Raw genomic sequence first — 57,671 nt, forward strand, 5'->3', positions numbered from 1 at the left:
TTTCAGATTTATCTAAAGTCTGAATCTTCTGTCCAGTTTCTACCGTGTACATTCCATTGACTACATTTACAACACTTTTTCACTCCTCTTTGAGCATCAATGTCAATACAGAAACAATGTTCTCCTTTTCCAGAAGGGTCTTTGAGGCATAACTTTTGCATTATTTGCAATTATTTTTTTTATTAATTATCTTATTGGTATTCTAATGACTATAATTTTGAATTGGATAAGTTATAAATTCACATAAACATTTAGGAATAAAATGGATGATACATTTGATCGCGAAAAAGTAGTTGACTGCATGTTTGATCCTATAACCTCATCCATTTTAGCTGAACTAGAAGATGGTGAAAAGGACTGTTCTTTCTTAGCAGAAAAATCATCTATTTCTGAAGATGATGTTTTGGAAAGACTTTCTTACTTAATTGAAAAAGGATTTATTTTTAAAAATTCAATTAATGGAAAATCTGTCTTTTCTGCAAATACTGAAAAATTAACTCAAATCGTAGAAAATAGTGATACCTTTAATGCAACAATTGAAGGCTTAGAAAAAATGGATAGCTATCTTAACTAAAAGATTTCTTACGATTTTTTATTGCATAAATTGGAACAATAATCATTCCAATTAATCCAATTATGAGAACATATAGAGAAATAAATCCTAATGATTTCTTACCTGCGTCAGGTTCTGGTCCTATGACTCCAAAGATCTTAATTTCTTTATCATTTGTATTTTCGATAACTAATTTGTATGTGCCAGATGTAGTAATTTTGAACTGCCCTTCAAAGTCTTCTTCATTGATTGATTGTGATTCTATTGCAACATCAAACGGATCTAGTATTTTTGCTTTAATTCCTTTAGAATCCATTATTTGAATTGCATATATTCCATTCTGTGTCTCATTATCTAACTCAGCTGGAATTGTCAAACTTTCTCCGACCTTAATTTGTCCTTCTCCCTTGATCAAATCCTCAAAAATTACTTGATTTCCATAAAATGACAAAATTATTCCTGTGCATACTATGCCTCCTACAATCACAAAAAGAATACCGGTTCTTTGCATGTTCTGTTTGTGATATTCTTTAGTTTAAACCTAATTTTTTTAACTTGAATTCCTTCTATAACCAAAAGTTAGATTGGGCTAAAAAATTTAGCCTAGGCTAACTTTTAAATAAACAAATCATGTATGATGATTGTACTTGAAATTTAATCGTTCGAACATTATGATCCTAGTAATTTTTGTAATTTTTGGAATTTCAATAATAATGATTTTTCCAGCAATATCTGAGGCTCAATCCGAGCAGAAAACATTTGTTACTCATTCTGGTGCAGTTGTAAAGACATCTGGTGAAGTACTTGATCCGCTTTACACTGTATCATCTGTAGAATTTGATCCAGATGAATATTTAAGAAATTTTGAGTATGGAAGATTATCGGTATCTGAAACTGGACAAACAATCCGCGATTATACAATAATCGCAGAAGATGATAAGATTCAAGAAATTTCTCCTGGAATATTTTACAATGTTTGGACTTTTAATGGAACTGTTCCTGGTCCTACAATAAGAGCTACTGAAGGTGACCTTGTTAGAGTTCATTTCATAAATAATGGTTCAAAAGAACATACTATACATTTTCATGGAATTCATCCAGCTGGAATGGACGGTGTTTTTGAACCTGTAGGTGGTAATGGCGGCCAATTTATTTATGAATTTGAAGCTGGTCCTGTTGGTGTTCATCCTTATCATTGTCATGTGATGCCACTTGAAGAACACATAGTTCATGGTCTTTATGGTGTCTTCATTGTTGATCCTAAGGAAAAACGTTCACCCGCTGACGAAATGGTGATGGTCTTAAATGGGTTGGATACTGATTTTGACACTGAAAATAATTTTTATGCCGTAAATACCATCCCATTTTATTATCAACATCATCCAATCCAGATTAACACCAACGAATTGATTCGAGTCTATGTTGTTAATATGGTGGAATTTGATCCAATAAACAATTTACATCTTCATGGTAATTTGTATAAGTATTATCCAACAGGAACTGATCTTGTTCCATCATTTTACACTGACATGATAACATTATCACAAACCGAACGTGGCATTATGGAATTTGAATACGAATATCCTGGAAAATATCTGTTTCATGCCCATAAAGTAGAGTTCTCTGAAAAAGGATGGGTTGGAATATTTCTTGTAAAGGATAATCCTGACAAGAATTCTCAGAAGGTAGAATATGGAACTTAGTGATAATTCATCTAAAGTCAAGATTATTGCTAGTGGCTTAATTCCATTTGCATTTGTAATCATTATGATGGCCTATATTTTCGGACCTGGTGCTGATTTGTTAGATTTAGGAATACCATTACCTGAAATAACTATTGAAAAAGTAGATTTTCATGATTCTGAAATTCGAGCAACCGTAAGAAACACTGGACCAATTCCAGTTGAGATAGCAATGGCAGATGTCAATGATAGAATTCAACCTGCCGCAGTAGAACCAGATAGGTTTCTTGAACGATTCGAATCAACTCTGGTTAGAATTCCATTTGAATGGAATGAGGCTGAACCATACATCATTGGAATTACTATAGGTGATGGAACACGATTTGAAAAAGAGATAGAAGCAGCAGCTCCTGCACTAGAGCCAACTATAGATCTTGCAATATTTTTTGCAATAATTGGAACTTATGTTGGAATAATACCTATAATGATAGGATTACTTTGGCTTCCTTTCATTAAGAAAATTAGCAAACAAAAATTTCATTTCTTTTTGGCATTAACTGCAGGATTGTTATTTTTCTTGGCAATTGATTCAATTGAAGAAGCAGTAGACGTATCAAATGAAAGTCTAGCTGGAAGCTTCAATGGAATTTTGCTTATTGCAACAGTAATTGTATTATCTTTTCTAGGATTATTTTATTCAGGAAACAAACTTGTTTCAAGAGCCAACTCTTCCAAGCTTACAAAACCTGTTGCAATTGCATTAATGATATCAATTGGAATTGGACTACACAATTTTGGAGAAGGATTAGCAATTGGTGCATCTGTTGGTTTAGGTTCTGTTGCATTTAGTACATTTCTGATTGTAGGCTTTGCTTTACACAATACTACTGAAGGTATTGCAATTGCAGCGCCAATGTCTAGAGGAAAATTAATGATTAGAAAACTAGCCGCCATGGGAATGATTGCAGGCGCTCCAGCTATTTTTGGTGCATGGCTTGGTGGTTTTGTATATTCTCCATTTACATCAATAATCTTTCTTTCAATAGGTGCAGGCGCAATATTTCAAGTAATTATTGTGATTTTGAAATGGATTAGAGATGAGGGAGATAGTACTCTTTCTAGTGCTTCTGTAGCCTCTGGATTTGCCATAGGCATGTTAGTTATGTACCTGACAAGCATCTTAATCTAATCTGGTTCTGGATGTATTGTAATTACAGCATTTTTAATCTGAGTTCTTATGACATGTTCTATTTCAGATGTCATATCGTGAACTTTTTCAATAGATAATTCTTTGTCAAATGAACAATCGATATCAATTTTAAGAATATTTTCAAAATTTAAAGAAACTATTCGTCCTATTTTTTTAATTACAGTATATTGTTCTAAAATTTCTCTTATCTTTTCTTCTGTAATCTTATCTTCTATATTCAAATTTTTTGGAACTGTTAGAAATGGTTCAAGATGAATAGTTACATGTTCAATTTCAGGAATGTTTTCTTGAATTTTTTGTTCAATTTTCTCTGATATTTTATGAGCCGAATCAAGGTTGATTTCATTATCTACCATGACATGTAAATTTGAGTAAGTCTTTCCTTTAGTCTTATGAGATATAATATTGTGAACTTCTTTAACCCCCTCTATACTTTTTGCGATGTCGTTAATTTTTGCATTTAGAGGCACGTTTTTCCAATTTGGCTCAAAATGAATAGTGATTGACGCGTTAGATAATTTCTTTTTAATGTTTTTTTCAACTGTACTGCTGATTTCATGTGCTCTATCAAAACTTGTATCGCCTCTTAGAGATATTGTGACATCTGTAAATATTACATCTCCAGATTTTCTCATTAAAATTACTCCAACTTCTATCACTCCTTCAGTATTCAAGACAATTTCTTTTACTTTTTTTACAAGTTCTGGTGATATGATATCTGTTAAATCTAATGCAGTTCTATGAATTAATTTCAAACTAAGTATTACCAAAACAACTCCAAGAATTAATGCGGCAATAAAGTCTCCATTATAGAATCCATATACTACTAACACAATTCCAGCTATTGCAATTACTGTTGAACCAAGATCCATAAATGCATGATAGAAATCGGCTTTGAGAGTAACCCCTCCAATTTTTTTAATTGATCTTCGAAGAAGAACTATTCTAAAAATATCAATTCCGATTGTGTATAATCCACCAATAATTGCAAACATGCCAGGTAATGTATTATGTACTGGATTCTGCAATCTGTGAATTGATTCATAAATGAAAAATATTGCTATAAGAAAAATAGCAATTCCACCAATAAGTCCACCAAGCGATTCAATTTTTCCATGACCATAGGTATGTTCTTCATCAGGAGGTTTTATTGCGTATCTAGCAGCTAAAAGTAGTATTACAGTCACAACACTATCTAGTAGGGCATGAATACTATCTGTAATCAGACCAAGACTATTCGAAATTAAACCAAAAACTAATTCAACTATAAATGCTGAAAAAATGGCTACTAATGAAATCTGTAAAACCTTTGTTTTTTGTTCCAACATTTCTACCTCTTGGTAACCCTCTCATGTATTACAAGTATTCTAAATGCAATTCATACGACAAGATTATTTGTGATAAACGTTGTTTTTCTTTATGATGAGTCACAAATATGTAATTTTACTTGGCATTTTTTCATCCATACTGTTAACCCCAATTATTAGTGTAGAAGCAGCCAGCAATCCTAATCTGTTTGTTTCAGCAGAGAACTCTCAATTTAACAACCGATTTTCTGGCTCTATGGTGGTTGAAGTTGTAATCCGCGACACAAATCTTCATGATACAGACCAAGGAAAAGGCGAACCCGACGTCACACTTAATGGTAAATCCTTACGAATGATTCAAGCAACTGATGGCAATTGGTATGCATATTTTGCAAATGTTGATAAAGCAAAAATAGCTGATTCTACCCAATCTACAACTTCTGGTAAAGGCTTAGACTTTGGTGTTTTTTGTAGTAGGGATACTGCATCATCTGTTTTTGGAATCTCTCTTTCTGAAACTGATGGTTTTGCAGTCCCAGGAAACAATGGTCTATCTGGTTTTACAAATGGCGTTTCATCATTTAATCAGTGTACTGGAACACTAACAAGCTCTACTAATCTTAACAATGTTGTAAGAAATCCACAGTCAATTAACACCAACCCCAATATTCCAACTGGTCAAATTGGATTGGATTCTGATGCATGGCCTTTAATTCAACTCTTCTCTTTTAATGATGTCCAAATTCAATACAATGCTGGTGGAAACCCACAAAGTGTTTCTCTTGAATACGACGAAAGTTCAAACATCTCTCTAACACTTGATAGATCAATATATCCTCAGAATTCACAAGTTTTTCTAACTGTAAATGATTTTCAATTAAATCAAGATCCAACAGATGAAGATTCATGGACATTTAATGTTAATTCCCCACTTGCTATTTTTTACCAAGCATTTGATACTTCGGGTTCAAATTCTGCAAATGGTACTTCTGGATTAGTGAATTTGAACACTAATCTCTCAAATTTGGGTTTTAAAAATAATGGACAACTTTCAATTAATTTGGGAAATATAATGGAATTAACATCAAATGATAAGCAACCTAGTACTTTTGTTGATGATGATGTACCAGGAAACCCATTTTCCAAAATTATTACTTTGGTAGAAAATGGTCCAAATTCTGGAATCTTTGATAGTGTTGATAATGGTGATGAATCTGTTGTTAGAGTTCTTGCTGACGCCCCAAGAGGTCAAAGTGGGCAAATAGACTATAATCAAAAATCTACTTCTGTTCTTACAGGTTCTTCAACATCTTCAATTTCGATAAAATCTACCTTGACTGTTGGAGAAGGTGCTAAATCACTTACACCAGGCAAAAAATTTCCTGTAACTTTAATAGATTCTGATCAAAATATCAACTCTGCAAGTAGAGATCATTTAGATATCTTTAGAGATTCATCTTTAGTTCCTACCTTAAAGATTGGAAATCCAACCACTCTTGGCAATGCAAATGATGTGCAGTTTCATTCTTCTGCCACCGCATTAAATGCCGGTGATACATCTAATTCGTCAATTCCTGACAAAAACTCTGCAAGATTGTTCATTGATACGTCAAATGTGGCAATTCCAACTTTTAAACAACTATCATTGAATCTTGGTGTTTCTGCATCAATCTTACAATCGCTTTTCATAGATTCATCTATTTCAAATAACGATGGTACTAACTGGATAAATTATGATCTTAGATCTTTTGAAAATGATTTTGGAATCACAGATTTTACAGATACGTCAATCACTCTATCTTTTGGAACTTTGGGTTCTTTACCAATAACTATAGTTGATTCTGGTGATCTGTCTTCATCCCATGGGCTTGTTCAATTAGATGATGCCGATATTCAACAACTATCTACTAGGAGTGGAATTGTATATCTTGTAATAAATTTTGATTCAAGTAATAACACTCCCACAGTTGGAAGTATTTCTGCAGAAAAAAATAAACAACCGATAGTTTTTGATTTCTTTTCGTTTGGGTTATCCAATAACAATGATATCAATAATGCCATTTACAGATTTGAATTAGAAGAGACAAGTGATAACTCTTCAAAATTTGTTGGTACTCTTGAATATGCTGTAGCTAATCAACTCAACATTTTAGATCCTAATTTCATTAAAACACTAAGAACAATAGATGATGAAATAAAATTTATTGTGACTAATAGATTGATTGATGAACAAGGAATTGCCATATCTTATTCTGATTTAGATAAAGTTGGAGTAATTACAACGACTTCTACTAAATCTGATATTTCTACCAATTCGGGTACTATCTCTTCTGGTTCAAGTACATACCGATTTGGTCAACCTGTGACAATTACCCTCAGGGACTCTGATCTTAATTTGAAAAGTGATAATGTTGATATTTATCTAGTAAATAATGATCCAAATTCTCCAAATGTAGATACAGTTGGTACTTCAGGAAATATTTTGTTAGAAATTTTACTAAAAGATATTCGTTACAAACGATGTGTTGTTAATGGAGTTGAGTATGGAGGACTTGCTTCTACTGGTTTTACATTAGTTGAGACTGGACCTAGTACTGGTGTATTTGAAGGAACATTCAAGATGCCATCTCAAATTTGTGATAAATCTGGAACAAAACTAATTTCAACAGCAGGAGGAAGTCTTGATGCAAAATATTATGACTCTAGAGATGCTTCTGGTAATTCAAACATATTTCGTTTGTTAAATGCAAAATCAACAACACAATTTTCAGCCTCACCTCAATTAAGTACTGATAAAATTACAATTCCGTCTTCTGGTTCTTCTGAAGAAATAATCTTGTCTGGTAGTATTGGTAATCATAAAAGAGGAATTCCATTAAATATCTCATTAATCCGTCCAGATGGTATAGTCCAAAACTTTGCTGCAGTAATATCTGATAGTGGAAGCTATCGTGCTGCATTTTCAATCAATCAAGATTCTTTATCAGGTGTTTATAAAATTCAGTTATTACATAATGGTGTTAACGTTGGATTAGTTTCGTTTACTGCTTCACACGATATGCCTGCTTGGATTAAAAACAATGTGAAACAATGGTCTTCTAATTCTGAAATTATTGATGGATTAAAACAAATGATTAAAGAAAAAATAATCAATTCTCCAAAAGAATATCAAAATTCTGAAAGAGTGGTTCCTGATTGGATTAAAAATAATGCCAAATGGTGGTATAATGGACAAATTTCCGATGACGACTTTATAAAATCACTTCAATACTTGGTCAATAAAGGTATAATTCGAGTATAATCAGGTCAATTTTTCTTTCATTGAATACATAAATACCCTCATGCCTGATTCAAAATGAAAATGAAGCTCGTGGGTTTCCTAGTATTATTGTCAATTTCTCTACTTTCTTATGGGTTTATTGGAAATGCATCTGCTCAAAGTATAGAATGTGAGGATAATCAAATAGAAATAGATGGTGTTTGTCAGGATATTAATTGTGGCCCTAATCAAATATGGCAAAATAATGAATGCCAAGATGTTGTAACAGGCCCAAAAAATAATCTTAACTTAAAGACTGATCTTAACATTTACGGACAAGGTGGAATCGTAGTCATCAGCGGTCTGATTAACAATATTGAAAATCTTGGTTCTGGTGATGTCTCCATTATTGTTAGAGCACCAGATAACAATATCGTTACAATTGCCCAAGTTCATCCTAATGCAGATGGTTCTTTTCAAACAACTGTAAAAGCTGATGGTCCACAATTCAAAGCACCAGGCGACTACAAAGTCTTTGCAAATTTTTCTGGATTAAAATCTGAAATTAAATTCAAATTTACTGGAGGAGATGGTGGTATCATCTCAGGTGGTGATAACAACCCAATTACATGTCCAACAGGTCAAAAATTAGTTAATGGAAAATGTGTTGTTGAAGAAATTACATGTCCAACAGGTCAAAAATTAGTTAATGGAAAATGTGTTGATGACGTACCAGAACCAATGCAATGCCCTCCTGGTGAAGAATTGATGAATGGAAAATGTATTGTTCCAGAACCAGTAGAAGAAGAACCACCAGTATGTGGTAAAGGAACTGAATTGGTAAACGGTGTATGTCAAGTGATTAAAGTCGATGATGATAAAAAACCAGGCGGTGCATGTTTGATTGCTACTGCAGCATATGGAACTGAATTAGCTCCACAAGTACAATTCCTAAGAGAGATTAGAGATAACACTGTAATGAGCACTTCCTCTGGAATGGCATTTATGAGTGGTTTTAACCAAATCTATTATTCATTCTCACCAACAATTGCTGATCTAGAAAGAGAGCATCCATTGTTCCAAGAAGCAGTAAGAGCATTTATCACTCCAATGATATCTACTCTCTCAATTATGACACTAGCTGAAGATGGCTCTGATGCGCAAGTGTTAGGATTGGGACTCTCTGTTATTGCTTTGAACTTGGGAATGTACATTGCAGCACCAACAGTGATTGGTTTCAAAGTTCACAAACATTTGAAATCTAGAAAATAACCTGAAATTTTTTGATAACTTTTATCTTTAATTCAAAGAAACGATAAAACGTTCTCAATGTTTTTTATATGGGAAATCTGACCCATGCTGAGATAGGGAAAGAAGATTGAACAATTATACAATTTTATTCGGTTTTATGCTGCTTATCCTTTTATCACCAAACAGCATTTTTGCACAATCCTCAGACACTGACGGTGACGGTATTCCAGATTCTTCAGACTCTTGTCCTACTGATCCTGAAACTATTAACGGATTTGAAGATTCAGACGGTTGTCCAGATGTGGTTCCTCCAACTGACACTGACGGTGACGGTATTCCAGATTCTTCAGACTCTTGTCCTACACAAGATGAGACAGTTAACGGATTTGAAGATTCAGACGGTTGTCCAGATGTGGTTCCTCCAACTGACACTGACGGTGACGGTATTCCAGATTCTTCAGACTCTTGTCCTACACAAGATGAGACAGTTAACGGATTTGAAGATTCAGACGGTTGTCCAGATGTGGTTCCTCCAACTGACACTGACGGTGACGGTATTCCAGATTCTTCAGACTCTTGTCCTACACAAGATGAGACAGTTAACGGATTTGAAGATTCAGACGGTTGTCCAGATGTGGTTCCTCCAACTGACACTGACGGTGACGGTATTCCAGATTCTTCAGACTCTTGTCCTACACAAGATGAGACAGTTAACGGATTTGAAGATTCAGACGGTTGTCCAGATGTGGTTCCTCCAAAAGATACTGATAATGATGGAATTGATGATAAGATAGATCAATGTCCTACCCAAGCTGAAACATTTAACGGGATTGAAGATTCAGACGGTTGTCCCGATGTAACAGCGCCAAAAGATACTGATAATGATGGAATTGATAATAAGATAGATCAATGTCCTACCCAAGCTGAAACATTTAACGGGATTGAAGATTCAGACGGTTGTCCAGATGTAACCACACTTCAAGACTCTGATAAAGATGGAATTGTAAATTCTGCAGATCTTTGTCCACGTTCTCCTGAAACATTTAACGGATTTGAAGATTCAGACGGTTGTCCAGATAATTCACCTGTAATTGACACTGACGGTGATTTGATCATTGATACACTTGATCAATGTCCTACCCAAGCTGAAACCGTTAACGGATTTCAAGATTCAGACGGTTGCCCAGATGTAGCCCAACCAACTGACACTGACGGTGACGGTATTCCAGATTCTATTGATTCTTGCCCAACTCAAGCTGAAACCGTTAACGGATTTCAAGATTCAGACGGTTGCCCTGACATCATTCCAACAACTGATTCCACTCCAATTTCTGAATCTGAAGATGATAGCTCTCTATTGCAATGGACTGCTGTAATTGCTTCTGTTATTACTGCTGTAGGTGCAATTGGAGCTGCAAAATTAAGAAAATCATCTTAATTCCAAGTTTGTAATTAAACCAAACATTTAATGCCAAAAATTATTTTTATGATAATAATTGGTTTGCACGCCAACAATCCAGAAGGAATCATTCAAAAATGGTTCTTTCTGGAATTTTAACGAGGTTTGAATTTTTGTTATCTGAAGGATTAGTTAATTTGTCTTTATACACTATTGAAATTGGACAAATAGCATTTGTTACTGCTGTAATAGTACTATCTGTAGCTGTATGTGTTAAAATTATTAAAAATAAAAAACAAAAAAATCATAATAAATTCTAAAAATCAAAACATTTTTCTATAATTTTCTTAACTATTACTCTAAGTTATTATATTCAAACAAACTCTAAATGTTTATGCATATAGAGTATGAAGAATTTGATTCAATTGAGGATATCTTCTTGTATATGGCAGCTGCTGCACCACCAATGAAAAATACCATGCCTATTAATTCGTATAAGGGATTTATCATGGCATTCATTCCACTTAGTCCTTCAAGTGGCGATTCATATCTTATGATTTATGCTAAAGGTACTCTTGAAACAGGCATTTATGAATTTGATATTAATTCAAAATCTTTCAAAAAAGTAAATGCAATTGAAAGAGCTGATAAAAATTACTTTATTTCTTTAACCCCAAAAAGAAATACTATCGCAGATGAAGCAATTAAAAATCTATAATTTTTTTGTTTGAATTTTTGGAGCCGTCACAGATCTACTTCTGGCATATTTATCAATAATTTCATCTGGAGTTCTTCCATTGAATAGATCTTTACATAATCCTCTTAGATATCTCATTATTGCCCATGTACCTGCTTTTAGAATTCCATACATGAATACTTTCATTGGTGGACCATATGTCTTATTTCTAAGAATAATTGGAATAATATCATTAATTACACGAAGATTGTTTTCCCAACATTTCCAAAATAATGTAAACTGAGCCTCATTCAAATTTCCAAAATGCATAGAATTCTTTTCACTAAAGTCTTGATAAAGCAATGGAGCAACCAATCCTCTGAAATTCATTTCTCTAAAGTCACTCATCATATCAATAGTATATTGTACATCATCTGGTGTTTCGTCTGGCCATCCTATGATGATTGTAGCAGCTGGGAACCAATGATTGTCATTCAAAATTTTTGCTCCTTCTCTTACCACACTACCCCATTCTTCAGGAGCAAATGGTCTTGTTTTCACACCTAGATGTTTTTTTACCATGTTTGGTGCGACTGTCTCAATTCCCAAATTTGTTGCAAGCCACCTACCAGTTTCATCTTGTTTGTTAATCTTTGAAATTTGTCGCATTAGCTCTGGATCGGCAGCAACTGCTGAGAAAGTCATATGTGTAGTTCCTATAAAATTGGCTCCTAATCCTTTAAGTCCTTTCCAAAGTTCTGTTATGGCATCTCTATTTGGAATAAAGTCTCTATTATCACACCCATAAAGTAACATCTCATCAGAATGGAGCCATACTGAGTCAAATCCGTAATCTAAATTGATCTTTGCTTCATATTGTAGTCTTTCTAATGGTAAATCTTTCTTTGATCTTTTATTTACGTCGCAAAAATCACACCCTCTGCCGCATCCTCTCATTGCTTCAATGAGTGAGTTTATTGTTGGTCCTTCAATAACTGGAATATTTTGTATATTTTTTACAAAACAATGCATTAATTCTGGAGCATCACCTTTTTCTAAATCATGAAATAAATCCAAAGCTAATTCATCAGCTTCCCCTACGACTACAGTATCTATTCCATGAATTTGCATTCTATCTGATTTTGCAAGTTCCCATGCACCATTTCCGCCAACTACTACATGAAAATCGTATTTCTTTTTTAATTGAATAATATTTGCACACATTTTTTTGAATTTCATAGCAACATAAGATAATTTTTCAGGTGACATTGTTGTTGTAACTGGTGCCATTCCCAAAGGATCCATCACATTGATTCCAACTACCTTAGTATCTGGTCCAATTGATTTTTCTAACATCTCTGGATTTGCAATAAAAACTTCATCGCGTTTGTATCCTTGAAGTAATGCACTTTCAACTCTTCTTAATCCAACTTGAGCAACTTTTGATTCTCCTGTGATTGGATCTGTTTCAACTGGAGGACAGAAAACTTTGTCAAACACCCATTCTGGAAGAACTTCATATGGTCCACAGGCAATAAATCCATAAAGAAAATTTCCTCTATAGTTTGTCATTAAGCTGCGATCAGCAGTTAGAACAATTCGTTTTCCAGCCAATATTAACAAGATTCGTTCTAGTATGGTATATATGATTTACGAGGTAAATTTGCCAATAATTTTCTATAATTTCTCAATTAGTGTTACTTTGTACTGTTTTTTTGTATTGCCCTATTTGCTATATTTGCAGATATTGCACCAGCAGCAATACCGTTGTCTATATTGACTACTGATAATCCTAACGAACAGCTTTGTAACATTGAAGCCAGTGCGGCGATACCTTTTCCACCATACCCATATCCTACAGAAGTCGGTATTCCAATTACTGGAATATCTACCATTGATGAAACTAAAGTAGCTAGTGCTCCTTCCATTCCCGCAACTACAATTATACAATCTACTTCTTCATTTATCATTTCTTTTAAAATTGGAAATATTCTTTGAATTCCAGCAACCCCGACATCATAGCTTGTAATACATTTACAATTCATTGCCTCACACATTAATCTGGCTTCTTCAGCAACTCCTATGTCTGATGTTCCAGCTGCCAATATGCCTACTTTTCCACCTTTGAATTCAATTGGTTTTTTAAAAAGTACTATAGTTGATGAATTTTTTCCAGTTTTAATTTTCATTTTTAATTTTTTTGTAAATGCTAAGATTTTTGAATAATCTTCTTTTTTGATTCTTGAAACTACTACTGAATTAGTTTTCTCTAGTGTTTTTTGAATGATTTTTTCAATTTCATCTGTTTTTTTACTTTCTGCAAAAATTACTTCTGGTATTCCTTTACGTTTTCTTCTATTAATATCGATTTTAGCAATACCTTCTATTTCCTCAATTGAATATAGTGATAATAGTTTTTTGCTTTATCTAATGAAATTTTTCCTTTTTCCAATGATTTTAAAATTTCATGAATTTCCAATAATGTTTCATCTATGTTTGAATAAAAAAATGCTTAGATCTGTATGCCTGAAATTGCACTTTTAACATTTTGTATCCCTGTATCAAATAATTGTTTTTTCTTCAGCATTTAGGTCAAGTTCAATTATTTTTTCAACACCTTTCTTTCCAATTACTGCAGGAACCCCAATTGTGACATCTGAATGACCATACTCCCCATCTAGATATGTTGCAACTGGTATCACTTGCTTTCTATCTCTAACAACAGCTTCAATCATTGCAGAAATTGCATTTCCAGGTGCATGTACTGTTGCACCTTTTAACTCAATAACCTTAGCTGCAACCTGTTTTGTATTTTGTACAAGTTCATCTAGTTTTTGTTTTGGTAGAAATGAAGAAAGTGGAATTCCAGACACTGATGAGAATCTTGGTAATGGCAACATATTTTCACCATGTTCTCCAATTACAAGTGCTCTAATAGAATCACGTGAATGTCCTGTGGCTTCATGAATAAATTGTCTAAATCTGGATAAATCTAACATTCCACCCATTCCAAAAACCCTACTTCTATCAAATCCTGATACCTTGTAAGTAATGTATGCCATTGGATCAAGTGGGTTTGTAACAGGAATTATCATAGAGTCATTTGCATATTTTTTGATATTTTCTACAACACTTTTTACAATGGTTGCATTAATTTTTAATAAATCCATTCTTGTCATTCCTGGTTTTCTTCCAGAACCTGCTACAACGACTATTATCTTAGAACCTTTCATATCTTCAAAATTGTTTGAACCCTTTACTTCTACATCTATTCCCTGTTCTGACAACATGTGATTGATATCCATTGCTTCACCTTGTGGTAATCCTTCTGCCACATCAAGTAAGAGTATTTGATCATCTAATCGCTTTAGTGCTGAAAATAGTGCTGCATCTCCACCAACTTTTCCTGAACCTATTATTGTAATCATGAAAGAAGCTGAAATTTTCAATAATTAAATCTAATGAAATTTTTTATCTATTTAGACAGAATTTATATGCATTTTTGATAATTTTTAATCTATGGTAATTGTTATTGATCCTCAAATTGCAGGCATATCTGGAGATATGATTCTCTGTTCTTTAGTGGATTTAGGTGCAAATAAAACCAAAATTATTGATGGACTTAAGCAATCTGAAAAATTTCTTTCAAATTCAACCATCAAACAAATTGATTTTAAAAAATAGATAAACATGGAATAGAATCCACTTCATTATTTTTAGAACTTGATGAACATGTTCATGAAAGAAAAGGTACTGAAATTAAAAAAGCAATTATGGATTCTGCAAATGAGATTGGTCTTTCTAACAAAGCAAAATCCTTTGCAGAATCATGTATTGATACATTAATTTCATCTGAATCTAAAATTCATGGGCTTCCTTTTGAGTCAGTTCATTTTCACGAAGCATCTAGTATTGATACTTTGATAGATATTGTTGGAACTGCAATAGCTATGGATGATTTAGCATTATTTGATGAAGAAATTATTTGTATGCCAATTGCTGTAGGTGGAGGAACTGTAACCTTTTCTCATGGAACCATGTCAAACCCTGCAAGTGCAATTCTTCAAATCTTGAAAAATTCTAAATTATCAATTCATGGTTGCCAAGTAAAAGATGAATTAACTACTCCTACAGGTGCTAGTATACTTGTACATCTTGCAAAAACATCAATGGATTTCTATCCTTCAATGGAAATAATCTCTGTTGGATATGGTGCAGGAAAAAAGGAATTTGATGAATTTTCTAATGTTTTAAAGATTGTAAAAGGTAATCAAAAAATAATTTTCAATTGGATTCAGTTAAAATTCTAGAAACTAATGTTGATGATGTCTCTGGAGAAATCATGGGGAATTTAATTGAAAAAATTATGAATAAAGGTGCTAGGGATGTTTCCATTTACAATGGTATTACTAAAAAAGGAAGACCTACAAATCTCATATCTGTAATATGTGATGATACATCACTTCATGAAATTATGGAACTTCTGGTAATTGAAACTGGGACTTTGGGAATTCGTGTAAGTACTTCAGATCGTTTTATTGTGCCAAGAAAAATCCATAATGTCAAACTAATTTTTGATAGTAATGAATTTTTAGTAAAATACAAAGTTTCATCTTTTAAAGGAAAAAATGATTTTAAAATTGAATTTGATGATTTAAAATTGATCTCAAATACCTTAAACAAGTCAATTAAGGAAACAGAATCATTGATTAGAAAAGAGATTATGAAATTAGATGTTAATTATGACTAAACTTGATAATCTCATTGATTGGTTTGGAACAAAGAAAAAGGTAATGATAGCTCTTTCTGGAGGTGTAGATAGCGCGCTTGTTGCTTATGCTGCATTTCAAAAATTAGGAGTATCTGCAATCGCAGTTACTGCAGACTACAAAACCTTGTCAAAAGAAGAACTAGAAACTGCCAAACAAATTTGTTCAGAAATAGGAATTCAACAAATTCTTTTAGATTATGATGAGCTCCAAAATGAAGAATTTGTAAAGAATTCCTCTGATCGTTGTTTTCATTGTAGATTGGAATTAGGTGATCACTTGGTTAATCTTGCAAAAAAACATGATGTTGAATTAATTGTTGATGGAACTAACTTGGATGATTTAGGTGAATATCGTCCAGGAATTGAAGCCTTAAAAAACAATGGTATTCGAAGTCCTTTAGTAGAAACCAATTTTACCAAAAATGAGATTCGAACAACCGCAAAACTTGTAGGATTGTCCGTATATGATAAACCATCAAATTCTTGTCTAGCCTCACGAATTCCTTGGGGCCAGAGAGTAACAAATGAAAAATTAACTAGAATTGAATTGAGTGAAACATTTGTTAAACAAATTACAAATGTAAGACAAGTTAGAGTGCGAGATCTAAACGGTATTGCAAAAATTGAAGTGGAGAAAGATGAAATATCTCTTCTTCAAGGTGATGCTTTGGAAGAAATTACTAAAAAATTAACATTGATAGGATTTCAATCCGTTAAAATAGATCCTGATGGATATAGACCAGGAAAAATTAATGTGATTGCAGATTGATATATCTTGACAATGCAGCATCCACACAAATTCACGATGATGTTTTAGATGCGATGTTGCCATATCTTAAAGAACAATATGGTAATCCTTCATCAATACATCGTTATGGTAGATTAGCCCATAAAGCTATAGAAAAAGCTAGAAAACAAATTGCATCCTTGATTAATGCAGACTCATCAGAAATTTTCCTTACATCTGGTGGGACTGAATCTAATAACATGGCGCTTTGGGGAATTGCATCAAAAAAACCTTCTTCTAAAATAATCACTTCTTCCATTGAACATGATGCAATATTAGAACCGTGTAAAAAATTAGTAAAAAGTGGATTTGATGTTCTTTATTTGCCTGTTGACAATCGCGGTGTTGTAAATCTAGATACTCTGAAAAATTCTCTTTCAGATGATGTATGTCTTGTTTCAATAATGTTTGCTAATAATGAAATAGGAACAATTGAACCAATTGCAAAAATTGCTCAACTGTGTAATGAACAAAAAATTCCATTTCATACTGATGCTGTTCAGGCTGTAGGAAAAACTCCAATTGATGTAAAGCAATTAGGTATAGATTTACTTTCTATCTCATCTCATAAAATTAATGGACCTAAAGGTGTGGGTGCATTATACATACGAGATGGAATTGATATAGATCCCCTGATTTTAGGCGGAGGTCAAGAAAATGGTTTACGCTCAGGAACCGAAAACGTAGCAAATATTGTAGGATTTGGAAGAGCATGTGAAATTGCTAAACTCCATCTTGTTGAGAATATCTCCCACATGAAAAAACTTCGTGATATCCTTATTGCAAAAATTGTCAATGAGATTCCATATGTTACACTTAACGGTGACATTGAAAATCGTTTACCAAATAATGCACATTTTACTTTTCTTGGTGTTGCAGGTGAAGACTTAATTATAAAACTAGATGAGTATGGTATAGCCGCATCTACTGGTTCTGCATGTTCAGTTCACACCCAAAAAGCGTCTCATGTTTTACAAGCAATGGGTTTTTCACATGAACAAATTACTGGTTCCTTAAGACTTTCCTTGGGTGTGTTTAACAACGAACAACAAATAGATGAAACAGTAAGTATCTTGAAAAAAGTAACTACTGAGTTACGTTCTGTTTCGCCATTTAAAGAAAAATACTCTTTTTGATTAAATTCTAAATAGGAATCTGAAATCTATTTTTTGTAACTATTATTGTTGTTATGATTCCTACTGCTAAAATCATCACTGCAATTGTACCAAATTCTGGAATTATTGTAGTACCTATTATTTCGATATCTGAATCACCTTCTTCAAAATTAATTGTAATTATTCTTGAATTTGTATTAGTTACAGTCTCTTGATATGGCACTTCTATGCCATCTATTATTATTATGAATGTGTCATCTGTTTGATCTTGTTTTTTTGCATCAAATGCATCTCTTGGCATTTCTAAGGTGATAGATCCATCATTTTCAGATTCTATTATTACTATTAATGCAAAGATATCTTTGTCTATGAGCATATTTTTTACAGTACCGCCATTTATAGAATAATTCACATCAAATGTGCCATAACTGCCAGCATCCACTTCAAATATGTCAGTTGCTATCACGTCTGATTTTGGTGAAAAATTGAATTGAGTTTCTGCAACATTATCTTCACCAAATGACGCTCTTACAGTATATTCCCCAGATTTAGCCCAATATGGGCCCTCTGCAATGATTGTATATGAATAACTTCCGTCTTCTGCTACATTAAATTGTGCAACATCTACTAAATTCCCTTGACTGAAAATTTGTAATGTGATAGGGGTGCCTACTATAATGGTACTTACGTTACCTGAAATTACTACCGTATCTCCTTCTTTATATGAATTAGAATTTGTTTTTATTGTGATTAATGACTGAGCAAAAACTGGTAGTGTGACAATCATTCCTAAAATTAAAAATACAAAAATAATTCTAGTTTTCACAAAAATTATTGTTGTACGATTGTATATTTCCTTTACTATCCTAAAATGAAAAAATGAAAAAAGTTGTGAATTTAGTATCTTGGCATAATGCTTAGTTTTGACTTTGCAGATACTGCAATTATTGAGATAATTGCTACTGCTAAGATCATCACTGCGATTGTACCAAATTCTGGGATTACAAAGGTACCTATCACTTCAATTTTTTGAGCACCTGCTAAGAAGTTGACTGTGACTTGATTGTCACTGATTTCTACATCATCCCATTCTTCTCCATCTACAAGTACCATGAAGATACCATCAAGAATTGATTTGTCTGGGTTTAATGTGAGTGTTCCATCTTCACTTGCGTTAATTCTTACGATAATTGCATTATCATTAGAATTGATGCTTGCACCTGTTACCATTCCACCAGTAATAGTGTATGGTACACAATAATTGCCTTTTAGATAAATCTCTGAAGAGGCACAATTATTTGAGCTACCTGAAGTTGCACCACTTAACTCAACAAGTACTTTGTTGCTTTTTGAAGCACTTCCATAGTTGACTTTAATGGTGTATGTACCATCGTGTTTCCATAATTCACCATCTGTGTTGAGAATCGTTTTAAAACTACCGTCATTTTCAGGATTTATCTGAGCAATTGTAACGACAGAATTTAATGGATTCACAACAGTAACTGTTATTGGCATTCCAGAAACATTTGCTACTTTACCGTGTACTGTAATTTTATCACCATGTGAATAATCTGTATTATCTGTCCAAACAGACACAGGCATATCCATCAACAACATTTGTTGTGCTGCTTTTCTTCCAGCATCTGGTTCGTAACAACCTACACATGCTTGAGCATATGCTGATGATATGGTTAAAGTACCGACTGCAGTCAAAACGGCTAATAGCGCGAACGACGTACGGTTGTTCATCTTATTTGCAAAATGAATTTGTCTCTATTTATGTATATTTAAAAAATGAAAAAAGTTGTAAATTTAGTATCTTGGCATAATGCTTAGTTTTGACTTTGCAGATACTGCAATTATTGAGATAATTGCTACTGCTAAGATCATCACTGCGATTGTACCAAATTCTGGGATTACAAGACCATTTTCTATTCCTACTTCAATTGAAGATTTATCATTGCCTTGTTGAGCCACAATAGTATAATTGCCATCTTGTTTCCATAATGCGCCTCCTGTTATGATCTCTTTAGTAAAGTGACCATTTGCATTTAGATTTGGTGCAAATTGATCAACAACAATCACATTTCCATTTGGTGCAATTACTTTCAATGTAATTGAATTAGCGCTATCTGTAATGCCACTAATTTTGATTGTGTTAGATCCTGCCATTGAATTTGCTTCTTTAATCACCAGTGTTTTTCTTACTGTTTGGGTTGGTTCAACAAATCCTTTTTCTAAAGTAGATTGACTAACACTTGTTTCTGAGGTCATACCGTTTATGACTTCTACACGAAGTGACATTTTATACAATGAACTTCCATATGGACTTTGTTCAGCTTTTATTGTATAGAATCCATTCTCCTTCCACATTGGAACTTTAAATTCTGTAGCAAAATCACCATTTTTGTCAGGTGTTAATTGATCAATGCTGACTACATTTAGACTAGGAGAAATTACTGTAAATGTAATATCTGTAACAGATGATTTTGTATGTCCGTTAATTGATATTGTGTCAGAACCTTCTGATGCTATAGCTGAAATTGACATTCCTGTAGTTTGAGCAAATGCATCTTGTTGAATTGAAGTTATTGAAATTATTGACAAAACCATTACGATTAATGTCATTGATGTTACTGAACTTTTAAAATTCATTCTAAATTGAAAACGGTTACTTGGTATTTATATACATTTTTAAAAATGATTCTGTATTATTTCTAGGGTCGATCACAAGATCTTAAAAAGAGAAAAAAAGATGAATTTAGTATCTTGGCATAATGCTTAGTTTTGACTTTGCAGATACTGCAATTATTGAGATAATTGCTACTGCTAAGATCATCACTGCGATTGTACCAAATTCTGGGACTACGGTAGTACCAATTATCTCGATTTCCTCAGCACCTGCTGGGAATAGAATTGTCAATGTTCTATCTGTAGAAGTTGTTATTTCCTCAAAGTCTACTTCTTCTCCGTCTACTAAGACAAAGAATGTATCATCTTGATCACCCATCTTTGCATCAATCAAAGCTCTAGGCAATGTAATGACAAGTGAACCGTCTTGACTTGCAGTTATTGCAATTATCAAGGAGTTTGCTTCTACATCTGGAGTGATGCTGATTAGTTTACCACCAGTTATCTTGTAACTGACCATAAATTCAGTACCTTCTACTGCCATTTTGGTTTCTTTTGGTCCACTATCGGATGAACCTGCAAATGAGAATGTGGTTTCAGCTGTACGAGTTTGGCTTCCATAAGTTACTTCAATTGTATAAGTTCCCCCTGATCTCATTAGTGGTCCACCTACAGTAAATTCAGTACTGTATTTTTTGTCTAAACCGACATCCAATTGATCGAGTATTACTCTATTTCCATTGGGTGCTGTTACTATGAGACTAATAGGAGTTCCAGAAAGAAGTTCTCTTACTTCTCCAGTTACTAAGACTATATCACCATCTTCATATGATGTCTTGTCTGTAGTGACCGAGATTGGATTTACTATTTGTCCAAATGCTGGTGCTATTCCAATACTTGCAATAATAATTGCAGATAAGGCTAACACCGATAGATGAGTATTCATCAATTTTACGCTCGAATTTATCCTATTTAAGGTTGTGAAAAATATTATTGACTAAAAAGAAAAAAGACTGATTTTTGCCGAATTTCAGATTAGATATATATTAACCTGAGCGTGACTTTTTTTCAGTTTGTGTGTATTGTTTGCTGTTACATTTAATGTTCGTCATGGAGGTTTTGTAGATGGCAACTAAGAAAAATCAGGTTTTAGTGCCTGACCATATTTATGTGCCAAAACATGAAATTATTTCAAAACAAGAAGCTGAAGATGTCCTAAAAAAATATAATTGTAAACCCACAGAATTACCATTGATTTTTGTAAACGATCCTGCAATATTGGGACTAGGTGTAAAACCCGGCGATATGATAAAAATCACAAGAAAAAGTCCTACTGCTGGTGAGAGCCTTTACTACAGATATGTGGTGGAAGTTTAAATGGCAGATCCTTCAGTTAAACGTTGGCCAATAATTCAAGATATCTTGAAACGTGAAGGTATTGCACGTCAACATCTTAATTCTTTTGATGAATTTTTAGAAAGAGGTCTTCAAAGTATTATCAACGAAGTAGGGCAAATTGAAATTGAAAATGCTGAATATCCCTACAAAATACAACTAGGTAAAGTCAAACTACAACAACCAAGAATGATGGAGCTTGATGGTTCTATCACTCATATCACTCCAGCAGAAGCTAGACTAAGAAATGTTTCATATTCGGCACCTGTAATGATGGAAGCAAGTGTTGTTGAAGATGGAAAAATCTTAGAATCTAGATTTGTCCATATTGGCGATGTACCTGTAATGGCAAAATCAAACGCTTGCATTTTACATAATTTTTCAACACAAAAATTAGTTGAACATGGCGAGGATCCAAATGATCCCGGCGGTTATTTTATTATTAATGGTTCTGAAAGAGTTATTGTAGGATTAGAAGATCTTTCCTACAACAAAATAATTGTTGACAGAGAAAGTGTGGGTGGAAATACAGTTTTCAAAGCTAAAGTTTATTCTTCAATTGTTGGTTATCGAGCAAAACTAGAATTGGTAATGAAAAACGATGGTTTGATTGTAGCTAGAATTCCCGGTTCTCCTGTTGACATTCCTGTTGTTACACTAACTAGAGCACTTGGATTAGAATCTGATAGAGAGATTGCAGCTGCTGTTTCACTTGTTGATGAAATTCAAAATGAATTAGAAGGTTCATTTGAAAAAGCAGGTGACGTTCCAACAGCAAAAGATGCAATTGTTTACATCAGTAAAAGAATCGCTCCTGGAATGTTAGAGGAATTCCAAATCAAACGAGCAGAGACTCTTTTAGATTGGGGCTTATTGCCACACTTGGGTAAACATCCAGAGAATAGAAAAGAAAAAGCACAATTTCTTGGTGAGGCTGCATGTAAATTATTAGAACTTAAACTTGGTTGGATCTCACCAGATGACAAAGATCATTATGGAAATAAAGTAATCAAATTTGCAGGACAAATGTTAGCTGATCTATTTAGAACTGCATTTAGAAATTTGGTTCGAGACATGAAATACCAATTAGAAAGATCTGGTCAAAAAAGAGGCATTAACGCAGTAGCGGCAGCAATTCGTCCAGGTATTATTACTGATAAATTAAACAATGCAATTGCAACCGGAAACTGGGGTAGAGGACGTGTTGGTGTAACTCAATTACTAGATAGAACAAACTACCTTTCAACTATTAGTCATCTTAGAAGAATTCAATCTCCTCTTAGTAGAACTCAACCAAACTTTGAGGCAAGAGATTTACACGCTACACACTTTGGAAGAATTTGTCCTAGTGAAACTCCTGAAGGTTCTAACTGTGGTCTAGTAAAGAACTTGGCGCTTTCTGGAATTATTTCTGTAAATGTTCCATCCGAAGAAATTGTTGAGAAATTATATGATCTTGGAACAATTCACTTCTTTGATGCAAAAGAAGATGTGAAAAAAGACGGAGCTAGAATATTTGTTGATGGTAGATTAATTGGCTATTACAAAGATGGTGCTGAACTAGCAGAATCACTAAGAGAATTAAGAAGAAATTCAAAAATTCATCCTCATGTTGGAATATCATTTCATCAATCTGCCATTGAAGGTTCTACAAAACGACTTTATGTTAATTGCAATGCAGGACGTGTTTTACGTCCATTGATAATTATCAAAGATAACAAACCCTTGCTCACACAAGACCTATTGGATAAAATCTCCAAGAAACTTCTTTCATGGACTGACTTGTTGCGCATGGGAGTCTTAGAAATGATTGATGCCAACGAAGAAGAAAATTGCTATATTACATTAGATGAAAAAGATTCAAAGAAACATACACATCTTGAAGTATTTCCACCAGCAATTCTTGGTGCAGGTGCTTCTATAATTCCATATCCGGAACATAATCAATCTCCAAGAAACACATACGAATCTGCAATGGCAAAACAAAGTTTAGGATTTTCAACTCCAATGATGAATACCAGTACTTATGTCAGACAACATTTGATGTTGTACCCACAAACACCTATTGTTAATACTAAAGCAATGAAATTACTAGGATTAGAAGATAGACCCGCAGGACAAAACTGTGTTGTGGCAGTATTGCCATTTGACGGTTATAATATTGAAGACGCAATTGTACTAAGTAGATCATCAGTTGACAGAGGTCTCGGAAGAACATTCTTCTTTAGAATTTATGATGCAGAAGCAAAACAATATCCTGGTGGAATGCGTGATGCTTTTGAAATTCCAAACGCTGAAGACAACATTCGTGGTTACAAAGGTGAAAAAGCTTATCGATTATTAGAAGAAGATGGAGTAGTTGCATCTGAATCTCCAGTTCATGGTGGAGATATTTTAATTGGAAAAACAAGTCCACCACGATTTATGGAAGAATATAGAGAATTTGAGTCATCTGGACCCTACAGAAGAGATACCTCAATTGGTGTCAGACCGTCTGAAACCGGTGTTGTTGATACTGTTGTAATGACACAATCAAACGAAGGTGGAAAGATGTACAAGATTAGAGTTAGAGATATGAGAATTCCTGAAATTGGTGACAAATTTGCATCAAGACATGGACAAAAAGGTGTCTTGGGAATTTTAGCAAAAGCTGAAGACTTGCCATATACTGCTGATGGAATTTCACCAGACGTTTTGATTAATCCACACGCATTCCCATCAAGAATGACTGTAGGAATGTTCATGGAATCAATTTGTGGTAAGGCTGCAGCACTAAGAGGAAGTCAATTTGATGGCTCTGCATTTGTAGGAGAAAAAATGGATGAAGTTAAACCTGTAATGGATGCTGCTGGATTCAAATATTCTGGTAAAGAAACAATGTATGATGGAAGAACTGGTAAATCATTTCCGGTCGATGTCTTCATCGGAGTAGTATATTATCAAAAATTACACCACATGGTTGCAGATAAGATTCATGCAAGAGCACGTGGACAGGTTCAGATGTTAACTAAACAACCAACTGAAGGAAGAGCCAGAGGTGGTGGTTTAAGATTTGGTGAGATGGAAAGAGATTGTTTGATTGCATATGGTGCATCAATGATTCTTAAAGATAGATTGCTAGATGAATCTGATAAATCTGATATTTTTGTCTGTGAGAGATGTGGATTAGTTGCATATCATGACGTAAAACAAAGAAAATACATCTGCAGAGTTTGTGGTGATAAAGCTAAAGTTTCATCAGTATCTGTTGCATATGCATTCAAACTTTTGTTACAAGAAATGCAAAGTTTGAATGTGGCTCCAAGATTACTCATTAAGGAGAAGGTATAATGTCGATTCAAGCAATTAAAACAATTGATGCAATTAGATTTTCAGTTTGGTCTCCAACTGAAATTAGAAAATATTCTGTAGCAGAAATTACGGCTCCTGAAACATATGATGAAGATGGAATGCCTGTACAAGGAGGTCTTATGGATGGTAGACTTGGTACACTTGAACCTGGACAGAAATGTCTAACATGTGGAAATACTGCCGCTAGATGCCCTGGTCATTTTGGTCATATTGAACTTGCAGAACCTGTTTTACATATTGCATTTATTGATAATATTTACAAGCTATTACAATCAACTTGTCGTTCTTGTGCAAGACTCAAGGTCCCACAAGAAGATTTAGAAGAATTTAGAAAAATCAAAGAAAAACATGCTGCTTATACTGTAATTTCTGAAAAACGTATTCCAGAGCAAATTATTGAAAAAGCAAAAAAAGCAAAAGAATGTCCTCATTGTGGTAAAACCCAATACGAGCTAATCTTTACAAAACCTACTATCTTTGTTGAAAAAACAGAGATTGGTGAACATAGATTATTACCAATTACAATTAGAGAAAGATTCACTCAAATTATTGATGATGATCTTAACTTATTATCATATGATCCTGTGACTGCAAGACCAGAATGGTTTATTTTACAAGCACTACCTGTTCCACCCGTAACTGTAAGACCCTCAATTATTCTTGAAACTGGAATTCGTTCTGAAGACGATTTAACGCATAAGATGGTAGATATTATCAGAGTTAATCAAAGACTAAAAGAAAGTAAAGAAGCAGGAACGCCTCCGTTAATTGTTCAGGATTTAGTAGATTTGTTACAATATCATACAACCACATATTTTGATAATGAAGTATCTGGTATTCCACAAGCTCATCACCGTTCAGGACGTCCACTAAAAACATTAACTCAAAGATTAAAAGGAAAAGAAGGAAGATTCAGAGGTTCACTTTCTGGAAAGAGAGTAGATTTCTCTAGTAGAACTGTAATTTCACCTGATCCTAACTTGGACTTGTCTGAAGTAGGAGTTCCTGAACAAGTTGCAATGAAATTAACAATTCCTGAAATTGTTACTGAATGGAATATTGAAAGAATGAGAACACTTGTAATTAATGGACCAAACAAATTCCCTGGTGTTAATTATATCGTAAGACCAGATGGTGTTAAAATTAGATTAGATTTTGTTGAGGATCGTTCTACAATAGCTGAAACATTAGAAATTGGATATCTTGTAGAAAGACATCTTGCTAATGGTGATATTGTCTTGTTTAACCGACAACCATCTCTTCATCAAATGTCAATTATGGCTCACTATGTGAGAGTATTGCCAGGAAAAACTTTCAGATTACATCCATCTGTTTGTCCTCCATACAACGCAGATTTTGATGGTGACGAAATGAACCTTCACGTTCCTCAAAGTGAAGAAGCAAGAGCAGAAGCAATTCTCTTAATGAGAGTTCAAGATCAATTAATTTCACCAAGATATGGTGGTCCAATTATTGGAGCTCTAAGAGACTTTGTCACTGGCGCTTATCTTTTAACTAAAGATGATACTGTTTTGACTCCACAAGAATTTTACAATTATGCTATGCTTGGTGGATATACAGATAAACTTCCAAAACCTGCAACAAAAACTAAAGATGGTTTGATGTATACTGGTAAACAATTATTCTCATTATTCTTACCAAAAGATTTCAACTATGTCATTACATCAAAGTGGTCAAAAGGAACCAAAGGCGCACAAAAAGACGTTGTAATTAAAAACGGTGAATTACTTAGTGGTGTAATTGATAAATCTTCAATCGGTGCAGAAGAACCAGAAAGTGTGTTGCATAGAATTGCAAAAGACTATGGTAACACAAAGGCAAAGAACTTTTTGAATTCTATTCTAATTATGGTAAAACAATACATTACTCATTATGGATTTAGCTATGGTTACGCAGATCTTGAAGTACCTGAAAAAGAGAAACAGCAGATTCTTGATGATATTCAGGAGACATATGGTATCATATCTGATCTTACTTCTCAATATGAAAAAGGAACTCTAAAGCTTACTAGAGGAATGAGACCTGAGGAAGCACTAGAAGCATACATTGTAAATGAATTGGGAAAAGCAAGAGACAAAGCTGGTATGACTGCAGATCAATCCCTTGATCAAAGTAATGCTGGAAGAATTATGGCTACAACTGGTGCAAGAGGTTCAGCACTTAACATCGGTCAGATGGCAGGTGCATTAGGACAACAATCAAGAAGAGGAAGTAGATTACATGCTGGTTACAATAATCGTGCATTACCACACTATCAAGAACATGATAAAAATCCTGATGCACATGGTTTTGTTAAATCAAATTACAGAGAAGGACTTTCTGCACTTGAATTCTTCTTCCATGCAATGGGAGGTAGAGAAGGTCTTGTAGATACTGCAGTTAGAACACAACAAAGTGGATACATGCAGCGTAGACTTATCAACGCATTAGAGCATATTAGATTAGAATATGATGGAACTGTAAGAGATCCACATGGTCACATCATTCAATTCCTTTATGGCGAAGATGGAATAGATGTTGCAAAAAGTGATCATGGTGAAGCATTCAATGTTAATAGATTAATCGAATCACAAATCATTGTTGATTCTGGAAAGAAGGCAACAAAAGAAGAAATTACTGAATTAACAAAGAAATACACAAAGACATTCAATCCTAGATTAAAGGAACTTGTATCTGAGGGATTACTTGATTCAAAATTAAGTAAGGAAGGTGCAGAAATTGTTTGTAAGAAAGGTCTATCATTATACAACAAAGCCAAAGTTGAACCAGGACAAGCAGTAGGAATTATCACTGCGCAGTCAATTGGTGAACCTGGTACTCAGATGACTCTAAGAACATTCCACTTTGCAGGAATTGCAGAAAGAAACGTAACTTTAGGTCTTCCAAGATTGATTGAACTTGTTGATGCAAGAAAGAAACCTGTCACACCAACAATGGATATTTATCTTGATAATGAATCCAAAAAATCAAGAGAAAAAGCAATCGATATCGCAAGAAATGTTTTGCAAACTAAAGTGAGTGCATTAATCTCTGATAGTGAAACTGATTACACATCTCAAATTAAATTAATTCTTAGTGCAAACAGACTCAAAGAAAGAGGATGTACTGTTAGTGAAGTAGAGGCAGCATTACAATCAAACAAAAAATTCAAAATCGAAACAACTGGAGATCTAATCACTCTAAAACTAGTAGATGAATCTGATGCTCCAACTGTTATTGCAATTAGAAACAAAGTACTCAATACCACTGTAAAGGGAGTCCCAGACATTGAACGTGTAACTCTAGTTCAAAAAGACGACGAATGGGTAATTCAAACAACTGGTTCCAATATTGCCAAAGTACTTGAAGTTCAAGGAATTGATAAGAAAAATGTTAGAACAAACAACGTGTTTGAAATTGCAGGTACATTAGGAATAGAGGCATCTAGAAATGCTTTGATAAATGAGCTGAAAAATACTTTAGAAGATCAAGGTCTGGAAGTTGATAATAGGTATATCATGTTAGTGTCTGATTTAATGTGCTCAAGAGGATATATGCAGCAAATTGGTAGACACGGAATTGCTGGTACTAAAGATAGTGTTCTTGCAAGAGCAGCATTTGAAATTACAGTTCCAACAATTGCACATGCTGCATTAGCTGGTGAAGTTGAACAACTCAAAGGTATTACTGAAAACGTAATTGTTGGTAGCATGATTCCAATTGGAAGTGGAACCGTAGATCTTTACATGCAAGTAAGTAAGAAGAAATGAGGCCAATAAAAAACAGTGATTAAGATGGGCGATGAAATTTCTAATTTGATGAGCAATAATAAAGACAAAGTCATTTTATTGCGATTAAGAAACAACAAATCTGTTAGGGGAAATTTACAAGACTTTGATGTTCATATGAATTTGACATTAGAAGACGCTGAAGATATCTCTGATGGAAAAACTGTAAAACTTGGAAAGATACTTTTACGCGGAGATAACATTTTGGCAGTATCACTGCCAGATGAAGAATCTTAGCCAAAAAATATCATTCATTCTTAAATATCAAATTCAAACAATATTCTATTATGCTTCTATTGTTTCCTATGGTTTTTTTATTTTTTTTATTACCTGTATATGCTGAACAAATACCTGACTATGATAATCCATACGCTCCAATCTTTACTGACAAAACAGTATACACTTGGACTGATAAAGTTAAAATGACTATTCATGCACCAAGCTGGAACGCCGATAGATATTTGATTGATTCAATAGGTGATGATGATCATCCAATCAAAATTTCTACAAGAGGATACTTACTATCTCCATACAAATTTACTGAAACCGATGTGAATTCTGGAAAGTTTACCGCTGAAATAATTCTTACAGGATTTTCCCATGATGCTGATGGTGATGGTGATTTTGATACTACTCCTAGAACTATGGGAAATGGACCGACAAGCGGATTTTTAGAATCTGATAGTGATTCTGCATTAACTATAACATTTGAATTTGCAGATGGGGTTGTTCTTACTAAATCTGTTCCAATACAGTGGAATATTGGATCTATTCAATTCTCTGAAGAAAATTATCTATCTGATCAAACTGCAACAATACATGTAATTGATCCTGACCTTAATCTCAATCCAGAATCCTTAGATCATATTCCGATAAAAATTTCTTCAAATTCTGATGTGTCAGGCATAGAAGTAAGTGCAGTAGAAACATCGGAAAGCTCAGGCATATTTACTTCAACAATATCATTTACACAAAATTCATCATCAAGTGGAAATAGACTTTATGCATTGCCTGGAGATATAATTTTTGCAAAATATGATGATTATACCCTTCCAAAACCTTATTCCGTATCTGATAATCTTGCAATAAAAACATCTGCAACAATTGGCACTTCTTCTTTAGCATTGCAAAGTCTACCAATTATATTTTCAGATAGTATGGGAAATCAAATCTCTGCAGTCTCAACTAATGATCAAATACAGATCGTTGGAAAGATAATAAATTCACAAAATTATAAACAAAAATTTGTTTATCTCTTTCAGGTAAAAGATGAGAATAATTTTGTAGTATCTTTATCTTGGATACAAGGAGAAATATCTGCAAATCAAAATTTAGATATTTCCCAATCATGGATTCCACAACAAACTGGAAATTATTCTATTGAGACATACACATGGAACTCGTTGACTAACGCAGCTCCACTATCTCCCTCGTTATCAACATCTGTTTTTGTTAATTAAGTAATAGTATGATTTCTACTTAATCAATAAATACAAAATTACGATTTTAGCCGTGTGTTTGGATATACCATTGGATTATTGCTAGTGTTAATTGTATTATTTCCACTTACAATACCTTCAATATTTGCCGATCCAATTTTGCTAGACTTTGATAAAACCGAATATCATACTGGTGATAATATGCTGATTACAGGACATATCTCAAATTATAAGATGCCAATAATAGCAATGAGTCTTTTTGATCCTGAAGGGGATATTTTATCTGCAAATAATTTGATTATTGACTCTAATGGTACCTTCTCTAAAGAATTTTCATTAGACTCTCCGTTTTATGATAAATCAGGACAATACACTGTAAAACTAAATTATGGTAAGATAGTTCAAAATGAATTTTTTACAATTATAGGTAATACTTCTGAGCCTGAAATAATAATTCCAGAATCTATAGCACCTGAAATTATTTCCATAAACACTGACAAGAATCAATACTATGATCAAAATTTTATCACAATAACAGGCTCTGTTAATACAATTGATTCTCCAACTGTACTGATTGGAGTTCATGATCCATACGGTACACCAATCGGATTTTATTTTGGAGAAATTAATTCTGACTTGAAATTTTCTACAAAGTTTCTTGTAAAGTCTGGTGTTAATTTTAAAATCGATGGAACTTATCAAGTAAAAGCACATTATGGTGAGAGTGAAAAAACAATAAACTTTGAATTTTCTAAAAAACTAGATACTGTGATAGAACCGGAAATAAAAACACCAGAAATAAAAACACCAGAAATAAAAACACCAGAAATAAAAACACCAGAAATAAAAACACCAGAAATAAAAACACCAGAAATAAAAACACCAGAAATAAAAACACCAGAAATAAAAACACCAGAAATAAAAACTTCTGAAAAAAATATCAATTCAGTTGATTATCAATCCCAGATAAAAAAATATGATAATCTATCTGTTGAAGATATAGAATTAGGAAAACTACTAAATCAAATTAATTTGGACTGTGATCATAGTAGACTCGTTGATACCATTTCATATAATGATGGAATGGGACCGGCGCTATACCGACTTTGCAAATTTGATCAGTCCTTGAATTTCTTTAATGACTCTTTATCAAAAGATCCAAACAATGTTGAAATTATAACTAGTAAAGGTTCTGTCCTTGGAAAAATGGGTCGTACTTTAGAATCTATTTCATATTATGATGCAGCTCTCAATATAGATCCAGATTTTATTCCTGCAATTAACAATAAAGCAAATGCCCTTGCAAATATGAAAAAATATGACGAATCTATCTCTCTTTACAATAAAGCCCTTGAAAAAAATCCAAGTTATGATACTGCAAGAAAAAATCTCCAATTAGTTTTACAAGAATCCTCATTGGGAAATATAGTATTTACTGAATATGCTTCTACAAGCACAGATATTCCATCTAATATCGTATCTTCAAAAAATACCATGACTGAAAAACTGCAAACGGAAAATAATTTAAAAACCCAAACAAAAATCCAACTAATATCTTTGAAGAATTATCTTTGGTATTTTCATCATTAGGCTCTCTCTTCGGATTTCAAAATTAAGAGTGATTTCTAGTTTTTTTATATGTAAAATTTCAATAAACCTATAAAGCCCAGTAAAGACGATTGTGAATAAGGATAACACATGAGTAAGATACTAGAAAAGACACTAAAAGATGCACAGAAAGAAAATACATTAACAATTGGCACTAAACAAGTATTGAACTCTATGAAAGATTCCAAATTAATTGTCCTGTCTCAATCTGTAAAAAAAGAGATGTTTGCAAAAATTGAATCAGATGCGAAAAAAGAAAAAATACCATTAGTTAACTTTCAGGGAACTTCAGTTGCATTAGGAAGACTATGCGGCTTACAATTCCGAATCTCAACAATATCATTTACATCAATAACTGATGCAAACATTAAATCAATTCTTAAAGATACAGAAACTGAGGAAAAAAATGAATAAACATTTCATCTCTAATCTAAGTTTAAATGAGACAAATTTTGTTCGGAGTTAAACAGGAATTCTAATGACACAATCAATTAAACTTACAACAGATCAAATGCGAATGATGTCGCTCTTTCAAAATGTTACAGGTGCAACTGCTCGTGATTGTGTCGAAGATGAAAAACAAGATCGTGTAATTTTTGTAGTAAATACTGGTAAAATGGGATTGGCAATCGGAAAAGGTGGAATTCATATCAAATCATTGCAAAACATTGTAAAGAAAAATGTCGAACTCGTTGAATTTGACGAGGATCCAGCCAAATTTTTAACAAATCTCCTTAATTCTAAACTCGTCTCTGAAGTAAAAATAAATACACGTGCCGATGGTTCAAAACAGGCAATAGTTATGGTAGACCCAAGAAAGAAAGGCATTGTTGTAGGAAGAGAAGGCAGAAATGCTGAGAAAGCAAGACTTTTAGCTAAACGATATTTTGATATTACGAGTGTACTGATTAACAGTCCTGAAAAAGCAACATTGGAGATGTAAAATATGACAAAATCACCACTAGGTTTATTCGCAGGCAGAGTTCTAATTGCAAAAAGAAAGAGACAACGATGGGCAATCTCTACTTACAAAAGACGAAAACTTGGTATTGATAAAAAAGCAGATCCTCTTGGTGGTGCTCCACAAGGAAGAGGAATAGTTTTAGAAAAAGTAGGTATTGCAGCAAAACAACCAAACTCTGCTGTAAGAAAATGTGTTAGAGTTCAATTAATTAAAAACGGTAAAACTGTAACAGCATTCTTGCCACGAGACGGTGCAATGAATTTCATTGATGAACATGACGAAGTACACATCCAAGGAATGGGTGCAACACAAGGTGGTGCAATGGGTGATATTCCAGGTGTACGATTCAAAGTATTCAAAGTAAATGGAACATCTCTTAACGAACTAGTAACTGGCAAGAAAGAAAAACCAAGGAGATAAAATTGGCTGAGACAAAAAATTTCTTATTATTTAGAAAATGGGATATGTCTGATATTGAAATCCAAGATCCTGGATTAAAGACAGCAATTTCATTAAGACGACAAATCTTACCCTACACTTTTGGTCGTTCAGCATTAAAGAGATTTAACAAAGCTGAAGTAAACATTGTAGAAAGACTTTGCAACAAAGTCATGCACTTTGGAAAGAAATATGCTAAAAACACTGGACGTATGACTGGTAAGAAAACCAAAGTACTCAACACTGTTAAAGTTGCATTTGATATTATTGCATTAAAGACTGGAAAAAATCCAGTTGAGGTGTTAGTTAGAGCAATTGAAAACTCTGCACCAAATGAAGACACTACAAGAATTGTATATGGTGGTACAGTCTACCATGTATCAGTAGATGTAGCTCCAATTAGAAGAGTCGACATGGCACTAAAGTTCATTGCAGACTCTATACGAGATGCAACATATTCTAATCCAAAACCAATTGAAGAACATATGGCCGAACAGCTAATCTTGGCCGCAGCAAACGATCCAAATGCTCCTTCTGTAAAGAAGAAACATGAATTAGAAAGAATAGCACAAGCTTCTAGATAGTAATTTTACCAGTAGCCCGAGGCAGATTCGAACTGCCGTCTCCGCCTATCCACTCTTGAGATCCAGAGGGCAGAATCCTTGATCTAAAATTTTTTTTATTTGACCGCTAGACTATCGGGCTACCAAAACAAATTCTGATGTTTTAGCATATAATCATTTACTAATTTACTTGAACTGCACTTCATGAATAGCAGTTGCATAATCGCATTCTGCTTTTAGTCTCATGTATGGAATTAATCTATAATGAATAGAGTAAAGATGATCTTCTTTTCTAATAATTCCTTTTTGCATTAGTGATACTAGACCACGGGATGTAATCCCGATCTTTGTATTTGTTTTTTCACATACTTCGTCACGTTTTTTTTGATATTGCTCTAATGAAAAAGCTACATCATTAATTTCTAAAATTAAAGGCCACACAATTTCAGCCCAGACAAATCTTCTGTTTTCAGTAGCCGATGCATATTTGCCTTTTTCACTCAACATTAATAACATCTGCAAAAGAAGTTATAACTTAATAGTTGTCTCAAAAAGAAATTGAAGAATCACTGAATTTATTGCAAAAAGATTGGGATGTTGATCCAATTTTGCGCCAGTTCATGCTAGGAAAAATAACTGATGTTAGTGATTATTCCATTAAAGTAAAAGATGTTATTTTTCATATTCCCTATTTAGCATCTGAAAAAAAATATATTTTGTGGAAATGTTTTTGGCCAGACTGTCATAACTGCTGTGACCGACAAGGTAGATTACCATTAACATCTGATGATCTAATTACAATTGGAAAGGGTCTAAAATACAAAAAAACATCCGATTTTATAAAACATGAAACAATAACTACCACTTGGCAAGACTCTTCTCCTTCTGGCCAAACCACCACAATGACTACAATTAATCTAAAACGAAAAAAAGATGAGACTATACAGGAAGATGGAACTCATATCTCTTGTAGGTTCTTAGATGAAAAAGGTGGATGTAGTATGCATCCAGATAGGCCTGGTGTATGTTATCTCTATCCTTTCTCTACATGGCTTGAAAATGAAAAAGGTATGGCACGAGTTCATGCTACATACCAGTTTACGGGTGATTGTCCTGGATTTTACCTAGCAGAAGACATGCAACAAATGAAACAAGAGCTCAAAGACTATTCAAAAATAATTTATGATTATACCTTATCATCAAGCAGAACAATGAGAGAAAACTTTGGTTCTGTAAGTTTTGGTTAGGCCTTTGCTACTTTCATCAGATCAGAAATCTTTACATCCATTCCAAATCTAGCTTCGTTTTTCTTCATGTATCTAAAAATTGAGATAAAGTCTGGAAGTGACTTGAAGAAATTAAAGTCCTTGTGAATCTTTGCTCTAACAAACTTGAAAACTTTGTCGTAAATTTTGTAATGTTCATCAACTGCTTTTTCATAAGCTGCAAAGTCATGCATGTTCTCAACAAAGATATCGACACATTGCATACTTGGAATGATTCCTTCGCCTAGTAAAGCATAGACAGTACCAATTGATTCTCCAACTCCTACAACTTTGCCTTTGTAAAATGGTTTGCACTTGCCAGGAGTTGCAAGTCTAATTGGTCTTCCTTTAGTTTTTTGAACTTTACCGCCATACTTTTTTAGAAAATCGTCAGTTGCCTTGATGTGATTCTTTTTGTAATCACCTGCACCAATATGTGCATACTTTTCACCTAGTGGGAAATACCAAAAATATCCAGACATACCTGGAAATGGTTCAATGTAAAAATCATCAAATGGAACCTTGTCTTCATACTCTACTTTGTATTCGTATGTTGGTAAGAAAAAATCCTCTTCTAGCTTTGGAAGATAAGTTCTTGCAAATCCAGTACAATCAACTATCATGTCATACTCTTTTTCTAGTTCTTCTAGCTTTGGTGCTACGCCGTAGATAATTTTAGAATCTTTAATGAAATCTTTGATTAATGCAAGTTTGTCATATGTGCACAAGCCATGCAGACCGATATCAAATTTTATGTTATTATTCATCTTTACATGCATGGTTTTTCCGTCATGGATTAGAAAGTCATCAAAATTTCGTCCTACTTTGCTGCAAAACTTGTCTAGTTCTGATTTTATTGTACCCCATGCGCAAATAGAATCATGTCTCTCTTGCGTGCTTCGCTCATAACCTACAACCTCATGTTCTGAACTTTTGAGTCTGGCCATAAGATAACTTCCTGCAACACCCATGCCCATAACTGCAATCTTCATTTAGCCTAAATCTGGCCAGACCTAATAAAAACACTATCTGGTGATTTTACAAATTTTTGAATTTCTCAACTAATCGTATTAATACTATGAACATTTTATACAAATTCAGGTAAAATGGGGACTATACAAGCAATCGAAAAACTTGAAAATTCAAACCAAGGAATTCAAGTAATTTTAGACCATCTTGCAGAGCAACTATCTGACATGAAGCAAGATCCAAGATTAGAAGGACTGATGGATGATCTGGAGAGTCTGTTTCATGCATATCTCAAAACATGGATGAAAAGCAACACCGATGTAATTACGATGCTAAAAGAACAATAGACTATCTCAAGTTAAATTTGGAAAGATTTTACAAAAACTATGGATACATTTGATGCAATAAAATCAAGAAGATCAATTAAGAGTTTTCAAAATTATACAATGAGTAAAGAGGAGATTAATCAATTATTGGAAGCTGCCATTTTATCTCCAACATCATATAACATCCAGAATTGGCGATTTGTCATTGTGACAAAACAGGAGATCAAAGACAAGCTTTGCGCTTTATCATATGGTCAGAAACAAGTGGCAGAAGCCTCTTTGATAATTATTTTATGTGCTGATTTGAAAGCATGGGACAAAGATCCTGAACGATACTGGATAAACATTCCAGAAGGCCCACGTCAATCTATTGCAAAAGCAATCAGACAATCATACACTGGAAATCCAATACTTGAAAAAGATGAGGCAATGCGTTCTTGTGGATTTGCAGCTCAGACTATAATGCTTGCAGCAAAAGCTATGGGTTATGACACTTGCCCTATGGAGGGATTTGATTTTGGAAAAGTTGGCAATCTGATCAATCTGCCATCTGATCACATCATATCTATGATGGTAGTTGTTGGCAAAAAAGCAAAAGATGCTGCTCCTAGAGGTGGACAGTTACCATTATCTGAAGTAGTCTTTGAAGATCATTTTTAGTGGTTTGAGAAAGGATATTTTTCATCACATTTACTACATCTATCATGCATTCCTTTAGCTGGTTTTGTTACTCCGCAAAACTCACAATATCGCATAATTCCAAGATCAATTAATTTTTTAGAGCAAAATGACCACTGCTCTTCAGAATGCTTTGATTGTGTATTGCTGCAAATAAGACAAATTTCATCTAATTCATTCAATGACTGTTCGGATTTAATGGCATTTTTATTATTTACTAATGATTCTTTCAGAAAACAATCCTGAAAATAATTTTTTAACAAATAATTTTTAGAAAAATATGGATCAAAGATATGAATGAATTCTTAGTGAGTGTTATTATTACAATTATTCTAAATACTTTATGACAAAAGAACAATCACAAGTTCACAAATGGACTGCTGATGAGACAGTTGCAAAAATACAACATGCCTCAAGAAACATCAAAGAATATTCTTATTTGATGAGAAATACCGTCAAGACAGTTCGAGAAAGTGGTGCCATACCAGAGCTAGTTGATGCAATACGTGAAGCTTCGTTTGCATTACGCGATACTGTAAATGAAATCAACCAGACAACAAAAGAGATTCACAAAAAAGGAATAGTAACAGAAACAGCTAACGCAATAGATAGTACAATCATCTCTATTGAAGATTCTGTAAATACAGTAAAAGAGATTGTAGTTGATGCCGAAAAAGTACTACCCCATTCAAAAAAGGCTGTACATGATGGAATTCAAAAAGCAAAACATCTCAAGCTAAAAGTAGGTGTAGCATGAGAACAGAGCAGAAATTGGTTTTACTGCCACCGATTTCTAATTCTGTAAAGTTTAGTTTGTTTTTACACACATTGGATTTAGTAATTAAAATTGGCAGATATTTTTCTATAATTTCTATTGTTTTAACTGGATTGAATTTAGTTTTTGCAGTAAATGACTTTCATGGAAATAGCATTGCATTTGGAATGCTGCACTCTCTTTTTGCAGCAAGTGGCATTGTCTTTGCTATCCAGTCACGCGTAATTGAATGTATTCACAAATCTGTGATCTGATGGAAGAAAAAAAGAGTAAACTAAGTGAGATTCGAGCCACTACTTTTGATGTAGTTGAGATAATGCGTCTCATAGGCAATCCTGGAGTGATCGAATCACTAAGTAAGGTACGAGATACCACTTTCCAAATAAATGAGATTATTCAGGGGCTTCAGACACCTCAAATGGTCAAAAACATTGAAAACTTTAGAATAATTTCTGAGAACTTTAATGAAGTTTCTAGTAAAATGCAAAGTACGGTTAATCATCTAAAGGAGACTGGCATTATTGACAAAACTACATGTCTTGTAGATTCTGCAAAACAAAAAATTGATTCATTTGATGGAATTAATGTAGACATTGGTAGTGTTGTTGCATCTACAAAAGAGATGTTTGATTCTGTTTCTGGTCTTGTAATTGAAATAACACAGACTGTCTCTTCAATTAAAAAATCACAGACAGTAGCTAATGTTTCCGATTCTGTTACTGGTGTAAAAGAATTCTACCATACAATATCATAACTAATTCCGTTTCAGACATTGTTCAAATTTATGATTCAATAAAATTTAGAGCCAAGATGAATATCCGCCATCAAGTGTAATTGCGTAGAATCCTTCTTTTGTCAACTCGTCAGCTGCAATGTTTCCACGATACCCAGAACTACAGTAGGTACAGATTTTCTTGTCTCGCATATCTTCGATCTGTTTTTTCTTTGTATTGCGAATTGTCAACCCTAAAGGCATGTGAATAGAGTCTTCAATTATACCGCCCTTTAATTCATCTATTTCACGAACATCAATTATTACAAAATCATTTTTTTGAGACATTAGCTCCTTTGCTGTAATCTTGTCTGCCATGAATTGTTTTATGAGTACTGCAATTTATTTTTGTTCCAAATGTTTAAGAATATCCTGAATTTAGATCATTCATGGCCCAAAGTAAATGTCCTTACTGTAGCTCACTGTTTGAAAACAATGAGGTGCTATCAAAACACATAGACAAAGTACACAATGCTGCAGAACCAATCTAGTCTTTTTATATAAAACGTGCCTGACCAACTATCATAACTCCAGTCAGTGCAGCCAATTTTTGCTTCCATGGACTGGATTTGTAAGTTTTTAAAATTTTAAATCAAATAAAATTACATCTATTTTGTGAAACCTCAATCATGTAGAAACTGTGGAAAAGAGTTGTATCAAAACCAAAGGGTTTGTCCTAGTTGTGGTAGAGATACTGGTTATGATGATACCGAGTAATTTCTGGATCATAATCTATTGTTTTTAACCAATGATTTTTGAAATTAACACAAATTTCATCTTAAACATAAAATCAATGTGGAAAATCATAATTTGGATTATATGTGATTAGAGAAAACTATCTGTATGGTAAGTACACCTATTTGGATTGCAATCGTAATTGGTGTTTTCTTTGTAGGAATTGGTGCAAGTTATGCACATTTTGCAAATACGTATGATCCCATGTCAATGAAATTTCAAAATCAAGAATTGTTTAATCAAATGATGTCAAATAATCCAAAGATGTCACAACAGTGGATGGATTCAGACATGATGAATCGACAACAAATGATGAATGACCCACAATTTAGACAACAAATGTTTCAACAAATGATGCAAAACCCTGATGATATGATGGAATGGATGGCAAAAGATCCTCAACATGTTGAACAGATGTCAAAGATAATGAAAGAAGATCACATGTTTATGTCAAAAATGATGTCTACCATGATGAATGATCCAGATTTGAGATTGCAAATGATGGGTCACATGTCAGAAAATCCAGAGGCATTCAAAGAAATGATGAACATGATGGGTTCAAACATGACCGAACATATGGGTTCTGGAATGAACCAACAAATGATGCATCCATAAAAAAATAATTTTACATTTGTAACGTATTCATATTATATTTCAGTTTAGTATATTTTACATCTGTAAAATACTGGATTCAAACTATTCAATCAATATTGCAGGTTTGAATGGCCTTGCATGTCTTGCCTTTGATTTAGGATCATAGATTCCATCATCTGATTCAGAAAACACATCGATATCTACTCCAAACTCCTTCTTTCCAATGTCTGTTAATTCATTTGCCAAGAATTTTTTCTCATCAAATTCTTTTGATTCTAATTTCATCTGTCTGATTTCAGTTGGTTCTGATAAAATATCCTTGATTGTCTTTTGAACAAAGTCTGGAGTTTTTTTAACATCTGAAGTTTCTGAATTTGCAATTAACTCCTTCATTACAATTCCCATGTTTGTTTGTCCTGACATCACTTTTTCTAAAATAGAATGATATACTTTGGATTTGAATAAATCAGCAGTATAGATTGTAATCTTTTTTGGCGTAATTTTTGTTACTTTGAGAATATTTGCTATATCGTCAATTAGTAATTTTAACAATTCTTCGGATTGAATCGCAGATGCATTGATACTCTCTTCAGAATATTTTGGCCATTGAGAAGTTGATGCTAGATCAGAATGTCCAAGTTTTTCCCACATCTCTTCTGCTATATGTGGTGCAAATGGTGATAACATTGCAACACGTACTGAATTTATCTGATGTAAAATTCCTGAAGTGTTTATCCTATTTTTTGCATTTACTCTTTTTGTGTACCAGCTAAGATCGGATTCAAATGAAAACAAAATATCATGCAATGCCTCTCTTAATCTCATCTTTTCAATAGATGTGGTGACTTGAGATATCATGCTCTGGGTTTTAGATAAAATCCACTTGTCTTCAGCCTCCAAATTCTCAATTTTCTCTGCTTTTAGCCTTGAGCATTCGTTGTATAGTGACTCTAGCTTGTTTTGAATGCCAGAGACTGACTCCATGTTAAAATCAGCATCTTGAAGTAATTCTGCTGATATGATAATTGCTAGTCTAATTGGGTCTGCACCATAATCTTGAATTGCTTTTCGTAATGGTATGATATTTCCCATGCTTTTTGACATTTTAGAACCATTCATCAATACAGAACCATTAACTACAATTTCTTTTGGCCAATTGCTTTCAGGAAATATTGCAACGTGATTTAAAACAAAGAATGTCAAGTGATTTGGAACCAAATCCCGTCCTGAATGTCTTGAATCCACTGGATAAAAGTAGTCAAATTCTTTTTTGATTTGATTAATTACATCGACTGTTAATTCAGTAATTGAAGATACCTTGTTTGCATCACCTTTGCCTAGGAAAATATAATCAAAGAATTCTGGAGATAACTTTTCAGCTTTTAGTGTTCCATCATTTACAAATTTTGAAATTGTATAGTATGCCATGTAAATTACAGAATCTGATAGACTTTCTACGATCCAGTCCTTATCCCATGGCAGTTTAGTCCCAAGTCCATGCTGTCTTGCACAAGCTCTTTCTCTCAACCACCCAATTACATAGTTAAACTCTGATCTGATCTCTTGTGGTAAAATATTCATCTCATCAAAACACTTGGTAGCTAGTTCCTTCCAGTTTTTATCACCATAGTTTAGGAACCACTGATTGTTTAGAATCTTGACAACACATTCAGCTCCACATCTACATCTTACAGGAGTATTTGTTAGTTCTAGTAAAATATCGGCATGTTTGTTTTTGATTAACCATTCCTTGATGGTATCTTTTGCATATGCTACTTTGATTCCAGCAAATTGTTCTGTATTTTGTTTTAATTTTCCACCGTAGAACTCCTTTCCATAAACCTCCTTTGTTGCTTCTTCTAGTTTTGGATCACTTTGGTTTACAACACCAAATTTCTCAACTGCTTCTTTTGCTGGATTTTCTCCAAAGCCTTCAGTCTGAATAATTGAGATTGGGGTAATTTTGGCTACTTTTGAGGCTAATTCAGGCTCAATTTTGGCCTTTTTGAGATCTTCAAGTGCCTGATAATCAAATGGAGCATGGGCTGGAACTGACATTACCATTCCTGTACCAGTTCCACTTTCAACAAAACTGGCTGGAAGCATTAGGATTGATTCATTTCTGTGTGGGACTGTAACTAATTTTCCAATTAGTTCTGCACCTTTTATCTCGCCATCATATGTAATTTTTTTATCCAAAAATTCTAACTTGTATGCACATTCTTTGCTTACAATCCATTTTTCGTTATCCACTGTAATTTTCTTGTAAATTATTTCAGGATTAACCCAAAGATTGACAACACCAAAGATTGTTTCAGGTCGAAGTGTTGCAGTTGGTATGATGTAATCTTCATACTTGAATTTAATTAAAATATATTCAGTAAAATCCGGTTCCACATCTCCCAAAGTATCATGTTGTGATACAGGATTTTGATCCTTTGGACACCAGCCAACTGGATGAGAACCTTGAATGATTAATTTTTTTCCCTTAATGTTTTGATCTGCCACTCGATAAATTTACTATACACAGGATCAATTGTAGTAAACTCTCGTCTCCAGTCAATAGAATATCCCATCTCAATCATTCCTGTCTTGATTTCTTTGTGGAAGTAATCTGCAATCTTTACTGGTTCTACAAATGTCTTGATTGATTCTTCTGGTACTCCGTAAAGATTCTTCAAATTCTCAATTATTTCTTTGTCGTTTGCCTCTACTCTTTTTGCCATCCCCAGTATTGGAGTTCCAGTGTAGTGAAACGCCATAGGAAAGAGTACATTGAATCCTTTCATTCTGTAGAATCTTGCATGAACATCAGCTAACGTGTATGTTCTTCCGTGTCCAATGTGTTGAGGTGAATTTGGATATGGGTATGCAACTGTTATGAATTTTTTTCTTTCTCATTGGGATCTGTCTCAAAGTCTTTAGAGTCATTCCATCTCTTTCTCCACTTTGATTCAATCTCATTCCATCTTATTTCCATAATATCATCCTAAAATCATTGATTTTGCTTTGGCTATTGCGTCGTTTATTTTAGATGTGTCTTTTCCTCCTCCTTGGGCAAATTTAGCGTCTCCCCCGCCTGCTCCGCCCAATACTTCAGCCACAGATTTGGCAATATTTCCGGCATTTTTGCTCTTTGAGGCCTCATCTCCAGAATATGCTATTACTCTAATTGTTGGACCTGATTCAAAAATTCCAACATACACAGAATTTGGATTGTCCTTGACTAGTTTTTTGCCAAAGTTCATGTGGAAAAACTCGTCGTACTGTTTTGAATTTGTAAAACACGATTTTATTTTATCTATATTAATTTCGATTTCATCTATTGTTCCGCTACTTGATTGAGCTGCAACTTGTTCTAGTAAAATAGGAATTTTTTCTTTTGCTTTTTGTTTTTCCTCTTCTCGTTGTTTATCTTTGATCTCTTTTTGCTTTTCTTCTTGTATCCTTTTTGTGTTTTCAATCTCTTGTTGTTTTACATATTCTTTGGCAGTCGGACCTGAGACAAATTCCAATCTCACAACACCGTCTTGAATTCGCTTAGTCTTTGTAATTTTGATCAATTCAACTTCTTTTGTCTTTTTGACATGTGTGCCACCGCAAGCTTCAACATCAAAGTCTTCAATTGATACGATTCTAACTGACTTTACTGGAACTACACCTCCCTGATAAATCTTAAATCCGTATTTTTGTTCTGCAGTTCCCCTGTCATAGTTTTGTATGGTTACTGACATGTCTTTTGCAACAATATTGTTTGCAACATTTTCAATGTCCTGTACTTGCTTGTCAGTTAGTGAAGAATGGTGAGTGATGTCTAATCTTGCATGATCAGCTTCTTTGAATGCAGAGTGCTGCCATATCCAAGAACCTAACACTCCTCTAGCTGATGAGTTTAGTATGTGGGTGCTGGTATGGTTCTTTGTAATGTTTGATCTCCGCAACGAATCAACTTTGCACTTTACTACCTCGCCTTGTTTTGGAATTACTCCGTCTATTTCATGAACTATGACTCCGCCGTGTTTGTTTACATCAACTACTTTTGAGCCTGCAATGGTACCATAGTCTGGTTCTTGTCCTCCACCTCTTGCATAAAATGAGGTTCTATCAAGCACGACTGATTTATCAAAAACTTTGAGGACCTTTGCATCAAACTCCATTGGATCATCTTTGTAAAAGAGCATCTCGGTTTCTGGAATGTCATCAAGTGGAAGTTGCTCAATGTCTTTTTTCTTGTCTGACTGGTGCAAATCAGATAGTTTTGCATAAAATGATGAGGGAATTTCAGATATTACATCAATTTCTCTTAGATACTCTGGTGTAATTCCATCTGATTCGTATAAAGTGATTAACTCATCTACTGTTGGCGCTCTGCCTTTTCCTTTAAGGCGTTCTGCCATCTTTCCCATTCTGACCTTTGATTCAACATATCTTTCTGATTCTAATTTCAAAATGGTCTTGACATCTTGTCTCTTTTCATCTAATTCAGGATATGTGTCTCTGAGATAATCAATATGCATATCTACCAACTCATCGATATCCAGCTTGAGATTCATTCTATCCATCGTTCCATTGATTCGTCTTAACATCATTCTTAGATTGTATCCGCCGCCAACATTGCTTGGTAATGCACCATCAGTAATTGCAAATATCAGAGTTCTAAGATGATCTGCAATTAGATACATTCCTTCAAGTGGTGTGATGATTCGATTGACTTGATCTTGTGTTAGTCCAGTTGTTTTTACGGCATTTCTTCTTACTTCAATCAAGTCATCATGAATCTCTAGATTCTTTGCAATTGCGGTAAAGTATTTTCGTAACATTTCGGAATCTGAATCAATTCCAATCTTTTCAAACAGATGATTAGTAATTGGACCAAAGCAGCAGTCATATGCAGTAGGAGTTCCCTTTGTAATCCAGGCAAATCGTTCAAGGCCTGCCCCCATATCGATAATCTTTTGATCGAGAATGGTGTGTTTTCCCAACTCGCCTTGAAATTCAGTAAATACGGCATTTCCTAGTTCTAATCCCCTGACAAAATATTCTAGTGAAGAACCAAAAGAGCCACCACCTGCCCACACGTCTTCAACAAAAACTACTTCTTCTTTCTTAATTCCAAACTGTTCTGTCAATAATCTAAAGTCAAGATCAACGCATTCATCTTTCCAATATCCTTGTGCATTTGGAATACTGTGTTGTCCAATCATACAAAAGCTAGAAAAGTGTCTTCCAGTTACTCCGACATTTTCCAAATCCTTGAATCTCAAACAAGTTTGTGGAACTACAAGTGGATTTGCAGGAAACTCAAAGACAACTTTTGAACCCATTATTCTTTGAAAGTCAACAATTGATGCAATTGTAAAGTAAAGATCATCTCGCCATCTACAAACAACTGGATATCTTGAAACTGAAGTGTGGTTGTTTTTTACGAAAAATGATTCTACCTCTTTCCAGGCCTGTGTATAATCAAATCTCTTTTTGGTTGGAGGATCTCCTATGAATGAATAAGTATCGTCTGCATCATCAGGACATAATCCTCTCTGAGAATCTAAAGTCCAAAAATATCTTTTACATTTTAAGCATGATTTTCTGACAAATCCCTGTTCTTCAAATAGCTTGACCTTATAGTATCTGTCTGGGTCAGATGAAAATTCATTCAGAATTTCTTTTTTATCCAACGAAGAACTTCTATTTGTCCAATATTAAGAATTGTCGATTAATAATACATTAAATAAACTGGCAATATCTTGCAAATTATGTTCAAGAGAAAACCAGCATTAAGAGAAGGGGTACATGTTTTCTCTACTAAAAAAAATGGCGAATATTATGATTTTATCTTTGGAGTAGTTACTGGCGTTGATGGCAGGAAAGTTGGCGTCAATGGAGTAATTGTAAATCCAGTAGGCCTCAAAAATAAAATTGCTCAGGGAAAAACAGGTGAACGTTCCTCTGAGATTTTGGAGCATCCAACGCCTGATAATGTGGTTTTGGCCTTAGTGTATAGAGTAGAACATGAAAACTATGCCGAGGTATTGGATCTAGATAAAGACAAATGCGATTTGATTCCGCCAAAAGTTTATGCAATTTTAGATGGATGGATTCGCGAGACTCTGCCTGAATTTATCAACAATGTATTGTCTTTGCCACCAGGTCCGGAAAGAGATGAAGCTAAACGCGTCTTAAAACACCGAATGGAAACCCTAGTTGATAAAAATCTGAAACGAACTCTTTATTCTGTTTGCCGAAGTCTGAAAATTCTAAACTAAACTTTTCTATTTATACATCATTTGTTGGATATCGATTCTAGAGTTTTAAGGAATTTTTGGAATTTAAATCTCAAAATACCATTTATTTTGATAATTTCATGCGTGAATTAAATGGAATTAAATGGTCATAAAAAAAATTTATTCTAACAAGACATATTTCCATTCAAAAAGTGTGAATAACAACAAAATGGAAGGTTGTGGGGAATCAAGATAGAGAGAGATAACAAGTGGGTTACTCTGATTAGGAGGGCTAGTCTTGAATGAATTTTTTGAGTTAAGTGTATTTTTTACACTTGCTTTGATGTTTTTTATCACTGTTTTAGTCTCGATTCGTAAGAAATTTTTTATTATGACTTTTATGTTTGGTTTTTTCTTTTTTGTAACTTTATTAATTCTACTTCCAATGATGTCATTAGTAATGATTGATGATGCAATTTTACTGCAAGTAGATGCTACTATAATAGCAGGAATATTGATTTTTCTTACAATTTCATCATTTATCAGCAATAAAACACGTAAACCCATAATGACATTTGGTGTGGGTTGGACACCTATTCAGGTATCATCTGGAATTATTGGCGCATTTGGGTTATCGGCTATAGCATTACTTTTTGGTGATGTTGGTTTAGGAAAAACTTTAGCTGTATTTGGTTTTATTATTTTGATTGGAGTTTCAATTATTATTTCAATTAAAGAACCAAGAGTAGGTGCCGACACTTGACAGCAAAAAGAATTTCAGAGAAGATCCGAGGACTTGACAGAATCTAACTCCACCATAGTTTTATATTATGCCCTAAGAAAATCTCGATACAATGGAATACGTTTATGCTGCTTTACTTCTTCACAAGCTACAAAAAGAAGTTAATGAGGCAAACATCAGCTCAGTTGTTAAAGCATCTGGCGCTGCAGTAAATGATGCTCAAGTAAAAGCATTAGTTGCAGCATTGGCTGATGTTAACATCGAAGAAGCAATCAAAGCCGCACCTGTAGCAGTAGCAGCAGCCGCTCCGGCAGCCGCAGCAGCAGGTGAAGCAAAGAAAGAAGCACCAGTTGATACCAGTAAAAATGAAGAAGCCGCAATGGAAGGTCTATCTTCACTATTTGGATAAACAACTATTATTTTTTCAATTTAATTTTGATTTTTTATATCAATGTTAATTAACAATTATTTGTTTTTTGTATTGATTGGTTGATTTTTCAATTCCCGCTCATGTGTTTATCTACATTTTAGATCTCTTTGGAACAATGGCATTTGCAGTAACGGGAGCTTTCAAAGCCATAGAAAACAAATCAGATATCGTCGGAGTTTTACTGTTAGCGACAATTACAGGCGTTGCTGGAGGCGTAATCCGAGATGTTATGATGGGCCAGTTTCCAAATGCATTATCTGATCCGGCATATGTTGCAATAACAGTTACATCGGGAATTGCAATTTTCTTTTTGTATACACATCTCAAAAAACACTGGAATCTATTTTTGAAGTTTGATGCAATTGGACTGGGTGTATTTTCAATAATTGGAGCAACGTTTGCATACAATCTAGTAGGGCTAAACTTTCTTGCAATAATGCTTGCAGGAGTGCTTACTGCCGTAGGTGGTGGTATACTTCGAGATGTCTTTGTCACACAGGTCCCAATAGTTTTTGTAAAGGAATTTTATGTCTCTGCAAGCTTTATTGGAATTTTGGTATTTTATTTTATGTTGTACTTTGGTGGAGAGTTGTACTCTGCAACAATTGTTGGATTGACAATAACTACTACATTGAGATTAATTGCAATGAAGTATAATTGGAATCTTCCTAAAGTTAAAGGAATTTAAGATTAAGCTGGACTGTAACCTTTGGCTTTTGATGCAAGGCCTTTTGCTTGGCCTTCTGCCTTTTGCAAAATCTGCTCTTTAGTTTCACTTGTCATAAATCCAGACTCTACTGATAATGAGCGAGCATGCTGAGATGCCTTGCCAATAATCTGGTTAATGTTTTCTGGAGTAACATATGCTGCCTCAATTGATAGTGATACTGCTTCTTGGTGATATTGAGCAAATGCATTTCTAATTGCTTCTACATCAATTATCATGTCTTTTTCTGCATATTTGAGACCCTCCTCTAATGCAGTGTATAATGAAATTCCAGCTTCGACTGGTTTGATATCTAATTTACCTAACAATACTGCTAGTTTCTCATTAATTACTCCGCCTTTCTTTACTGGAGTTGAGTCTTTTGCAATCCAGATTGTACCTTGATCAATCTTTGTTGGAATTCCAGCCTCTTTGAATTCAGTAAGCATTGGGCCTGGAGCAATTCCTGTGTTCTTTGCAGGAACTACAATGTCGACACTTGCAATATCTCCACCTCTTGCTGCCATCATAATTTTATTTTTGGCAAGTAAGACGTTTAGTTTGAATGGTGACATGTTTGTAAATATGAAAAGACATTGACCTACCAGTTCGTCAGCAATTCCTTTGATTCCTGGAATATTTGATTTTTCTAATGCTTTTTGTGCAATTCTATCTTTAACACAGACAAATTCTACCTGACCTTTGAGTGCTTTTCTTAATGGTAATAGTTGTGATGCTCTAACTTTGTTTGTCTTTACTAATGCAACAACTTTGTATTTTTTTGGAATCTCCATCATTTGTTGATACATCTGAGTTTTTTTTGCTGGATATTTTGTTCTATTTTCATGCATGTTTCTTCTTGACCTCTTCTATCTGTTTAATTGGTTTTCCCATTGTGGTTTTAATGATAATTCTTTTCATGTTCTTATCTCCGTTTGGTAATTTCTTTTCAACTGCAGCAAGTACCGCATGTGCATTGATTGCCAAGTCTGCATCACTCATCGTCTCATCACCAATTTTACATGACATTGCCAATGTTGCTCTTGCTCTTACTTTGATTGATGCTCTGAATCTTGTTAGAAATGATTCAATTGATGCGTTAAATGGAACTGGTGTTGGCATTTTACCTCTTGGACCTAATAGCTGACCCAATACTTTACCGACTACTGGCATGATTTGTGTATCTGCCAAAAAGAAATCATATTTGTTGATAAATTTTCTAGATGCTCTTTTGTTTGCTGCAAATCTATCTAGTTCATCAGAACCTACAACTGCATCAGCTTTTGCTGCTTTTGCTTTTTGACCCATATCTCCTGTTGCCATAATGCAAACAGTTGATGGGGAGCTTGTCTTTGGTAGTTGAACTACTTCGTTTAATGCAAAGCCCTTTTTGACATCAATATCTTTGAAGACTAGAATCATCTCGACAGACTGTGTAAACTTACGTTGCTTACTGCCAGTCTTGGCCTCTTTGATCATATCTGCAAGCTTTGCTTCGGTAATCATTATGAAGAATTTCCGAGATTGCCTACTTAAAATCGTTTAGAGGAATAGGAATTAAGAATCCTATTTTATTTTAAAAAATTACATATTTCTATGCCAATTTTTGAAATTCAGGGACAAAAATCCTCATGAACTTACATTTATTAATTCACCATCCTCCATTTTCGAATAGATTGCAGAAGTTTGATGATCTTGATATGAAACTCTTAGCAGAGTTGACAAAAGACGGTTCAATCTCAGTTCCAGAACTATCAAAAAAATTAGGAATCAATGCATCTGTTTTGTACAGCAGAATAAAGAGACTGGTAAAAAAGAAATTAATTAAAAAATTCACAATAGTTGTAGATGAATCTCTCTTAGGAGTCGGAGTAAAGGCATCAATTGGAGTTAACCGCGATCCAAAACTAAAAGATACTATTCACAAACAACTAATGGCTACCCCTGAGGTCACATCAATTTCTGAAGTTACTGGTAGATTTGATATTATAGTAAATGTCCAGACAAAAAATCTAGAGGTACTTCACTCTATAGTAATTGAGAAGCTAGGAAAAATCGATGGAATAATTAACACTGAAACTTTTGTAGAGTTACAAAAAACAGATAAAGATTTAGTTTATTCTGTGGTGTAATTTAGTTTAATTTTGCGTCCCACTTGCCAGCGTTAATCTCTGCTGTGATTTCTTTTGGAGTTTTTCCTTCCACTTTGATTCCAAGTGATGAGCAAGTTCCAATAATTGTTTTAGCTACAGATTTTAGTGAAGTTGCATATGATTTCTCTAGTTTTGTTTTTGCAACTTTTACTACAGAATCAATGGTGATGTCTCCTACCCAAGCTGTTCCTGCAGTGCCGGTTCCTTTCTGAACTCCGGCCTCTTTTAGCAATAATGCAGCAGCTGATGGAATTCCAATTTCGATCTCCCACTTTTTAGTATCTGGAAATACTGAAACTGTTACTGGAACTTTCATTCCCTCAAAATCTTTTGTTTTATCGTTAATTGCCTTGATAATCTCCATGATGTTTACGCCCAATGGACCCAAAGCTGGACCTAGTGGCGGACCTGCAGATGCAGCTCCTCCTGTTACAAGTGAAGATATTTTTTGTGCGTCTACCATGTTTATCAGCTTATTATGAAAAATTTAATCCTTCCTAAGACTCACTAGATAGTTTTAGGTAGTTGGCGTCGACAGTTACTGGCAATTGATATGATGCATCAAGTAAGACTACTGTTGCTTCTTCTTTGTCTACATCAATTCTTGTGATCGTGGCTTTCATTCCTTTGAATGGACCGCCAGTGATCTCAACTATGTTATCTACTGTTAATTGTGAAACTGTGGATTTCTTTACCAGATATCCTTCTATATCTTTGAATTCTAATTCTCCTCTTAGTTGACCGCGAATATGTCTGATTCCTTCAACTGCCATGTATGCATCACTTGGGTTAATTGCCTCAATGACAACGTATCCCTTTAGATTATCAACTAGTAATACGGATTGAATATTCATCTTATTGTTACTTGCTTTAGCTTCAAGTAATCTCATTACCACTTTCTCTTGACCTCCAGTGGTTCTTATTGCAAAAAGGTGTGATTTTACTTCTTCAGACATTTTACCTACCAAACGTAATTACCGAAAAGACAAACTGTATTGTAAATCCAATGGCACCTACTCCTCCAATTCCCAATAATACTAATCTGAGATGCTGTTGATACTCATCTTTGTCTGGCTTTTTTGCCATCTTCATAGTATTTGCCATGTTTTTCAAAGTCTGCTTCGGGTTCATTGCCTGAAATTAATAAGGTGTCCTTATATCTCTTATCTCATGGAGCTGCTAGTAGCTTATCGCGATGACCCTGCCGGATACAATATGGCAAATTTTCTTTCTCAAGAAATGAAAAAAGAAGGTGATATCTATCGTGGAAAATACTATGATTTGCTGATAATTCCAACTCCTGCAATTTCAGCTGATTGGATAGAAGAAAAATATGATTATGATGGATTTATTTTTCTATCAAAACATGCTGCAGAATCTGGAGTATTGGCACTTACCTGTCACAGTACTGGAAATTTCTCAGAAGCCAAGTTTGGTGGAAATGATAGACAGATTGCAGTACCACATCCATTTATCCAAAAAACATATCTTCAAACTTTATGGAAAAACAAATCCATTTTTTCTGATTTTCAAATTACTATAGAGGCAACTCATCATGGACCGACCGCATTATCAAAGCCTACAATATTCATTGAAATTGGAACCACTGAAAAGCAGTGGACTGATGTAACGCTATGCAATTCAGTAGCTACACTAGTTCATCAAGTGATGAGTGGTCACATCAAAGCATCACCCACTGCTATATGCTTTGGAGGAACTCATTATCCAGATAAATTTACAAATGAATTACTTGAAGGCAAATACTCCCTTGGAACTGTTGTGCCAAAACATGCCTTAGATAATATTGATGAAAATCTATTTTCTGAAATTTTATCAAAAAATAAAATGGCAACAACTGCTTTGCTTGATTGGGGAGGAATGGGTCCAAACAAACAAAAAATTCTTGAACTCCTAAAGACAACCAATCTTGAGGTAATTAGATTATGAGTCTTGATAAAAAAATTTACAAAAAATTACTTGAAGTACCAAAGGGAAAAATTACCACCTATGGAGAACTTGCAAAAGCAGTTGGTCTAAAAAATGGACAACGAGCAGTTGGAAAAATTATGAACAAGAATCCATATCCTGTAATTATTCCATGTCACAGAGTTATCAAATCCGATGGAAAGATTGGCGGATATGCATACGGTGAAGAAATAAAATCAAATATGTTATCAAAAGAGGGAATAAAGATTCAAAATGGAAAGATTTTGGATTTGGAAAATTCTATTTATCGATTCTAGCTTCTTTTTGCTATAATCTCTTCCATCAATAATCTAAGGTGTGCTTTGTTTCTTACAGTGTTTCCGCCTACCTTTTTGTATAATGCCCAAAATTCAGGATTTGTCAAGTCCTTTCTGTCTTTGGCAATCTTTAGTAATCTTCTAAGTGCGCGAACCTTTGCAACGTAGACGTCCTTCTTTCCTACTCTTGCACCTTTTCTACCTTTTTTGGAGCCTTGTGTTGTTCCTCTTTTGTGCTTTTGTGCTTTCTTCATTTGTGATCTGCCCTTTGAGGTTCCAACAATTGGTTTAATGGTAATTTTCTTTGCAGTGATTAAACTTCGAATGTTTTGTCTAGTAATTGCATCAGCTACATCATCTAGATGATCAGCGTCTAATCTAACTCTGTTAACTCCGACTCCTGTAACTCGTGCTACGAGTCTTTTTTAGCTTTAAGATTTACTACCAACAGTTCTCACTCTTGCGTTAAATATTTTGAACTTGCTTTCAAGTGCTTTTACTAGAATTTCTTTTCTCTTTTTAGTACCGACACCATGTCCAAATCTTATTCCGTCTGTTTTTGGATTAAGACTTTCCAAATCACTTAATTTGTAAACTAAATTATCTGTATATCCTGATGGATGTAATCCTTTAGCAATTTTTGGTCCACCATATCCGACTTTGACAAGTCCTGGACGACCTCTACCGCCTTTTAATTTTCTTTGATGATGATCAACTCCTTTTGGTTTTCTCCAATTGGTTTGTAATCTAACATAACGCCAGCTCTCTGGTCTGACAAAATCTGGATTGTGCCCTTTGATCTCTTCTCGTTTTGCTAGCTTCTCTTTATTGATCGGCATTAGATTGACTCTTGAAATTTTAAATAAATACGTTCCTAGATTAAAAAAGATCATCTTTTGGGAAAGAGATAATAAGGAAAATTGAGTCGGATCGAAATATCTCATGATCAAGCCTGGGATTCCTATGATAATTGTTAAGGGGTGCTATTACCTCTGATCGAAGTAGTAAGTACTCTCAAAGTTGATAAATTCTTATCTCAAATTCAGTCATTTGGAATTTCTCCCTCAAAGATACATCGAAATCTGAGCGTAGATGACCTAGTAAAAATCGCTGTAGAGAAAAAAGAAGGAGTAATCAATTCAACTGGTTCTCTTTCTGTCAATACTGGAAAATACACTGGACGTTCTCCAGATGATAGATTCATCGTTTATGATGATAAGACTCACAATACTGTAGATTGGGGTAAAGTAAATCACCAATTCCCATCTGGCAAGTTTGAGAAATTACTAGAGAAGATGAAATCTTTTGTAAACAACAAAGAGCTTTATGTCTTTGATGGATTTGTAGGAGCTGACAAAGACAATCGTTTACCAATTAGAGTGATAAATGATCATGTATGGCAAAGTCTCTTTGCAAGAAATTTGTTTATTCGACCAACAAATGAGGAGCTAGAAAACCACAATCCTGAGTTTACTATTTTGTGTATCAATAACTTTGAAGCAGTTCCAGCAGTAGATGGTACCGAGTCTAACGTTTTCATTATTATTGATTTAACTAGAAAAATTGTCTTAATTGGTGGAACCCAATATGCTGGTGAAATGAAAAAGTCAATGTTTTCTGTAATGAATTTCCTCTTGCCTGAAAAAGGAGTTTTTCCAATGCATTGCTCTGCAAATATTGGTAAAGATAATGATACTGCATTGTTTTTTGGATTATCTGGTACTGGAAAGACAACATTGTCAGCTGATCCAAATAGAAAATTAATTGGCGATGACGAGCATGGTTGGTCTGATAACGGGACATTTAATTTTGAAGGAGGATGTTATGCAAAATGTATCAATCTAAGTCAAGAGGCAGAACCTGAAATCTGGAATGCAATTAGACCGGGTGCTGTTTTAGAAAATGTTGTACTAAATAACAATCAACCAGATTACGATGATAATCTATTAACTGAAAATACTCGGGTTGCATATCCGCTTGATTACATCCCAGGTGCAGTTATTCCAAGTGTAGGTGGCCATCCTAAAGTAATTGTATTTTTAACAGCTGATGCATTAGGTGTTTTACCACCAATTTCCAGACTGACAAAAGAGGGTGCAATGTATCACTTTATGTCAGGTTATACAAGCAAGTTGGCAGGAACTGAGCGAGGAATTAAGGAGCCAAAATCCGTATTTTCTGAATGCTTTGGAGCCCCATTCATGCCTAGACCAGCTGCAGTATATGCTAAGGTATTAGGTGAAAAAATTACAAAACACAATACTGTCGTTTACCTAGTAAATACCGGATGGTCTGGTGGCCCATATGGTGTAGGTAAAAGAATTAAGATAAAATACAGTCGAGCAATGGTTACTGCGGCAATTAATGGCTCATTAAATATTGTAAAATACAAACATGATGATTTGTTTAATCTAGATATTCCAACCGAAGTACCAGATGTTCCTTCAGATATTTTGGATCCAAAAAATACTTGGACTGATAAAGACTCTTACAATCTTTCTGCTAAAAAATTAGCTCAAATGTTTGTTGAGAACTTTAAAAAGTTCCAAAATGTTGCACCTGAAATTATTTCAGCAGGTCCTGTGTATCACGCTTAGCTGATTTTATTTTTACAGCTCCAACAATTCCTATTATTGCTATAATTCCTACAACTATCGCTACTTGTCTTTGTGGAATGTCAATAATTTCAAAATCATCTCGAGTCTCATCAATTGAATTTGTAATGATGGTGCTGTATGCATCAAGTGTTTGGTCATTTGATTTTATTTTTGCTTCAATCCAATATTCTCCGTTTTGATTTATTCTCATTTTTGCATCCTTATTTGGTGTGGCAGTGATTACATCTGTTACCTCGGTATTACTTTTTGTCACTGAAATCTTTGCAAAATTCCAATCTGGATCATTAATTGTAAAAAACAACGAGTTATCATTTTGAATCACACCAATTGAAGCTTTAGTATAGTGAATTTGTATTGGAACTGTGTATTTTATTTTATCATGATTTATGAAAATTTTTTCTTGAAATGTTCCATAGTTTTCCCCTGAAATTTTAATTTTAACTGTTAAATTATTTTCTTGCAAAGAGTCTTCAACTTGAATAAATTCAGGACCCTCAAATGTTACATCAAGATTATCCAAAGTTCCATTAAGTAGTTTTAATTTTAATTCCTTTTCTGCCATTTTGTTATCTGATGATAAATTAACTACAAAATTTGGCGGGGTGATGATTAGCTTGGCATCAAATGCCTTTCCAAGATTTAGCCTGCCTGAACCAGTATCACTTAATGAAAATTCTGAACCATATGCGTCAGATACCCTCTCTGAAGTGGTCATGAGAAGTGATTTTATCTCATCATTTGTCATGGTAGGATACTTTTCTAATAGTAGAGCAACTGAACCACTCACATGTGGCGCTGCAAAGCTAGTCCCACTAGTAAAATTGTACCCGCCGTTTGTCTGAGTTGTATTGATGTATGCACCTGGTGCTACTAAATCAGGTTTTATATAAAATGGTGAAACAGGACCCCTTGAGCTAAAATGTGCGACAAAGTCTGGATTGTAAAACACATGTAAACTAGCTTTACTTTCACCAAGTTCTTTAATTTCAAGTCCTTCTTTTCTATCAATTGATACAACAGGAATTTGCGGCTTGTAGTTTGGCTCTATGAATTCATGAATTAATTGACCAAGAAAAATTCCAGGTTGGTTGTTGTAAACGATCATTGCCTTTGCACCAGCATTTGCTGCATTTTTTTCTTTAATTGAAAAATACAACATTTCACCTTCTACATCACTTCCTCTTTCTACAAGTAATATTGCATCAGTTGCATTGATCTTTTTTAGTTCTGCTTCTTTTCCATACCCTCCAAAAACAATTTTTCCAATAATTGGTTCATCAAGTTTTGCAGATCCTGTCATTGGAATTACGGTGTATGATTTTTCATTTACTTCAAGTGTTGCAATAAGACTAGATGTCAAGTTGTTATATGTTGCGCCAACTGTAATGGAGCCAGGATTTTTTCCTGGACTGCCAATTGTCTGAGGAATTGGTCCATCGTTTCCGGCCGCTGTAATTACAATAATTCCTTTTTGTAATGCATTATCCACTGCTTTATCGATATTGGAGTTTGTCTTGTTTACACCAAGGCTGATGTTGATAATGTCAGCATCATCTTCAATTGATTTGTTGATTGCCTTGATTATCAAATCAGATGATACTCCTTCACCGTCTTCTGAAACTTTGTAAGCTAGAATTTTTGAATTAGGGGCAACTCCTTTTAGAATTCCGTTTGCTGCAATTACTCCTGCAACTTGAGTGCCGTGACCGTTAGTGTCAAGTGGCGGTTCACCTTCATTTATGAAATTATATCCGCCGACGACTTTGCCATCTGGTCCAAAACCAAAAAGATCTGGATGATTATAATCAACTCCAGTATCGATTACTGCGATTTTAATTCCTGTTCCGTCAAATCCTTCCATTCTTGGAACATCACCTCCAATAAATGGAACGCTTTGTTCAATGTATGTGTGGAAATTATCATCAGGTAGTAATTGAAAAATAATTAAAGATGAAAAAACAACTACGATGCTTGCAAAAACTACCCCAAGATTCATAATTTTACGATATTTTTAGCAAGTAAAAACCAATTGTCTACTAAAGCAATAAATTGAATAAATATTGCATAACTTCTATGGGAAAATACACACTTCCACAAATACCATATGCTTATGATGCATTAGAACCTCATATTGACGCAAAAACAATGGAGATTCATCATACAAAACATCACCAAGCATACACCGACAAATTAAATGCTGCACTAGAAAGTTGCCCTGCTGATGTACAAAGTAAAGATATCTTAGACATCTTGTCTA

At 34.1% G+C, this 57,671-nt stretch carries 61 protein-coding genes, 1 tRNA gene and 3 pseudogenes (1 of these 65 only partly in view); 40 read left to right on the top strand and 25 right to left on the bottom strand.

Translation table 11 applies throughout. The annotated features are described in order from the left end of the window. Positions 1–8: 8 nt before the first annotated feature. Positions 9–161 carry a hypothetical protein gene (locus tag DSQ20_RS01940; protein ID WP_179365840.1) on the bottom strand — a complete coding sequence of 51 codons (153 nt, stop codon included), beginning with the start codon at positions 159–161 and terminating at the stop codon, positions 9–11. 101 nt (positions 162–262) lie between these two features. On the opposite strand from DSQ20_RS01940, the gene DSQ20_RS01945 reads away from it, so the two are divergent. After that, positions 263–574: a hypothetical protein gene (locus DSQ20_RS01945; protein WP_179365841.1), complete on the top strand. Its 312-nt coding sequence runs from the start codon at positions 263–265 to the stop codon at positions 572–574. On the opposite strand, the gene DSQ20_RS01950 is transcribed toward DSQ20_RS01945, so the two are convergent. Beyond that, positions 567–1,064, bottom strand: coding sequence for a hypothetical protein (locus DSQ20_RS01950; protein ID WP_179365842.1), 498 nt, complete (start codon positions 1,062–1,064; stop codon positions 567–569). The two genes, DSQ20_RS01945 and DSQ20_RS01950, sit on opposite strands and share 8 nt — an antisense overlap. Positions 1,065–1,224: 160 nt before the next feature. Between DSQ20_RS01950 and DSQ20_RS01955 the strand changes: the two genes are divergently transcribed. Both DSQ20_RS01955 and DSQ20_RS01960 read left to right on the top strand, forming a co-directional pair. Beyond that, the gene (locus DSQ20_RS01955; RefSeq protein WP_179366289.1) at positions 1,225–2,256 is read left to right on the top strand and encodes a multicopper oxidase domain-containing protein; all 1,032 of its coding nucleotides are present in this window, start codon (positions 1,225–1,227) and stop codon (positions 2,254–2,256) included. After that, entirely contained in the window at positions 2,246–3,424 is a 1,179-nt protein-coding gene (locus DSQ20_RS01960) for a ZIP family metal transporter (protein WP_179365843.1), read from the top strand. The genes DSQ20_RS01955 and DSQ20_RS01960 overlap by 11 nt, the downstream gene beginning before the upstream one ends. Here DSQ20_RS01960 and DSQ20_RS01965 read toward each other — a convergent pair. Continuing rightward, positions 3,421–4,773 (bottom strand): cation diffusion facilitator family transporter, encoded by a 1,353-nt coding sequence (locus DSQ20_RS01965; RefSeq protein WP_179365844.1) that lies wholly within the window; start codon positions 4,771–4,773, stop codon positions 3,421–3,423. The two genes, DSQ20_RS01960 and DSQ20_RS01965, sit on opposite strands and share 4 nt — an antisense overlap. Positions 4,774–4,867: 94 nt before the next feature. On the opposite strand from DSQ20_RS01965, the gene DSQ20_RS01970 reads away from it, so the two are divergent. The 5 genes from DSQ20_RS01970 to DSQ20_RS01990 all read left to right on the top strand — a co-directional run bounded on the left by DSQ20_RS01970 (position 4,868) and on the right by DSQ20_RS01990 (position 11,379). Next, a complete protein-coding gene (locus DSQ20_RS01970) occupies positions 4,868–8,053 on the top strand; it encodes a peptidase (RefSeq protein WP_179365845.1) in 3,186 nt (1,061 codons plus the stop codon). A gap of 69 nt (positions 8,054–8,122) precedes the next feature. Then, entirely contained in the window at positions 8,123–9,283 is a 1,161-nt protein-coding gene (locus DSQ20_RS01975; protein WP_179366290.1) for an EB domain-containing protein, read from the top strand. A 136-nt stretch (positions 9,284–9,419) separates the two neighbouring features. Continuing rightward, positions 9,420–10,700 carry a thrombospondin type 3 repeat-containing protein gene (locus tag DSQ20_RS01980; RefSeq protein ID WP_179365846.1) on the top strand — a complete coding sequence of 427 codons (1,281 nt, stop codon included), beginning with the start codon at positions 9,420–9,422 and terminating at the stop codon, positions 10,698–10,700. A gap of 98 nt (positions 10,701–10,798) precedes the next feature. After that, positions 10,799–10,981 carry a hypothetical protein gene (locus DSQ20_RS01985; protein WP_179365847.1) on the top strand — a complete coding sequence of 61 codons (183 nt, stop codon included), beginning with the start codon at positions 10,799–10,801 and terminating at the stop codon, positions 10,979–10,981. A gap of 74 nt (positions 10,982–11,055) precedes the next feature. Beyond that, on the top strand, positions 11,056–11,379 hold the full coding sequence (locus DSQ20_RS01990) for a hypothetical protein (RefSeq protein ID WP_179365848.1): 324 nt from the start codon (positions 11,056–11,058) through the stop codon (positions 11,377–11,379). Here the strand turns inward: DSQ20_RS01990 and DSQ20_RS01995 are convergent. The 3 genes and pseudogenes from DSQ20_RS01995 to DSQ20_RS02005 all read right to left on the bottom strand — a co-directional run bounded on the left by DSQ20_RS01995 (position 11,374) and on the right by DSQ20_RS02005 (position 14,765). Beyond that, a complete protein-coding gene (locus DSQ20_RS01995; protein ID WP_202795692.1) occupies positions 11,374–12,951 on the bottom strand; it encodes a radical SAM protein in 1,578 nt (525 codons plus the stop codon). The two genes, DSQ20_RS01990 and DSQ20_RS01995, sit on opposite strands and share 6 nt — an antisense overlap. An 83-nt stretch (positions 12,952–13,034) precedes the next feature. Further along, a pseudogene (larB, locus tag DSQ20_RS02000) lies at positions 13,035–13,816 on the bottom strand (nickel pincer cofactor biosynthesis protein LarB). An 82-nt stretch (positions 13,817–13,898) separates the two neighbouring features. Continuing rightward, entirely contained in the window at positions 13,899–14,765 is an 867-nt protein-coding gene (locus DSQ20_RS02005) for a malate dehydrogenase (protein WP_255458294.1), read from the bottom strand. A 91-nt stretch (positions 14,766–14,856) separates the two neighbouring features. Between DSQ20_RS02005 and larC (DSQ20_RS10525) the strand changes: the two genes are divergently transcribed. The 5 genes from larC (DSQ20_RS10525) to DSQ20_RS02020 are packed head-to-tail and all read left to right on the top strand — an operon-like array spanning position 14,857 to position 18,031. After that, entirely contained in the window at positions 14,857–15,021 is a 165-nt protein-coding gene (gene larC, locus DSQ20_RS10525; RefSeq protein WP_255458295.1) for a nickel insertion protein, read from the top strand. An 11-nt stretch (positions 15,022–15,032) separates the two neighbouring features. Then, on the top strand, positions 15,033–15,647 hold the full coding sequence (gene larC / locus DSQ20_RS10530; RefSeq protein ID WP_255458385.1) for a nickel insertion protein: 615 nt from the start codon (positions 15,033–15,035) through the stop codon (positions 15,645–15,647). Then, on the top strand, positions 15,626–16,087 hold the full coding sequence (gene larC, locus DSQ20_RS10535) for a nickel insertion protein (protein WP_255458296.1): 462 nt from the start codon (positions 15,626–15,628) through the stop codon (positions 16,085–16,087). The genes larC (DSQ20_RS10530) and larC (DSQ20_RS10535) overlap by 22 nt, the downstream gene beginning before the upstream one ends. Further along, positions 16,080–16,877 carry an ATP-dependent sacrificial sulfur transferase LarE gene (gene larE, locus DSQ20_RS02015; protein WP_179365849.1) on the top strand — a complete coding sequence of 266 codons (798 nt, stop codon included), beginning with the start codon at positions 16,080–16,082 and terminating at the stop codon, positions 16,875–16,877. The genes larC (DSQ20_RS10535) and larE overlap by 8 nt, the downstream gene beginning before the upstream one ends. Continuing rightward, positions 16,874–18,031 (top strand): cysteine desulfurase family protein, encoded by a 1,158-nt coding sequence (locus tag DSQ20_RS02020; protein ID WP_179365850.1) that lies wholly within the window; start codon positions 16,874–16,876, stop codon positions 18,029–18,031. Before larE ends, DSQ20_RS02020 begins: the two co-directional genes overlap by 4 nt. Before the next feature lie 7 nt (positions 18,032–18,038). On the opposite strand, the gene DSQ20_RS02025 is transcribed toward DSQ20_RS02020, so the two are convergent. The 4 genes from DSQ20_RS02025 to DSQ20_RS02040 all read right to left on the bottom strand — a co-directional run bounded on the left by DSQ20_RS02025 (position 18,039) and on the right by DSQ20_RS02040 (position 21,587). Beyond that, complete coding sequence (locus tag DSQ20_RS02025; RefSeq protein ID WP_007549729.1) at positions 18,039–18,836, bottom strand: PEFG-CTERM sorting domain-containing protein; 798 nt, start codon at positions 18,834–18,836, stop codon at positions 18,039–18,041. A gap of 71 nt (positions 18,837–18,907) precedes the next feature. After that, entirely contained in the window at positions 18,908–19,759 is an 852-nt protein-coding gene (locus DSQ20_RS02030; protein ID WP_370464190.1) for a PEFG-CTERM sorting domain-containing protein, read from the bottom strand. 63 nt (positions 19,760–19,822) lie between these two features. After that, the gene (locus DSQ20_RS02035) at positions 19,823–20,665 is read right to left on the bottom strand and encodes a PEFG-CTERM sorting domain-containing protein (protein WP_179365851.1); all 843 of its coding nucleotides are present in this window, start codon (positions 20,663–20,665) and stop codon (positions 19,823–19,825) included. Between the two features lie 106 nt (positions 20,666–20,771). Beyond that, positions 20,772–21,587: a PEFG-CTERM sorting domain-containing protein gene (locus tag DSQ20_RS02040; protein ID WP_179365852.1), complete on the bottom strand. Its 816-nt coding sequence runs from the start codon at positions 21,585–21,587 to the stop codon at positions 20,772–20,774. 179 nt (positions 21,588–21,766) lie between these two features. Here DSQ20_RS02040 and DSQ20_RS02045 point away from each other — a divergent pair, with 179 nt between their 5' ends. The 10 genes from DSQ20_RS02045 (at position 21,767) to DSQ20_RS02090 (ending at position 34,208) form a co-directional block, all read left to right on the top strand. Continuing rightward, complete coding sequence (locus DSQ20_RS02045; protein ID WP_007549733.1) at positions 21,767–22,018, top strand: DNA-directed RNA polymerase subunit H; 252 nt, start codon at positions 21,767–21,769, stop codon at positions 22,016–22,018. After that, positions 22,019–25,366 (top strand): DNA-directed RNA polymerase subunit B, encoded by a 3,348-nt coding sequence (locus DSQ20_RS02050; RefSeq protein ID WP_007549735.1) that lies wholly within the window; start codon positions 22,019–22,021, stop codon positions 25,364–25,366. After that, positions 25,366–29,157, top strand: coding sequence for a DNA-directed RNA polymerase subunit A' (locus tag DSQ20_RS02055; RefSeq protein WP_007549736.1), 3,792 nt, complete (start codon positions 25,366–25,368; stop codon positions 29,155–29,157). Before DSQ20_RS02050 ends, DSQ20_RS02055 begins: the two co-directional genes overlap by 1 nt. A gap of 24 nt (positions 29,158–29,181) precedes the next feature. After that, complete coding sequence (locus DSQ20_RS02060) at positions 29,182–29,412, top strand: LSM domain-containing protein (protein ID WP_007549737.1); 231 nt, start codon at positions 29,182–29,184, stop codon at positions 29,410–29,412. A gap of 68 nt (positions 29,413–29,480) precedes the next feature. Further along, positions 29,481–30,635, top strand: coding sequence for a hypothetical protein (locus DSQ20_RS02065; protein WP_255458298.1), 1,155 nt, complete (start codon positions 29,481–29,483; stop codon positions 30,633–30,635). 54 nt (positions 30,636–30,689) lie between these two features. Next, positions 30,690–32,204: a tetratricopeptide repeat protein gene (locus DSQ20_RS02070; protein ID WP_255458299.1), complete on the top strand. Its 1,515-nt coding sequence runs from the start codon at positions 30,690–30,692 to the stop codon at positions 32,202–32,204. A 108-nt stretch (positions 32,205–32,312) separates the two neighbouring features. After that, positions 32,313–32,636: a ribosomal L7Ae/L30e/S12e/Gadd45 family protein gene (locus DSQ20_RS02075; protein ID WP_007549740.1), complete on the top strand. Its 324-nt coding sequence runs from the start codon at positions 32,313–32,315 to the stop codon at positions 32,634–32,636. 64 nt (positions 32,637–32,700) lie between these two features. Beyond that, positions 32,701–33,165 carry a NusA-like transcription termination signal-binding factor gene (locus DSQ20_RS02080; protein ID WP_007549741.1) on the top strand — a complete coding sequence of 155 codons (465 nt, stop codon included), beginning with the start codon at positions 32,701–32,703 and terminating at the stop codon, positions 33,163–33,165. 3 nt (positions 33,166–33,168) lie between these two features. Next, a complete protein-coding gene (locus tag DSQ20_RS02085) occupies positions 33,169–33,606 on the top strand; it encodes a 30S ribosomal protein S12 (protein WP_007549743.1) in 438 nt (145 codons plus the stop codon). Positions 33,607–33,608: 2 nt separating this feature from the next. Beyond that, positions 33,609–34,208 carry a 30S ribosomal protein S7 gene (locus DSQ20_RS02090; RefSeq protein ID WP_007549744.1) on the top strand — a complete coding sequence of 200 codons (600 nt, stop codon included), beginning with the start codon at positions 33,609–33,611 and terminating at the stop codon, positions 34,206–34,208. A 12-nt stretch (positions 34,209–34,220) separates the two neighbouring features. Here the strand turns inward: DSQ20_RS02090 and DSQ20_RS02095 are convergent. Beyond that, positions 34,221–34,329 (bottom strand) — tRNA-Gln (locus DSQ20_RS02095). A 44-nt stretch (positions 34,330–34,373) separates the two neighbouring features. Beyond that, complete coding sequence (locus DSQ20_RS02100) at positions 34,374–34,694, bottom strand: hypothetical protein (RefSeq protein WP_007549746.1); 321 nt, start codon at positions 34,692–34,694, stop codon at positions 34,374–34,376. A gap of 35 nt (positions 34,695–34,729) precedes the next feature. Between DSQ20_RS02100 and DSQ20_RS02105 the strand changes: the two genes are divergently transcribed. Beyond that, the gene (locus tag DSQ20_RS02105) at positions 34,730–35,434 is read left to right on the top strand and encodes a YkgJ family cysteine cluster protein (protein WP_179365854.1); all 705 of its coding nucleotides are present in this window, start codon (positions 34,730–34,732) and stop codon (positions 35,432–35,434) included. Here DSQ20_RS02105 and DSQ20_RS02110 read toward each other — a convergent pair. Continuing rightward, the gene (locus DSQ20_RS02110) at positions 35,431–36,444 is read right to left on the bottom strand and encodes an NAD(P)/FAD-dependent oxidoreductase (protein WP_179365855.1); all 1,014 of its coding nucleotides are present in this window, start codon (positions 36,442–36,444) and stop codon (positions 35,431–35,433) included. The two genes, DSQ20_RS02105 and DSQ20_RS02110, sit on opposite strands and share 4 nt — an antisense overlap. Before the next feature lie 114 nt (positions 36,445–36,558). On the opposite strand from DSQ20_RS02110, the gene DSQ20_RS02115 reads away from it, so the two are divergent. Further along, a complete protein-coding gene (locus tag DSQ20_RS02115) occupies positions 36,559–36,768 on the top strand; it encodes a hypothetical protein (RefSeq protein WP_179365856.1) in 210 nt (69 codons plus the stop codon). A gap of 39 nt (positions 36,769–36,807) precedes the next feature. Next, positions 36,808–37,407 (top strand): nitroreductase family protein, encoded by a 600-nt coding sequence (locus tag DSQ20_RS02120; protein WP_179365857.1) that lies wholly within the window; start codon positions 36,808–36,810, stop codon positions 37,405–37,407. Here DSQ20_RS02120 and DSQ20_RS02125 read toward each other — a convergent pair. Then, positions 37,404–37,607, bottom strand: coding sequence for a hypothetical protein (locus DSQ20_RS02125; RefSeq protein WP_007549751.1), 204 nt, complete (start codon positions 37,605–37,607; stop codon positions 37,404–37,406). The genes DSQ20_RS02120 and DSQ20_RS02125 overlap by 4 nt on opposite strands. Positions 37,608–37,768: 161 nt before the next feature. Here DSQ20_RS02125 and DSQ20_RS02130 point away from each other — a divergent pair, with 161 nt between their 5' ends. The 3 genes from DSQ20_RS02130 to DSQ20_RS02140 are packed head-to-tail and all read left to right on the top strand — an operon-like array spanning position 37,769 to position 38,954. Beyond that, entirely contained in the window at positions 37,769–38,182 is a 414-nt protein-coding gene (locus DSQ20_RS02130; RefSeq protein WP_179365858.1) for a hypothetical protein, read from the top strand. Next, the gene (locus tag DSQ20_RS02135; protein WP_179365859.1) at positions 38,179–38,454 is read left to right on the top strand and encodes a hypothetical protein; all 276 of its coding nucleotides are present in this window, start codon (positions 38,179–38,181) and stop codon (positions 38,452–38,454) included. The genes DSQ20_RS02130 and DSQ20_RS02135 overlap by 4 nt, the downstream gene beginning before the upstream one ends. Further along, complete coding sequence (locus DSQ20_RS02140; RefSeq protein WP_179365860.1) at positions 38,454–38,954, top strand: hypothetical protein; 501 nt, start codon at positions 38,454–38,456, stop codon at positions 38,952–38,954. The genes DSQ20_RS02135 and DSQ20_RS02140 overlap by 1 nt, the downstream gene beginning before the upstream one ends. Before the next feature lie 45 nt (positions 38,955–38,999). Here DSQ20_RS02140 and DSQ20_RS02145 read toward each other — a convergent pair whose 3' ends face one another. Continuing rightward, positions 39,000–39,290: a rhodanese-like domain-containing protein gene (locus DSQ20_RS02145; RefSeq protein WP_007549756.1), complete on the bottom strand. Its 291-nt coding sequence runs from the start codon at positions 39,288–39,290 to the stop codon at positions 39,000–39,002. A 297-nt stretch (positions 39,291–39,587) separates the two neighbouring features. Between DSQ20_RS02145 and DSQ20_RS02150 the strand changes: the two genes are divergently transcribed. Both DSQ20_RS02150 and DSQ20_RS02155 read left to right on the top strand, forming a co-directional pair. Further along, positions 39,588–39,689, top strand: coding sequence for a zinc-ribbon domain-containing protein (locus tag DSQ20_RS02150; protein WP_179365861.1), 102 nt, complete (start codon positions 39,588–39,590; stop codon positions 39,687–39,689). Between the two features lie 126 nt (positions 39,690–39,815). Next, positions 39,816–40,322: a hypothetical protein gene (locus DSQ20_RS02155; RefSeq protein ID WP_179365862.1), complete on the top strand. Its 507-nt coding sequence runs from the start codon at positions 39,816–39,818 to the stop codon at positions 40,320–40,322. An 81-nt stretch (positions 40,323–40,403) separates the two neighbouring features. On the opposite strand, the pseudogene leuS reads toward DSQ20_RS02155, so the two are convergent. Further along, positions 40,404–43,183 (bottom strand): annotated as a pseudogene (gene leuS / locus DSQ20_RS02160) (leucine--tRNA ligase). A gap of 102 nt (positions 43,184–43,285) precedes the next feature. Continuing rightward, positions 43,286–45,976 (bottom strand): alanine--tRNA ligase, encoded by a 2,691-nt coding sequence (alaS, locus tag DSQ20_RS02165; protein WP_179365863.1) that lies wholly within the window; start codon positions 45,974–45,976, stop codon positions 43,286–43,288. Between the two features lie 78 nt (positions 45,977–46,054). Here alaS and DSQ20_RS02170 point away from each other — a divergent pair, with 78 nt between their 5' ends. The 4 genes from DSQ20_RS02170 (at position 46,055) to DSQ20_RS02185 (ending at position 48,382) form a co-directional block, all read left to right on the top strand. Then, positions 46,055–46,564: a hypothetical protein gene (locus DSQ20_RS02170; protein WP_179365864.1), complete on the top strand. Its 510-nt coding sequence runs from the start codon at positions 46,055–46,057 to the stop codon at positions 46,562–46,564. Positions 46,565–46,820: 256 nt separating this feature from the next. Then, entirely contained in the window at positions 46,821–47,285 is a 465-nt protein-coding gene (locus DSQ20_RS02175; RefSeq protein WP_179365865.1) for a hypothetical protein, read from the top strand. 91 nt (positions 47,286–47,376) lie between these two features. After that, positions 47,377–47,673 (top strand): 50S ribosomal protein P1, encoded by a 297-nt coding sequence (gene rpl12p, locus DSQ20_RS02180; RefSeq protein WP_007549768.1) that lies wholly within the window; start codon positions 47,377–47,379, stop codon positions 47,671–47,673. A 76-nt stretch (positions 47,674–47,749) separates the two neighbouring features. Beyond that, positions 47,750–48,382: a trimeric intracellular cation channel family protein gene (locus tag DSQ20_RS02185; protein ID WP_179365866.1), complete on the top strand. Its 633-nt coding sequence runs from the start codon at positions 47,750–47,752 to the stop codon at positions 48,380–48,382. A 2-nt stretch (positions 48,383–48,384) separates the two neighbouring features. On the opposite strand, the gene DSQ20_RS02190 is transcribed toward DSQ20_RS02185, so the two are convergent. Together DSQ20_RS02190 and DSQ20_RS02195 are read right to left on the bottom strand one after the other, a co-directional pair. After that, positions 48,385–49,251, bottom strand: coding sequence for a 50S ribosomal protein L10 (locus tag DSQ20_RS02190; protein WP_179365867.1), 867 nt, complete (start codon positions 49,249–49,251; stop codon positions 48,385–48,387). After that, complete coding sequence (locus DSQ20_RS02195; protein ID WP_007549773.1) at positions 49,244–49,906, bottom strand: 50S ribosomal protein L1; 663 nt, start codon at positions 49,904–49,906, stop codon at positions 49,244–49,246. Before DSQ20_RS02195 ends, DSQ20_RS02190 begins: the two co-directional genes overlap by 8 nt. Positions 49,907–50,100: 194 nt before the next feature. On the opposite strand from DSQ20_RS02195, the gene DSQ20_RS02200 reads away from it, so the two are divergent. Next, positions 50,101–50,532, top strand: coding sequence for an Lrp/AsnC family transcriptional regulator (locus DSQ20_RS02200; RefSeq protein ID WP_007549774.1), 432 nt, complete (start codon positions 50,101–50,103; stop codon positions 50,530–50,532). A 1-nt stretch (position 50,533) separates the two neighbouring features. Here the strand turns inward: DSQ20_RS02200 and DSQ20_RS02205 are convergent, their stop codons facing one another. From DSQ20_RS02205 to DSQ20_RS02215, 3 genes are read right to left on the bottom strand one after another with little or no spacing between them, the layout of a single operon-like run. Further along, positions 50,534–51,016: a 50S ribosomal protein L11 gene (locus DSQ20_RS02205; RefSeq protein ID WP_007549775.1), complete on the bottom strand. Its 483-nt coding sequence runs from the start codon at positions 51,014–51,016 to the stop codon at positions 50,534–50,536. Between the two features lie 34 nt (positions 51,017–51,050). Beyond that, positions 51,051–51,509 carry a transcription elongation factor Spt5 gene (locus DSQ20_RS02210; protein WP_007549776.1) on the bottom strand — a complete coding sequence of 153 codons (459 nt, stop codon included), beginning with the start codon at positions 51,507–51,509 and terminating at the stop codon, positions 51,051–51,053. A gap of 1 nt (position 51,510) precedes the next feature. Next, a complete protein-coding gene (locus tag DSQ20_RS02215; protein WP_048109392.1) occupies positions 51,511–51,684 on the bottom strand; it encodes a protein translocase SEC61 complex subunit gamma in 174 nt (57 codons plus the stop codon). 39 nt (positions 51,685–51,723) lie between these two features. Between DSQ20_RS02215 and DSQ20_RS02220 the strand changes: the two genes are divergently transcribed. Then, on the top strand, positions 51,724–52,500 hold the full coding sequence (locus tag DSQ20_RS02220; protein ID WP_179365868.1) for a D-aminoacyl-tRNA deacylase: 777 nt from the start codon (positions 51,724–51,726) through the stop codon (positions 52,498–52,500). After that, complete coding sequence (locus tag DSQ20_RS02225) at positions 52,497–52,796, top strand: MGMT family protein (protein WP_007549780.1); 300 nt, start codon at positions 52,497–52,499, stop codon at positions 52,794–52,796. The genes DSQ20_RS02220 and DSQ20_RS02225 overlap by 4 nt, the downstream gene beginning before the upstream one ends. On the opposite strand, the pseudogene DSQ20_RS02230 reads toward DSQ20_RS02225, so the two are convergent. Further along, positions 52,793–53,244 (bottom strand): annotated as a pseudogene (locus tag DSQ20_RS02230) (50S ribosomal protein L19e). The gene DSQ20_RS02225 and the pseudogene DSQ20_RS02230 overlap by 4 nt on opposite strands. Then, entirely contained in the window at positions 53,228–53,635 is a 408-nt protein-coding gene (locus DSQ20_RS02235; protein WP_179365869.1) for a 50S ribosomal protein L32e, read from the bottom strand. Before DSQ20_RS02235 ends, DSQ20_RS02230 begins: the two are co-directional and overlap by 17 nt. Before the next feature lie 201 nt (positions 53,636–53,836). On the opposite strand from DSQ20_RS02235, the gene pckA reads away from it, so the two are divergent. Beyond that, on the top strand, positions 53,837–55,393 hold the full coding sequence (gene pckA / locus DSQ20_RS02240) for a phosphoenolpyruvate carboxykinase (ATP) (RefSeq protein ID WP_179366291.1): 1,557 nt from the start codon (positions 53,837–53,839) through the stop codon (positions 55,391–55,393). Here the strand turns inward: pckA and DSQ20_RS02245 are convergent. Further along, complete coding sequence (locus DSQ20_RS02245) at positions 55,362–57,410, bottom strand: S8 family serine peptidase (RefSeq protein ID WP_179365870.1); 2,049 nt, start codon at positions 57,408–57,410, stop codon at positions 55,362–55,364. The two genes, pckA and DSQ20_RS02245, sit on opposite strands and share 32 nt — an antisense overlap. Before the next feature lie 77 nt (positions 57,411–57,487). Here DSQ20_RS02245 and DSQ20_RS02250 point away from each other — a divergent pair, with 77 nt between their 5' ends. After that, positions 57,488–57,671: the 5' end (the start) of a superoxide dismutase gene (locus tag DSQ20_RS02250; protein ID WP_179365871.1), read on the top strand. The gene runs 437 nt beyond the window's last position; 184 of the gene's 621 nt are visible here — the first part of the coding sequence; it begins with the start codon at positions 57,488–57,490; its stop codon lies beyond the right edge, outside the window.

This window comes from Nitrosarchaeum sp. AC2, assembly GCF_013407385.1.
Lineage (GTDB): Archaea > Thermoproteota > Nitrososphaeria > Nitrososphaerales > Nitrosopumilaceae > Nitrosarchaeum > Nitrosarchaeum koreense.

Bases quoted from the DNA above. Each gene is read 5' to 3' on its own strand.
- DSQ20_RS02245 (WP_179365870.1), bottom strand. From the start codon at position 57,410: ATGAATCTTGGGGTAGTTTTTGCAAGCATCGTAGTTGTTTTTTCATCT.
- DSQ20_RS02215 (WP_048109392.1), bottom strand. From the start codon at position 51,684: ATGAACCCGAAGCAGACTTTGAAAAACATGGCAAATACTATGAAGATG.
- DSQ20_RS02005 (WP_255458294.1), bottom strand. From the start codon at position 14,765: ATGATTACAATAATAGGTTCAGGAAAAGTTGGTGGAGATGCAGCACTA.
- DSQ20_RS02155 (WP_179365862.1), top strand. From the start codon at position 39,816: ATGGTAAGTACACCTATTTGGATTGCAATCGTAATTGGTGTTTTCTTT.
- DSQ20_RS02135 (WP_179365859.1), top strand. From the start codon at position 38,179: ATGAGAACAGAGCAGAAATTGGTTTTACTGCCACCGATTTCTAATTCT.
- DSQ20_RS02235 (WP_179365869.1), bottom strand. From the start codon at position 53,635: ATGCCGATCAATAAAGAGAAGCTAGCAAAACGAGAAGAGATCAAAGGG.
- DSQ20_RS01980 (WP_179365846.1), top strand. From the start codon at position 9,420: ATGCTGCTTATCCTTTTATCACCAAACAGCATTTTTGCACAATCCTCA.
- larC (WP_255458295.1), top strand. From the start codon at position 14,857: ATGGTAATTGTTATTGATCCTCAAATTGCAGGCATATCTGGAGATATG.
- DSQ20_RS02140 (WP_179365860.1), top strand. From the start codon at position 38,454: ATGGAAGAAAAAAAGAGTAAACTAAGTGAGATTCGAGCCACTACTTTT.
- DSQ20_RS02065 (WP_255458298.1), top strand. From the start codon at position 29,481: ATGGTTTTTTTATTTTTTTTATTACCTGTATATGCTGAACAAATACCT.
- DSQ20_RS02050 (WP_007549735.1), top strand. From the start codon at position 22,019: ATGGCAGATCCTTCAGTTAAACGTTGGCCAATAATTCAAGATATCTTG.
- DSQ20_RS01990 (WP_179365848.1), top strand. From the start codon at position 11,056: ATGCATATAGAGTATGAAGAATTTGATTCAATTGAGGATATCTTCTTG.
- DSQ20_RS02195 (WP_007549773.1), bottom strand. From the start codon at position 49,906: ATGATTACCGAAGCAAAGCTTGCAGATATGATCAAAGAGGCCAAGACT.
- DSQ20_RS01985 (WP_179365847.1), top strand. From the start codon at position 10,799: ATGGTTCTTTCTGGAATTTTAACGAGGTTTGAATTTTTGTTATCTGAA.
- DSQ20_RS02210 (WP_007549776.1), bottom strand. From the start codon at position 51,509: ATGTCTGAAGAAGTAAAATCACACCTTTTTGCAATAAGAACCACTGGA.
- DSQ20_RS02205 (WP_007549775.1), bottom strand. From the start codon at position 51,016: ATGGTAGACGCACAAAAAATATCTTCACTTGTAACAGGAGGAGCTGCA.
- DSQ20_RS02080 (WP_007549741.1), top strand. From the start codon at position 32,701: ATGACACAATCAATTAAACTTACAACAGATCAAATGCGAATGATGTCG.
- DSQ20_RS02035 (WP_179365851.1), bottom strand. From the start codon at position 20,665: ATGAATTTTAAAAGTTCAGTAACATCAATGACATTAATCGTAATGGTT.
- DSQ20_RS02225 (WP_007549780.1), top strand. From the start codon at position 52,497: ATGAGTCTTGATAAAAAAATTTACAAAAAATTACTTGAAGTACCAAAG.
- DSQ20_RS02130 (WP_179365858.1), top strand. From the start codon at position 37,769: ATGACAAAAGAACAATCACAAGTTCACAAATGGACTGCTGATGAGACA.
- DSQ20_RS01970 (WP_179365845.1), top strand. From the start codon at position 4,868: ATGAGTCACAAATATGTAATTTTACTTGGCATTTTTTCATCCATACTG.
- DSQ20_RS02115 (WP_179365856.1), top strand. From the start codon at position 36,559: ATGGGGACTATACAAGCAATCGAAAAACTTGAAAATTCAAACCAAGGA.
- DSQ20_RS01965 (WP_179365844.1), bottom strand. From the start codon at position 4,773: ATGTTGGAACAAAAAACAAAGGTTTTACAGATTTCATTAGTAGCCATT.
- DSQ20_RS02200 (WP_007549774.1), top strand. From the start codon at position 50,101: ATGAAACTCTTAGCAGAGTTGACAAAAGACGGTTCAATCTCAGTTCCA.
- DSQ20_RS02085 (WP_007549743.1), top strand. From the start codon at position 33,169: ATGACAAAATCACCACTAGGTTTATTCGCAGGCAGAGTTCTAATTGCA.
- DSQ20_RS01950 (WP_179365842.1), bottom strand. From the start codon at position 1,064: ATGCAAAGAACCGGTATTCTTTTTGTGATTGTAGGAGGCATAGTATGC.
- DSQ20_RS02030 (WP_370464190.1), bottom strand. From the start codon at position 19,759: ATGAACAACCGTACGTCGTTCGCGCTATTAGCCGTTTTGACTGCAGTC.
- larE (WP_179365849.1), top strand. From the start codon at position 16,080: ATGACTAAACTTGATAATCTCATTGATTGGTTTGGAACAAAGAAAAAG.
- DSQ20_RS02145 (WP_007549756.1), bottom strand. From the start codon at position 39,290: ATGGCAGACAAGATTACAGCAAAGGAGCTAATGTCTCAAAAAAATGAT.
- DSQ20_RS02110 (WP_179365855.1), bottom strand. From the start codon at position 36,444: ATGAAGATTGCAGTTATGGGCATGGGTGTTGCAGGAAGTTATCTTATG.
- DSQ20_RS01955 (WP_179366289.1), top strand. From the start codon at position 1,225: ATGATCCTAGTAATTTTTGTAATTTTTGGAATTTCAATAATAATGATT.
- DSQ20_RS02170 (WP_179365864.1), top strand. From the start codon at position 46,055: ATGTTCAAGAGAAAACCAGCATTAAGAGAAGGGGTACATGTTTTCTCT.
- rpl12p (WP_007549768.1), top strand. From the start codon at position 47,377: ATGGAATACGTTTATGCTGCTTTACTTCTTCACAAGCTACAAAAAGAA.
- DSQ20_RS02190 (WP_179365867.1), bottom strand. From the start codon at position 49,251: ATGCATGAAAATAGAACAAAATATCCAGCAAAAAAAACTCAGATGTAT.
- DSQ20_RS02045 (WP_007549733.1), top strand. From the start codon at position 21,767: ATGGCAACTAAGAAAAATCAGGTTTTAGTGCCTGACCATATTTATGTG.
- DSQ20_RS01945 (WP_179365841.1), top strand. From the start codon at position 263: ATGGATGATACATTTGATCGCGAAAAAGTAGTTGACTGCATGTTTGAT.
- DSQ20_RS02055 (WP_007549736.1), top strand. From the start codon at position 25,366: ATGTCGATTCAAGCAATTAAAACAATTGATGCAATTAGATTTTCAGTT.
- DSQ20_RS02040 (WP_179365852.1), bottom strand. From the start codon at position 21,587: ATGAATACTCATCTATCGGTGTTAGCCTTATCTGCAATTATTATTGCA.
- DSQ20_RS02120 (WP_179365857.1), top strand. From the start codon at position 36,808: ATGGATACATTTGATGCAATAAAATCAAGAAGATCAATTAAGAGTTTT.
- DSQ20_RS02060 (WP_007549737.1), top strand. From the start codon at position 29,182: ATGGGCGATGAAATTTCTAATTTGATGAGCAATAATAAAGACAAAGTC.
- DSQ20_RS02100 (WP_007549746.1), bottom strand. From the start codon at position 34,694: ATGTTGAGTGAAAAAGGCAAATATGCATCGGCTACTGAAAACAGAAGA.
- DSQ20_RS02220 (WP_179365868.1), top strand. From the start codon at position 51,724: ATGGAGCTGCTAGTAGCTTATCGCGATGACCCTGCCGGATACAATATG.
- DSQ20_RS02075 (WP_007549740.1), top strand. From the start codon at position 32,313: ATGAGTAAGATACTAGAAAAGACACTAAAAGATGCACAGAAAGAAAAT.
- DSQ20_RS01940 (WP_179365840.1), bottom strand. From the start codon at position 161: ATGCAAAAGTTATGCCTCAAAGACCCTTCTGGAAAAGGAGAACATTGT.
- DSQ20_RS01960 (WP_179365843.1), top strand. From the start codon at position 2,246: ATGGAACTTAGTGATAATTCATCTAAAGTCAAGATTATTGCTAGTGGC.